Below are 55,580 nucleotides of genomic sequence, written 5' to 3'. Positions count from 1 at the left end.
CGGATGATCTTCTCCAGCCCGTCCACGTCGGTCGCCCGCACCTTGAGCATGTACGAGTCGTCACCGGCGATGAACCAGCAGTCCTCGATCTCCGGCAGGTCCCGCAGCCGCTGCGCCACGTCCTCGTGGTCGGCGGCGTCGGAGAGCGAGATGCCGATCAGGGCGATCACGCCGAGGCCGAGCGAGGCGGCGTCCACGGTGGCGCGGTAGCCGGTGATGACGCCGGCCGCCTCCAGCCGGTTGATGCGGTCGGTGACGCTGGGCCCCGACAGTCCGACGAGGCGCCCCAGCTCCGCGTAGGAGGCCCGGCCGTTCTCCCTCAGGGCCTGGATGAGCTGCCTGTCCACGGCGTCCATGCGATCGAAGCCTTCCGCTGAAGAGGTCTGAGGAGTTGCTGATGGATGAAGGGTGAGGCTCAGGTGGCGCGCGAACCGCCGCCGAGTTCGCCGGCCCAGCGGCGGTAGAGGGTGTGGGGGACGCCGGCCGCGTCGAGGACCCGTCCGGCGACGAAGTCGACGAGGTCCTGGATGTGGGTGGCGCCCGCGTAGAAGGCGGGCGAGGCGGGTACGACGGCCGCGCCGGCGTCGTCCAGGGAGACGAGGTGGCGCAGCGTCTGCCCGCCGAGCGGTGCCTCCCGCACGGCGACCACCAGCGGTCGTCCCTCCTTCAGGGTGACGCTCGCGGCCCGTTGCAGCAGGTCCTTGGAGAGCCCCAGGGCGACCCCCGCCACGCAGGCGGTGGAGGCGGGCACGATGAGCATCCCCTTCGCGGGGTACGACCCGGAGGACGGCCCGGCGGCCAGGTCGCCCGCGCTCCAGTGCCGTACGCCGTCGAGGTCCACGGCGAAGGTGTCGGGCTTGCCGTCGGCCCCCCTGGCCAGCCATTCCCGCAGGTCGCTGCGCCAGTGCGCGTCCCGGAACGAGAGCCCCGTCTCGTCCAGGAGGGTGAGCCGCGAGGCCCGGCTGACGACGAGGTCGACGCTCTCCCCGGCATCCAGCAACGCGCGCAGCACGGCAGCGGCGTACGGCGTACCGGAAGCTCCGGACACCCCCACGATCCAAGGCGCGCGCTGCGATTCCCCTGCGTTCACATCTTGAGCGTACCGGTGGGCGGCGCGGACCTCAGGACGGGTCGGCTGCCTTGGGGCCGACGGGGAGCCGACCGGTGGGGAGCGTCAGCTTGCCCAGCGAGGTGTCCACGGAGAGATCGGGGCCTTACGGGATGAGGTCTCGGCCGCGGTAGCCGTCAGGGCCGGGATTCCACATCGCCACGATGTGCCCCTGGAGGGGGTCGAGCACCAGGTAGCTGGCGATGCCACGGGAGGCGTACCAGCGGGGCTTGAGCTCGTAGTCGCGGCGGACGCTCTCCGGGGACACCACCTCGGCAACGAGCTCGATCAGGTCGGCCGGGTACGCGGCGCGGTTCTCGGCCTCCGCCTCGGCCGGAATGACAGCGAGGTCGGGACAGAACTCATTGGCGTCGCCAAAGGGGAAGGCGACATCGCTCACCACGGCCCAGCCGGGCGGCAACTGGCCTTCCACGATGGACCACAGCCGCTGGATGGTCCTCCCGTGAAACGCCCCGACCGGGTCCATCACGATGCTGCCCTCGACCATCTCCGTCAGATGGCCGGGGAACAGGTCCTCCAGCTTGCTGAGCTGCGAGTGCAGGCGGTCGATGCCCGAGACGGTCACGGTGGCCTCCCTGGGGTCCTGACCTCGATGGCAGGCGGCACCGTACTCACACCGTCAGTCCCCGAACCAGAAGATCCAGCAGCGCGCACACGAACAGGGCGATCCCGATGAAGCCGTTGACCGAGAAGAAAGCCCGGTTCAGCCGGGACAGGTCGTGCGGGCGGACGATCGTGTGCTCGTAGACGAACGCGCCCGCGACGATCAGCAGGCCCAGCCAGAAGAACGCGCCGGCGCCGGTGGCCAGGGCGTACCAGACGAACAGGCCCGTCGTCAGGGTGTGGCACACGCGGGCCGCCCAGATCGCCGCCGGGATGCCGAAGCGGGCCGGCACCGACATCACGCCGATCTCGCGGTCGGTCTCGACGTCCTGGCAGGCGTAGATCAGGTCGAAGCCGCCGATCCAGATGCCGACGGCGAGACCGAGGATCACGGCCTCCCAGGACCAGGCGCCGCTGATCGCCAGCCAGCCGCCGACCGGGCCCATCGCCTGGGCGAGGCCCAGGATGGCCTGGGGGAAATTGGTGAACCGCTTGCCGTAGGGGTAGATCACCATCGGGATGACCGCGACGGGGGCGAGGGCCAGGCACAGGGGGTTCAGCAGCGCCGCCGCGCCGAGGAAGACGACCAGGGCGATCAGGGCACCGGTCCAGGCGTGCCGTACCGACATCGCGCCGGTGACCAGCTCGCGCTGGGCCGTGCGCGGGTTCCGGGCGTCGATCTCGCGGTCGATGATCCGGTTGACGGCCATGGCGAAGGTGCGCAGACCGACCATGCAGACGGTGACCAGGAGCAGACGGCCCCAGTGGATGTTGCGGTCCCACTCGTACATCGCCGTGAGGGCGGCGATGTAGGCGAAGGGCAGGGCGAAGACCGAGTGCTCGATCATCACCAGCCGCAGGAAGGCCTTGGTGCGCCCCGGCCGGGGCAGCGCGGCGGATACGGAACTCACAGGCCGTACTCCCTCCAGCGGCGGTCCACCTTGGCCGCCGTCTCCGGGTCGGACTCCACCATGTCGGGCCATCCCCCGTCGCGCGTGTACCCCTCCTCCGGCCACTTCTTCGTCGCGTCGATGCCCGCCTTGCCGCCCCAGAACTGCTGGTAGGAGGCGTGGTCGAGATGGTCGACGGGGCCCTCGACGACGCTGAGGTCGCGGGCGTAGTCGGTGTTGCCGAGGGCCCGCCAGGCGACCTCGTGCAGGTCGTGCACGTCGCAGTCGGAGTCGACGACCACGATCAGCTTGGTCAGGGACATCATGTGCGCGCCCCAGATCGCGTGCATGACCTTCTGCGCGTGCTTGGGGTACTTCTTGTCGATCGAGACGATCGCGCAGTTGTGGAAGCCGCCGGCCTCGGGCAAGTGGTAGTCCACGATGTCCGGCACGATGATCTTCAGCAGCGGGAGGAAGAACCGCTCGGTCGCCCGCCCCAGGGGTCCGTCCTCGGTCGGCGGCCGGCCCACGACGATCGACTGCAGCAGCGGCCGCTTCCGCATCGTCACGCAGTCGATCTTCAGCGCCGGGAACGGCTCCTGCGGCGTGTAGAAGCCGGTGTGGTCGCCGAACGGCCCCTCGGGCAGCATCTCGCCGGGCTCCAGCCAGCCCTCGACGACGACCTCCGCCTGCGCCGGCACCTGCAGCGGCACGGTCTTGCAGTCGACCATCTCGATCCGCTTGCCCGCGAGGAACCCGGCGAACAGGTACTCGTCGATGTCGCCGGGGAGCGGCGCGGTGGAGGCGTACGTCACGGCGGGCGGGCAGCCGAAGGCGATCGCGACCGGCAGCCGCTCGCCGCGCCGGGCCGCCACCTGGTAGTGGTTGCGGCTGTCCTTGTGGATCTGCCAGTGCATGCCGATGGTGCGCCTGTCGTGGCGCTGGAGGCGGTACAGGCCGAGGTTGCGGACGCCGGTCTCCGGGTCCTTGGTGTGGGTCAGGCCCAGGTTGAAGAAGGAGCCGCCGTCCTTGGGCCAGGTGAACAGGGCGGGCAGTTGCTCCAGGTCGACGTCGTCCCCGGTCAGCACGACCTCCTGCACCGGGCCGTCCTTGACCTTCTTCGGCGGCACGTGCGTCATGGTGCCGAGCTTGCCGAAGGCCTCGCGCACACCGACGAACCCGTGCGGCAGCTCGGGCTTGAGCAGCCCGCCGATCTTCTGCGAGATCTCGCCGTACGACTTCAGCCCCAGCGCCTTCAAAAGCCGCCGGTCGGTTCCGAACACGTTCATGGCGAGGGGCATGGACGAGCCCTTCACCTTCTCGAAGAGCAGTGCGGGGCCGCCCGCCTTCTGCACCCGGTCGACGATCTCCCCGACCTCCAGATGCGGGTCGACCTCCACCTTGATGCGCTTCAGGTCCCCCTCGCGCTCCAGTGCCCTGAGCAGGGAGCGAAGATCGTCGTAAGCCATGCGGTCAAGTATCCCCGAGGGGCTACCCTGGCCCCGTCACGGGGGCCGTGTGCGCGGCCCCCGACCGCCGTACCACGAGGTGACTGCCGATGCTCCGGATCCTGATGTTCGTCGTACCGCTGGCGCTGAGCGTCTACGCGTTCATCGACTGCATCAGCACGGACGAGAAGGACATCCGGCACATCCCGAAGCCGCTGTGGGCGATCCTGGTGCTGCTGTTCCCGCTGGTCGGCTCGATCTCCTGGCTGATCGCGGGCAAGAAGCGCTCGCCGGCCGCCGACGGCTGGTCCGGCGTGCGGGGCGGCGGCCGGTCGCGGCAGTGGGTCGCCCCGGACGACAACCCGGACTTCCTGAAGTCGCTCGACAAGGACCCCGACCCGGACCGGGACGAGGACGACCGCAAGAAGCGCGACGACTCCTGAGAACGCCTCCGCCTCAACCGAGCGACGCGGTGAACGCCGCCCAGGCGCTACGCGGTATGAACAGCACGGGACCGTCAGGGGTCTTGCTGTCGCGGACGGGGACGGCGGTGCCGGGGAATTCGGGGGCCACTTCGACGCAGTTGCCGCCGTTTTCCCCGCTGTAGCTGCTCTTCTTCCAGGTCACTGCGCTGAGTTCGTGCCTGTTCATGCCGCTCGTACCCTTCCATCGCGTCACCGATGACGGCGACGGACTCGCGGGCTGACAGGCCGTCGGCCCTGAGCACATCATAGGCGTGGCTGTGACGCCTGTAGACGGCTGGATCGTCGCTGAAATGGCCCTGGTCAACCGATTCCGAGTAGACCCATCGATGCCCGTCGGGCAGCTCGATCAACGACATGGAGACGTTGGGACGCAGCAACGCGGCGAAGCTCGCCGGGGCCACCTGGACCCGGATGTTGGAACGCCGTCCGACGTTCAGCAGGTGCTCGCACTGGTCCCGCATGACCTGCGGTGATCCCACCACGTTGCGCAGACAGCTCTCGTCCAGGACGACGACGTAGAAGGGGCCGCCTTCGGCGAGGAAGCGCTGCTGTCGGCTCAGTCGAGCACGGACGCGTTCCTCGACCTCCTCACCGCTCGCGACACGTGAGAACAGCGCCCGAGCGTAGTCCTCCGTCTGCAACAACCCGGGAATCACCCGCTCCTGATACTCCCGCAGGCTCACCGCCACCGCGTCCATCTCGGCCCTGCGGCGGAACCAGTCCGGATGCTCCACCTGCGGATACCAGTCGACCCTCCGCCACAGCCGCCCCAACACCCCGCCGGTGCGGAGCACTTCGTCGCACTTCTTCGCGAAGCCCTCCTGCGGCACTCGCGTGCCCGCCTCGACCCGCGCCACATGGGACCGGTCGCAGGGGATCTCCTTCGCCAGCGCCTCCTGCGTGAGCAGGGCCTCCTCCCGGAAATGCCGCAGCACCTCACCGAACAGCGCGGCATTCGTGGCCCCCGAGGCCCCCTCCGCATTGCGCCTGGACACGGCACCCCCTCCGTGACAGTGACCAACTGGCACGCTTCGCACGTTGATTGCGGCTGTTCCCCTCCGCCACGCTCGATACACCCAGAGTGACGAAAGGTGCACGCATGGAACGGGGAACGCTCGTGTTCGACCCCCAGACGAGCAAGGTCGGCGAATTCCAGGCAAAGATCGGACCGTACGCGCTGCTGCGCCGCGTCGGCGGTGGCCGGGAGTGGGAGGCGGATCCGGCGAGGATCAGGCCCGCGACACCCGAGGAGCGCCTCAGCGCGGGCGTGCGGGCGGTGAACGAACGGTCCACAGGCCGCCGGCTCTTCCGCTACGTGCCGTACTCCATCGTCCAGGACCCCTCTGCCCAGCCGGAGTACGAGGCATACTGCGTCTCGGGCGACGAGGCGGACTGCGGGGCGAGGTCCGGTCCGCGCCGGCACCCCGAGGACGTCGAGGAGTGGCAGCGCAAGCACACCCAGGAGACCCGCCACACCCGCTACCGCCGCAGCTTCGCGGACTACGCCGTACTCGAAAGACAGTACTCGACCGCGGTGGAATGAGCCGGTGCCCGTCACGGGGGCCCCGCCTGAAGCACCTCGATCAGCCGCTGGAAGCGGGAACGCCAGCCGCCCTCCGTCTCCTGCTCCCCCTCGAACTCATGGGTGAACCGCAGCGCGCTGCCCTGTTCCCCGTCCCGTTCCAGGTGGAAGCGGATACGGCCGCCGCCCTCCAGGGTGTACTCGGCGACCCGGTCGACATCCCAGGCGGTCACCTCCCCGGGCCCCAGGTCACGCAGGGTGACCGCTCCGCCGAGGTGAGGTTCGAGCACGTCGGCGGGGGTGAACCAGGCCGCGAGCCCCTCGGCGGAGGCCACCGAGGGCCAGACCTCTCCCATGGGCCGCGGCAGCCGCACCAGGAAATGCAGGATGTGCGTGTTCCCGTGGGTCTGGCTGATGCCCTGCTCGATGGAACCGCTCATGACACCAGCCTGACCCGTCGCGGCAGGTCGCGCACGTGTTAAGGGCGCTGCCCCACCCTGTCGACGACCGCGCGCTCCAGGACCGCGCTCGTGCCGTACACCGAGCCGCCGGCATCGAGCTCCCGCTCGCCGAGGAAGGTGAACGTCTCGTCGTCGAAGATCAGCTCCTCGCGTTCGCCGTCGCCGGTCCGGGTGACCGCGACGCCCTCGCGGCCCACGGAGTCCTCGACGCCGCGGACCACCTCGGCGCCGGGGATCGTCTCGCCGGTGCGCGGGGCTCAGAACCCGACGGACCGAAGGGCGCTCAGCCCGACGTCGGCGTACGAGTGCTTGCCGGAGACGAAGATGTTGACGCCGTAGTAGTTGAACAACCAGCACCCGAAGGCGATCAGCGCCAGGTACGCGGCCTTGCGGCCCTTCCAGCCGGCCGTGGCACGGGCGTGCAGGTAACCGGCGTAGGCGACCCAGGTGATGAACGACCAGGTCTCCTTGGGGTCCCAGCCCCAGTAGCGGCCCCACGCGTCGCCCGCCCAGATCGCGCCCGCGATGATCGTGAACGTCCACAGCGGGAAGACGGCGGCGTTGACCCGGTAGGAGAACTTGTCCAGGGAGGACGCGGCGGGCAGCCGCTCCAGGACGGAAGTGGCGAACCGGCCCGGCGTGCCGCCGCCCGCGAGCTTGTTCTCGTAGGAGTCGCGGAACAGGTAGAGCAGCGTGGAGACCGCGCCGACGTAGAAGACGGCACCGCACAGGATCGCCGTGGAGACGTGGATGTACAGCCAGTACGAGTGCAGGGCGGGAACCAGCTGGTCGCTCTCGGTGTACAGGACGGTGACGGCCACGCCCAGGTCGAGGAGGATCGACGTGATCAGGGGAAGGCCGAGCCAGCGGACGTTCTTCCTCAGCGCGAGCAGCACGAGGTACACGCCGACGGCGACGGTGGAGAAGGTGATGTTGAACTCGTACATGTTGCCCCACGGCGCCCGCTGCACCGACAGGGCCCGGGTGAGCACACCACCGAACTCGATGAGGAACGCGAGCACGGTGAGGGACACCGCGATACGCCCGTAGAGGTCGCCCTTCTCGTCCCCTCCGTGCGCGCCGGGCCCGTCCGGCACGTCACGGGCGCCGGCCGCGGCCCGGACGACGACCTTCGGCCGCTCCAGGACGGCGGTCCCGCCGGCGTTCCGCACCGTCACGGCCGGGGCCTCGGCGGCGGCCGCCTTGGTGGCGGTGAGCGCGGCGGCGGTGCGGCCGACCTTGCTGCGGCTGCCGAAGATCCATTCGGTGATGTAGGCGAAGAAGGCCAGGGTGTAGACGGCCATCGCGGAGTAGATCAGCGTGTTGCTGAGGTCCGCGAGGTTCTCATTGGTCGCGGCGGCGAGAGTCACTTCTCAGCCCCTTCGGCAGGTACGGCATCGGGGTCGGGGTCGGGGTCGGGGTCGGGGTCGGGGTCGGGTTCCGGGGAATCCGCGGGGTGGTCTTCGGTGTCCGGCGCGCCCGGCGCCTTCTCGTACAGCGTCGCGGCGAGGTCGCCGAGCTCCTCCGGCACCTTCGCGGACTCGCTCCGGCCGAGACCGGCCATCTCCACCACGGTGACGCCGTCGTCACCCCGCACCGCACGCACCCACACGCGGCGGCGCTGCACGAACAGGGAGGCGGCCAGGCCCAGGATCGCGGCGACGGCTCCGGTCAGCGCCCAGCCACTGCCGGGCTGCTGGGTGATCTGGAAGCCGGCCCACTCCTTGACGCCCTCGAAGGTGACCGAGCCGGCCCCGTTCGGCAGCGTCATCGTCTCGCCGACCGCCAGCCGCTGCTTGAACAGCTTGCCCTTGGAGTCCTTGAACTCCTTCATGTGGCTCTTGTCGAGCTGGTAGACGCTCTTGGGGATGCCCGAGTTCACGCCCAGGTCGCCGTGGTACGCCGACAGCGCGAGCCGCGGGTTCAGCAGCGCCGGGAACTGGGACAGCATCGTGCCGTGGCCCTCACCGGCGAAGCTGGGCACGAAGAAGGCGTTGAAGCCGAGCTGCTCCTTCTCCCCCGCGGCGTTGCGGTAGCCGTCCCTCACCATGATCGCGCCGGAGGAGGTGACGTTGGCGTCCAGCGGCAGCAGCGGCACGGCCTCCTTGTCCATCACGACGTTCCCCTTGGCGTCCCGGACGGTGACGATCGGGGCGTAGCCGTGGCTGACCAGGTAGACCTTGGAGCCGTCGATCTCCAGCGGCTCGTTGACCTTGACGGTCTTGTCCTGCTCCTTGCCGAAGGCGCCGACGCCGTAGGTGAGGCTCGCCTCGAAGGTGCGCGGGGTGCCCCGGTTGGGGCCGGTGGCCTCGTAGGTGCCGTGGAAGTCGTTGAGGGTGAAGCTGAACGGGTCCAGATCGTCCGTCGTGAAGAGGTTGCCGGACTTGAAGTCGTCGTACTGCGTGAGGGTGTTGGCGAAGCCGTCGCCCTCCAGGATCAGCTTGTTGCCCTCGGACTTGAACAGCTGGCCCCACGCGAAGGCGATCAGCATCACGATCAGGGCGACGTGGAAGGCGAGGTTGCCGACCTCCCGCAGATAGCCCTTCTCCGCGGCGACCGCGTCACCGGCGAGGTGGGCGCGGAAGCGGCGCTTGTTCAGCAGGGTGAGCGCCGCCTCGCGGACCTGCTCGGGTTCGGCCCCGGTGCGCCAGGTGGTGTAGGCGGGCAGCCGGGTCAGGCGGCGGGGCGCCGCCGGCGGGCGGCCGCGCAGCTGTCCGGCGAACTGCCAGGTGCGCGGGACGATGCAGCCGATGAGGGAGACGAACAGCAGGATGTAGATCGCGGAGAACCACACCGAGCTGTAGACGTGGAAGAGGCCGAGGGTGTCGTAGATCGGCGCGAGGGTCTCGTGCCGCTTGCGGAAGTCGGCGACCTGGGTCGCGTCGACTCCGGTCTGCGGGATCAGCGAGCCGGGGATCGCGGCCAGGGACAGCAGCAGGAGCAGCAGCAGCGCGACCCGCATGGAGGTCAGCTGCCGCCAGAACCAGCGGGCCCAGCCGACGACGCCGAGGGCGGGAAGGTTCGGCGCCTCCTCGGCGGGCGCGGTGGACAGCTGCGAGCCGGCCGCGCCGAGGTCCTGGTCCGGGCTCTGGTCCGGGGCCCGGTCCTCAGGAGCGCCCGTCACCCTTGCCGTGGTCTTGCTCATCGATCAGATCCCCACAGTGAAGCCGTTGGACCAGGTCTGCATCTCCTGCACCAGGCGGTCCCACGCCCCGGTCAGCAGCAGCACACCGGTCGCGATCATCATGATCCCGCCGATGCGCATCACCCACACATAGTGACGCTTGACCCAGCCGAAGGCACCGAGGGCCTTGCGGAAGGCGACCGCGGCGAGCACGAAGGGGACGCCGAGGCCGAGGCAGTAGGCGATGGTCAGGATGGCCCCGCGGCCCGCGCTGGCCTGGTTGGAGGAGAGCGCGAGCACGGAGGCGAGGGTCGGGCCGATGCAAGGTGTCCAGCCGATGCCGAACAGTGCGCCCAGCAGCGGGGCGCCGACGAGCCCGGTCGTCGGCCGGGTGTGGAAGCGGAACTCCCGCTGGGTGAGCCAGGGCATCAGCCCCATGAAGAAGACACCCATGAGGACCATGAGCACACCGAGCACCTTCGTCAGCGTGCTCTGGTGCTCCATCAGCGTCGAGCCGAAGTAGCCGAACAGCGCGCCGCCGGAGACGAAGACGGCGGTGAAGCCGAGCACGAAGAGCGAGGCACCGACGACCATCCGGCCCCGCCGGGCCTCGGCGAGGTCGGTGCCGGTGACCCCGGTGACGTACGAGAGGTAGCCGGGGACGAGCGGCAGGACGCACGGGGAGAAGAAGGAGACCAGGCCGCCGAGGAGCGCGACGGGCAGGGCCAGCAGCAGCGCGCCGCTGCGCACGGTGTCGTTGAGCCCGGTGGCGGCGAGCTCGGTCACTGCGGTCACGTCACTTCTCCGCGAGGACCGGGTCGAGCATCTCGCGCATCTTCTCCTCGCTCAGCGGCTGGAGCGTGCGCGCGGCGACCTTGCCGTCCCGGTCGATGACGAGCGTGGACGGGATGGCCTGCGGGTTGAGCGTGCCCTTCTCGAACCGGAGCATCAGCCTGCCCGCCGGGTCGTACAGGCTCGGGTAGGTGACGCCGAACTCCTTCTCGAAGGCGAGCGCCGGACCGGTGCTGGTGTCCCGTGTGTTGATGCCGACGAACTGCACGCCCTGGTCCTTGGTGTCCTGGTAGACCGTTTCGAGGTTCTTGGCCTCGGCCCGGCAGGGGGCGCACCACGAGCCCCACACGTTGAGGACGACGACCTTGCCCTTGTAGTCGGCGACGTCGAGCTGCTTGCCGTCGATGGTCTTCCCGGACAGGTCGGGCGCCGGTGCCCGCTCGCCCTTGCCGGCGGTGTCGATGCCGTCGGCCCCCGCGACGAAGTTGGTTTCGCCGCCGCCCCCGGACGTACCGCCGGAGCCGCACGCGGACAGCAGCAGCGCGGCGGCGGCGGCGCCGGAGGTGGCGAGCAGGGCGGTACGGCTGCGGGCGCGACGGGCGGCACTCATGTGAAAAGTTTCGCATGCCCGTTCTGGGGATCTTGCGCACCCCCCTCGGGGGCGGACACCCGCATTTCAGGCAGCGTTCCGGGTCTCCGCGGTGCTGGTCGCGGGCGCCTCGACGAAGCCCTTCCAGCCACCGGCGGGGGCCTGCCCCACGTCCAGCGTGCGCAACTGGTCGAGGACCTCGGGCTCCTGCACGTCGAGCCAGTCCACGAACTGCCGGAAGGAGACCAGCCGGACGTCCTCGCCCTTGTCCCGCTCCCGCGCGATGTGCGTGAGGGCTTCCTCCACGGCGTCCATGTATATGCCGCCGTTCCACTGCTCGAAGTGGTTGCCGACGAAGAAGGGTGCACGATTTGTCTCATATGCCCGCCGGAAGCCCTGGATGTAGGCCTGCGCGGACTGCTCGCGCCACCCCGGGTAGTTGTGCGCGGGGGCGTTGGTGGAGTTCACCGACTGGTTGGCGAGCATGTTGTAGTCCATCGACAGGACCTCGAACGAGCGCCCGGGAAAAGGTATCTGCTGGAGCGGAAGATCCCAAATGCCCTGTTTCTTCTGCGGCCAGACCTGCCGGCCGCCCGGCGACGACGCGTCGTAGCGCCAGCCCAGCTCGCGCGCGGTGGGCAGCAGGCTGTCCTGACCGAGCAGGCAGGGCGTGCGGCCGCCGACGAGCTCCTTGTCGTAGTCGAAGGGCAGCGAGGGCAGATCGGTCCAGCCGCTGTTGGTCCGCCACTCCTTCACGAACGACCTGGCCTGGCCGATCTCGCTGCGCCACTGCTGCGGCGTCCAGTGGGCGACCGAGCCGGACCCCGCGCAGAAGTGCCCGTTGAAGTGGGTGCCTATCTCGTGGCCCTCCAGCCAGGCGCGCCGCACATTGGTGAGGGTGTCCTTGATGTGCGCGTCGGTGAGATAGCCGATGTCGGAGGCACCGCGCAGGTTGTTCGGCGGGTCGTAGCGCCGCTTCTTCGACTCGGGCAGCAGATACAGCCCCGAGAGGAAGAAGGTCATGTGCGCCTCGTGCTCCCTGGCGAGGTCGAGGAAGCGGGGGAAGAGCCCGTTGCCCACCTCGCCGGCGCCGTCCCAGGAGAACACCACGAACTGCGGCGGGGTCTGACCGGGCTCCAGCGGCACCGGCGCGGCGGGCTGCTTCGGCTGCTTGCCCGTGAAGGAGGTCGAGCCGTCGCCGATCGGGCGGGCGGTGGGCTTCGGACTGCTCTCCGGGCTGCCTTCCGGACTCCGCCCGGAACCTCCCGAGCGGCCGGGACCGTCCGAGGAAGTGAGGGTGCCGCATCCCGCGAGCCCCAGGGCGGCCGCGGCTCCCGCGCCGAGACCCATCGCTCCCCGTCGACTGATGTGAGGCATGCCATCCCCGTCCGTTGCGCTCCGTGGTGTCACCCAGACAGACAGCGCGACGAACAGGGAGGTTCCGCCTGTCGGCCAATGATTCGGAACAACGGCAACGAAGTCGTCACAGTGAACGAATTCGTCACAGTGGACGGCTACGCCCCGAAAGCCTTGTCCTTGCCCTTCACCGGCTTGGCACCGGCCAGCAGATGCGGCGGGACGAGGTCACGGGCTGGCTCGCTGTAACCGACGGACACGATCCGGTCACCCTCGTACGTGAAGGACGTCAGCGACGCGAGCGTGCACTGCCGGCGACGCGGGTCGTGCCACAGCCGCCGCTTCTCGACGTACGACCGCACGATCCAGATCGGCAGCTGGTGGCTCACCAGCACCGCCTCGTGACCGCGCGCCGCGTCCTTCGCCGCGTCCAGGGCGCCCATCATCCGGATGACCTGCTCGACGTACGGCTCGCCCCAGGACGGCCGGAACGGGTTGACCAGGTGCTTCCAGTTCCCGGGGCTGCGCAGCGCACCGTCGCCCACGCCGAAGGTCTTGCCCTGGAAGACGTTGTCGGCCTCGATCAGCCGCGGGTCGGTCGCCAGGTCCAGCCCGTGCGCCTTGGCGATCGGCGTCGCCGTCTCCTGCGCCCGCTCCAGCGGAGACGCCACGACGTACGTCACGTCACGGGAGGCGAGGTGCTCGGCGACCCGGTCGGCCATCTGCCGCCCGAGCTCGGACAGGTGGTACCCGGGCAGCCGCCCGTACAGCACCCCGTCCGGGTTGGCGACCTCGCCGTGCCGCATCACATGGACGACGGTGATGTCCCGCGCGCTCATGCCGTGGCCTCCGCGGCCGCGCGGGCCGCCGCCGGGAGGGCGTCGGCGATCCGCTGCACCGCGCGCTCGTCGTGCGCGGTGGAGACGAACCAGGACTCGAAGGCGGACGGCGGCAGATAGACGCCGTTCGCCAGCATGGCGTGGAAGAAGGCGGTGAAGCGGTACGAGGCCTGCGCCTTGGCGTCCTCGTAGTCGCGCACGGCGCGGTCGGTGAAGAACACCGAGAACATGCTGGAGGCGTTCTGCAGGGTGTGCGCGACGCCCTCCTTGGTGAGCGCCTCGCCGACCAGCGCCTGGATCTGCCGCGACACCTCGTCGACCTTGGTGTACGCGGCGTCGTCGAGCAGCCGCAGCTGGGCGAGGCCGGCGGCGGTGGCGACCGGGTTCCCGGAGAGGGTGCCGGCCTGGTAGACGGGCCCGGCCGGGGCGAGGTGCGCCATGACGTCCGCGCGCCCGCCGAAGGCGGCGGCGGGGAAGCCACCGCCCATCACCTTGCCGAAGGTCATCAGGTCGGGCACGACGCCGTCGACGCCGTACCAGCCGGAGCGGCTGGTACGGAAGCCGGTCATCACCTCGTCGGAGACGAAGAGCGCCCCGTTCTGCGCGCACGCGTCCTTCAGGCCCTGGTTGAAGCCCGGCATAGGCGGTACGACGCCCATGTTGCCGGGCGACGCCTCGGTGATCACACACGCGATCTCGCCGGGGTGGGCGTGGAAGGCGGCGTGCACGGCTTCGAGGTCGTTGTACGGCAGGACGATGGTGTCGCCGGCCTGGGCGCCGGTGACGCCCGGGGTGTCCGGCAGGGCGAAGGTGGCCAGACCGCTGCCCGCTGCGGCGAGCAGGGCGTCGACGTGACCGTGGTAACACCCGGCGAACTTGATCACCTTGGTCCGCCCGGTGAACCCGCGCGCGAGCCGGATCGCGGACATGGTCGCCTCGGTGCCACTGGACACCAGCCGCACCTGCTCGACCGGCCCGACCCGCCCGACGATCTCCTCGGCGAGCGCGACCTCGCCCTCGCCGGGCGTTCCGAAGGACGTACCGCGCGCGACCGCGTCCTGGACGGCGGCGATCACCTCGGGGTGGGAGTGCCCGAGGATCATGGGCCCCCAGGAACACACGAGGTCGACGTACTCCCGTCCGTCCGCGTCCGTCAGATACGGTCCGCTGCCGGACACCATGAACCGTGGCGTCCCGCCCACGGCGCGGAAGGCCCGCACCGGCGAGTTGACGCCGCCGGGCGTGACGGCGGCCGCACGGTCGAATAGAGCCTGCGAGACAGGCGCTTCGTATGAATAGGGCAGTTCGCTCATGACGTGCGACTTCTCCGACTTCTCGGACTTCCGGTTGCCAGTGACTTCCTCAGGGTAGGACGCGGCACCCCGTGATCGATCCTCCTCCACCCCGCTCCGTCTGCGAAACTGAGACCTGATACACACAGCTCTTGCGGGGCATGGTGATCAGGGGCTGCGAAGATCCTGCGGACAGGTGTTTCACCGCACGTTTCGGCGCGCGGCCGTGGGGGAGGTCACTGACACGATGATCGGGTTGCGCGGCGGGGGCCACGCGTCCTAGAAAAGCAGTCGGGTGGAGATATGCATCGCGGTGGCGGACTGGGCGAGGGGACTGATGACCTGGGTCCTCGACGCGCCCGGCGGGGAAGGCACCGGCGCGACGCGGAGGAATCGACCGAAGCACGTCAGACACAGGGTGTACCGGGTGAGCCCGAGCGGGTCGACCGACTCCGGGCCGGGAGCAGGAATGGTGGTCGGGTGGGGGTGACGTACAAGTACTTCGGCGCGCCGGACGGTGCGACGGCGGCCCGCGTCCCGATCTCCATGCGCCCCGAGGAACTCGGCGGCGACGAACTCGGCATGAACGGCATGTTCACCAAGATCAAGCCCGAGACGATGGCCGCGATGGTGCTCACGGGCATCGAAGGCGTCCCCCTCCACAAGGTCCCGCCGCTCGAACTGGTCGTCCTGCACCCCGACTACGCGGTGGTCAAGCTCCCGATGACCGTCGTCGACCCCCTGCGCGGCATCGGCGAGGAGGCGGTGGGCGCGGCGGCCTTCATCTGGTCCACGGTCCCGGACCGCGGCGGCCCGCGCGACGCGTTCAACGTGTACCAGCTGCTGCACGAGTGGCAGGACTTCAGCCATCGCCTTCATGAGGCGGGGCATCAGCCCTATTGCCTCGTGTGGCCGTGACCTGGGGTTTCAGGGGTTTCGGGCGGGGTTTTCGGACCCCGCCCTCGCCATGTGCGGAGAGAGGCCGTCAGGCGGCCAGGGCACATTGAGGGCACGTGGATTTCGCTGGGGGCGCTGATGTGCCCTGGGTGCCGGGCCGGTCGTCCTCGCCTTCGGCCTCGGCTTCTGTGAAGGCGTCGTCGATCGCCTCGCGGGTGCGGGTCTCGCTGGACGGCAGCAGGTGCGTGTACGTCCGCAGCGTGAAGCCCGGGTCCGAGTGCCCGAGATACTCGGAGAGCGCCTTGATGCTCTCCCCCGCGTCCAGGAGCACGGAGGCGTAGGCATGCCGGAGGGCGTGCATGCCGTCCTCCGGGGCCGCCTGGAGATACCTCGCCCCGCGCTCGCGGGGAGGGATCACGCCGGCGGCGGCAAGAGCGCGCTTCCAGTCGCCCATGTTGAAGACGCTGCGGTTGTAGGCCCGCCCCTTCTTGTCGACGAAGAGGAGGCGGAAGGCTTTCGGCTCGCCGTCCGGCTTGCCCCACGACAGGGCGACGTCGACCGGCGGGAACTCCTTCACACGGCACTGGAGAAGGCCGCCACCCAGGGCCGCACCAGGGTGCTGGAACTACAGCAGCGCAACGCCGGCGAACGCGTCCGCCGAGCCCTGTACGCACTGGCCGCCGAGTACACCACTATCGCCGCCTGGTTCGTCGACCACTGGACCGGCATGGACGGCTTCTCCTGCGTGGTGGCGTACGACGAAGACGAACCGGTCGGCTTCGCCTACGGTGCCCCTCTCGCCCCGGGCCGCGAATGGTGGCGCTCCACCGCGTACGAGCCGGACAACGGCTGCTCCTCCACCTACGCGGTCTCCGAGGTGATGGTGCGCCCAAGGTGGCGGAAGCAGGGAATCGCCGACCGCTTGCACGAGGCGCTACTCAAGGAACGTACGGAAGACCTCGCGGTAATGCTCGTCGACGTCACACACCCCAAGGTCCAAGTGCTCTACGAGACATGGGGATACGCCAGAGTCGGCGAGCAGCAACCGTTCGCCGACTCACCGGTGTACGCGGTCATGGTCAAAGACCTTCGGGACTGAGTCGCCGTCAGCCAGTGACAAGACGGCTGTCGAACCCCGCCCGCACAAGTCGCTCGTAAGCGTCATACACATCCGCCGGCACTTCCTGCTCGACGGCGAAGCCGAGCTTCGGATACTCGATCACCCGTTGCAGATCGCCCACCAGCATGTCCACGACGAGCTTCTCGTCGCCGATGGACTTGATGTAGTCGTCCAACTCCAGCGGCTCGGAGGCACACACGACGTCCACCTCGGGCCACAGCTTGCGGCAGGTCGCGTACGAACGGCGCTCCATGTACGGCTTGGAGATCAGCAGCAGAGACTCGACCCCGATGCCGACCTTGGCCAACAACTCGCGGGAGAAGGCGATGTTCTGGCCAGTGTTGGCTGCCTTCGGCTCAACCAGGACCGCCTCGTCCGGCACGCCCAGGCTCAGCGCGTGCTCGCGGTAATGGACGGCCTCGCCACGCGGGAAGGGTGCCCGGGTGGTAGGACTGTTGCCGCCACTGAACACCACAACCGGGAAGAGGCCGGCGCGGTACAAATCAGCGGCCGTGGTGGCCACACCGAGGTCGTGGCTGCCCAGGCTCCGAGCGGTGTTTGACCAGTATCGGGTACGGCTTTCTCTCCATGCACGCATCTCGACATAAACATGCCCATGACATGGCCCGCGCGGCCGTCGGTACCACGATCGAGCGACCACGAGCCAGGGAAGATCGGACTTAACGTCCACTGAGTTTCCCGGCCTCGGCCCGGGATCCGGCAGGCGATGCCCAGAAGGTGGCGCCGTTCGTCGAGCAGTTCCGCGATCGGTGCCGCGTCACAGCCTGAACATGCTCACATCACCGAAACTCACATCACCGAAACTCCTGCACCCCCAGGACTGACGAAAACTCAGCAGGGGAGGCTCTGACAGAAGACGTTGTCCTCGTCCCACCGCAATCCGCGATCGAGCGGGGAGCCAACGGCGGGACGAGGAGTTGCTGGCATTGGAGCGCAGTCAGAAGGCCATTTTCCCGGGTAGTGGATGTTCCGAGAACCAGCAGCTTGAGAAGCTGGCCCTCCTAGTCTTCTCCATCCCGCCAATCGGACGGTGTGAAGTCCGCTCGGAATGCTGACTGTTCACCGCGCCAACGTGAAATTCAGCAGGTGGGGCCGCCAGGGGGAGGGGCGGGCCGCCACGAGGAGAGGGCATCGTTCAGTCCGTGACTTGAAAGGTCAACGACGCTTGCACCGCCGGGAATCCTGATGCTGCGCCCCTGGTAGTTGTTGTGCTCGAAGAAGCAGACAGCGGTGCTCGTGCCGTTGCCGATGGATGAGATGCTGTCCTGATAGCCGGGAACCTGCTTTCCTGCGTCGCTGATGGTGTTCGAAGTGGTCACGCAGTTGCGCATGCTGGCGTCCTTGCAGACCCGGATGACGCCCGCCGCTGTTCCAGCTTCGGAGGCGGACGCAGTGTTCGTGGCAATGCTGAGGGCGCCCAGGCTCAGCGCCAGGCTCGCGGCCGTGCCTGCGAAGCCCATGATTTTACGCACTTCTCGTACCTCACAACTCTGAAGTGGGGGTCACGAAGACCTTGCTGATCTCCGGACGGCGTTCATTGACCGCGCGGGACGCCACGTTGTGACGCTCAACGCCCATCTCGACAGTGATTCACCTCACATTGACGATGTGTCCGGAAGTGCTTCCGTATCGTGGAAGCTGTGCGCACGTGTCCAAGCCTCCTTGAGGGCAGCGGTCGTAGCGGGCTGTCCGCTCTTTGCGCGGGTCGGTGTGTACGCCCATCGTTGATCAGCGACGGCCGCACTATTCGCAGCCTGAGCGCAAGTCGACCGAGAAGGCGATTCCCGCGTGCCGGCCTCCGGCTTCGGTTCTCGACTGGACCAGCGCCGGTCGGGCAGACGCACGCCGGCGACGGGATCGGGTTCGAGGGCGGTGATGGCGAGGTGAATGACAGTGCGGCTGTGGTGGGGGCGTCCGTCGTCACACCACGCTGCAGCGGGGCATCGGAGACTTCACCGTGTGCGTGATGACTCGGTCTGACGCGGCGGGAGGTGTCGGGTGCCAACAGCTGGCTGCCGATCAGCCCCAGGAGAGCCCGCCCGGATTTCACGGTGCCGTGAGCGGCAAGGCGTCCGTGTAGCCGTTCGCCGGTTTGGTGACCTTCCTGACGGTGTGGGCGTCCAGCGCTGCCGGGGCCGACTTCGTGCCCAGGGTGCCGGACGGGTGCCAGATTCCGGTGAGGGTCACCCACGTGTCGGCAGGCGGAGCCTGGACGCCGTGGACGCGGACCTTCACCGACTGGGCGTCCGCCGCGCAGCAGCTCAGCATCAGCCGGGTCAGGTACCAGCCGTCCCCGGCAGGCGTGACGAAGCCCGTCAGCTGCACCGTGCGGCCCTTGATCGCCTGCTCACGGTCCTGCTGCACGCGCTGAGTGAAGTCGGTGAGGGTCATCGGCAGCGGCGAGGTCGCAGGCAGCGGGTCGAAGTGGTCCTCCTCAGCGACCGGTTTGGCGGGCTCACGGGAGGCGGTGAAGGCACCGAGGGCCGGTGGGGCGTAGAAGAGCAGGCTCAGGGCGGGGAGGAAGAGCAGCCAGGCGACCTTGGGGGTGCCGGAGTGCACGCCGCCCGAGCAGTCGTGGGCGCCCTGGTCCTTCCTTCCCCACCATGCCTCCGCCGCCGCCAGCGCGAGCAGCAGCACCCCGGAGGCGATCAGCAGCGGACGCATGCCCTCCTTGACGTACCGCAGGTACAGGTCGCTGAGGAGGCAGGCGTGCAGGACGGCCAGGCCGCTGAGGGCGAGCAGGGTGATCTGGACGAGTCGCCTCACAGGAGTACCGCTCCGATCAGTACGGCGGCCAGGATCGCCACGACCGTCGTGGCGGCGGAGAAGCGGATCGCGAACGCCCGCCCGAACGTGCCCGCCTGCAGGGCGATCAGCTTCACGTCGACCATCGGTCCGACGACCATGAACGTCAGCCGGGCGACCGGCGAGAATCCGGTGAGCGAGGCCGCGACGAACGCGTCCGCCTCCGAGCACACGGCGAGAACGATGGCGAGCCCGGCGAGGAAGAGCACGGACAGCCACGGTGAGCCGGCGAACGTCTCCAGCGCGGAGCGCGGGACCGCCACGTTGAAGGTGGCGGCCGCCATGGCGCCGACGACGAGGAAGCCGCCCGCGTGCAGGAAGTCGTGCTGGAAGCCGCGCCGGAACTCGTCCCAGCGGCTGTGCCCCGGGCGGTGACCGGTGTGAGGGACCGCGGGCTTCAGCCACTCCGTACGGCCCAGCGCAAGCCACAGCCAGCCCATCGCCACCGCCGTGACGAGCGAGGCGAGCAGGCGGGCCAGCACCATCTCCGGGCTGCCGGGGAAGGCGACCGCCGTGGCGGTGAGGACGATCGGGTTGACGGCGGGAGCCGACAGCAGGAACGCGAAGGCGGCGGCCGGCGTGACACCCCGCCCGATGAGGCTGTTCGCGACCGGCACCGACGCGCACTCACAGCCGGGCAGCACGACCCCGGCGGCCCCGGCGACGGGCACGGCGAGCGCCGGACGCTTCGGCAGCAGCCGGTTGAACACGTGGGCCGGCACGAACGCGTTGATCGCGCCCGACAGAGCCGTGCCGAGCAGCAGGAACGGCAGCGCCTGCACGGTGACGGCCAGGCACACCGTCCGCCACGCCTGCACGGCCGGTTCGTCCGCCCACCGGCCGACGGCGAGCAGGAGCACGCCGGGGAGGACCGCGGCGGCCAGCAGCAGGAGCGGCCAGTGCCGCGGCCAGGAGGGGGCGGCTACGGCGCCGTCGGTACCCCGTGGCACACCGTCGCTGTCCCGCTCCCCGTGCGGGGCCAGGTGTTCGGTCTTGGGCATGCATGCTCCGCGTGTCGGGTCGAACGCAGCGACGATAGCGGGCGCCCGGCGCCCACGGGCCACGGCTTCGGGCAAGCCACCGGGCCACGGCTACGGACGCGCCCACGCACCACGGCTTCGGGCAAGCCACCGGGCCACGGCTACGGACCGGCTGATTCGGCGTGCCGGCGAACGGCCGCTCACCCACCCCCCGCATCCGGCACCCCCGCCCCCACGGTGAACCCGATGACCACCCCACCCCCCTTCCGCCCATACGCGAACGGCGCACCCCCGTGTGCCAGCGCCAGCGCCTCCACGCCGTCGGCGACCGCGGTGACCCGGTAGCCCTCAAGGGTCAGGGCCCGTTCCAGGGCGTTGCGGATGGCACGGTCGTCCTCGGCGAGCAGAACAGTCCGGGGCACGCGTCCAAGTGTGGCAAAGCACGCCGGACGTACGACCGGACGGGCGAGCGGCCCCTGCCCCTCTTACCGGCCTCTCACCCGCCCGGAACGACCCAGGACCGCCCCGGACCGACCCCGGACCGCCCCGGCGCACACCTTCCGTCCGCACACCTTCCGTCCGCACACCTCCCGTCCGCACACCTCCCGTCCGCACACCTCCTCGCCGGACGCACCTACCCGGCCGGCCGCAGCGCGGCGAGCTGCTGCTCGAACGGGACCACCTCGAAGCCCTCCGAGGCACCGCCCGCCGCGCCGACAGACGCAGCCACGGAACCGCCCGCCGCAACCGGCCCGCTCACCGACAGCCCCGTCATCAGCCGGACCAGCTCCCCCGCCGCCCGCTCGACACGCCCGTCCAGCCCCTCGGCGCCCCAGTCCTCCGACGCGGCGTACACGCCGGTCGGGACGACGACGGCCTTGAGGTAGGCGAAGAGCGGGCGCAGGGCATGCTCCAGTACCAGCGAGTGCCGGGCGGTGCCGCCGGTCGCCGCGACCAGCACCGGCTTGCCCGCCAGTGCGTCGGGCTCGATCACGTCGAAGAACGACTTGAACAGCCCGCTGTACGACGCCGAGAACACGGGCGTGACCACGATCAGCCCGTCGGCCTCCGTCACCGCGTCGATCGCGGCGGACAGGGCGTGCCCGGCGAACCCGTTGGTGAAGTTGTGCGCGATCTCGACGGCGAGTTCACGCAGCTCCACGACCTGCACCTCGACCGGTGCGCCGGCCGGCGCCTGCCGCTGCGCGGCCACGGCGAGCCGGTCGCCCAGCAGCCGTGTGGACGACGGCACACTCAGTCCTGCCGAGACGACGACGAGCTTCATGCGGCGGTCACCCCTTCCTCGGACCCTTCCTGGTCGCTCTGCCGCGCCTTGAGCAGCGAGGCGTGGACGGGGGCATCCGGCACGTCAGCCGGCCGCCCCTTGGCGAACTCCTCACGCAGCACCGGCACGACCTCCTCGCCCAGCATGTCGAGCTGCTCCAGCACGGTCTTCAGCGGCAGCCCGGCGTGGTCCATCAGGAACAGCTGGCGCTGGTAGTCACCGGCGTACTCGCGGAAGCTCAGCGTCTTCTCGATCACCTGCTGCGGCGAGCCCACGGTCAGCGGGGTCTGCTCCGTGAAGTCCTCCAGCGACGGGCCGTGCCCGTAGACCGGCGCGTTGTCGAAGTAGGGGCGGAACTCGCGCACCGCGTCCTGCGAGTTCTTCCGCATGAAGACCTGCCCGCCGAGCCCGACGATCGCCTGCTCGGGCGTGCCGTGCCCGTAGTGGGCGTACCGGCGCCGGTACAGCTCGACCATCCGCTTGGTGTGGTCGGCCGGCCAGAAGATGTTGTTGTGGAAGAAGCCGTCGCCGTAGTACGCGGCCTGCTCGGCGATCTCCGGCGAGCGGATCGAGCCGTGCCAGACGAACGGCGGTACGCCGTCCAGCGGGCGCGGCGTCGAGGTGAAGCCCTGGAGCGGCGTGCGGAACTTGCCCTCCCAGTTCACGACGTCCTCGCGCCACAGCCGGTGCAGCAGGGCGTAGTTCTCGACGGCGAGGTTGATGCCCTGGCGGATGTCCTGCCCGAACCAGGGGTAGACCGGGCCGGTGTTGCCGCGCCCCATCATCAGGTCCACCCGGCCGTCGGCCAGGTGCTGGAGCATCGCGTAGTCCTCGGCGATCTTCACCGGGTCGTTGGTGGTGATCAGCGTGGTCGAGGTGGAGAGGACCAGCCGCTCGGTGCGCGCCGCGATGTAACCGAGCATGGTCGTCGGCGACGAGGGCACGAACGGCGGGTTGTGGTGCTCGCCGGTGGCGAAGACGTCCAGGCCGACCTCCTCGGCCTTGAGCGCGATGGCGACCATTGCCTTGATCCGCTCACGCTCGGTCGGCGTACGTCCCGTGGTGGGGTCCGGCGTGACATCGCCGACGCTGAAGATCCCGAACTGCATGGTCGCTCATCCTCCACGTTGTTTATGGTTCAACTATACCCGCAGAACGGCGACCGCCCCGGACCTATTCCCGCCCTCAGCCACCCTCTCCGTGCGGGTGCCGGCCGGTCCGGTCCAGCAGCACCATGGAGCCGACCAGCCGCCCGGCACGTCACGCCCGGGCGGCACCGAAGCACGCGGGCATGCCAAGCTGCCCGCATGCTCGTGCTGCGCTCCGCCGCCCTCTTCCTTTTGGCCGCCCTCTTCGAGATCGGCGGCGCCTGGCTCGTCTGGCAGGGCTGGCGGGAACAGCGCGGCTGGCTCTGGATCACCGGCGGTGTCCTCGCCCTCGGCGCCTACGGCTTCGTCGTCACCTTCCAGCCGGACGCCCACTTCGGCCGCGTCCTCGCCGCATACGGCGGGATCTTCGTCGCCGGTTCGATCGCCTGGGGCATGATCGCGGACGGCTACCGCCCGGACCGCTGGGACATCACAGGCGCACTGATCTGCCTGGCAGGCATGGCAGTCATCATGTGGACCCCCCGATCAACCTGACCCCCCAGGGGCGCGGGGAACTGCGCGACCGGCCCCCACCCACCCGCAGCCAGCCACGCACGGACCCCACATATCCTGACCAGGCAACCCCCGCACCCCGCCGAGGAGGACCCCCCATGGCCCCGTCCCGCATCGCAGTAGTCACCGGCGCGAGCAGCGGAATCGGAGCCGCGACGGCACGGCAGCTGGCGGCCGCGGGCTGCCGCGTCGTCCTCACCGCCCGCCGCAAGGACCGCATCGAAGCACTGGCCGAAGAGATCACCGCGGCCGGCGGCCAGGCCACCGCGTACGCTCTGGACGTCACCGACCGCGCGGCCGTGGACGAGTTCGCCACCGCCTTCAAGACGATCGGGGTGCTGGTCAACAACGCGGGCGGGGCGCTGGGCCTGGACCCGGTGGCCACCGGCGACCCGGCGGACTGGCGGCAGATGTACGAGACGAACGTCCTCGGCACCCTCAACCTCACCCAGGCCCTGCTCCCCAAGCTGGTCGCGAGCGGCGACGGCACGGTGGTCGTGGTCTCCTCCACCGCCGGCCACGGCACCTACGAGGGCGGCGCCGGCTATGTCGCCGCCAAGCACGGCGCCCACGTCCTCGCCGAGACCCTGCGCCTGGAGATCCTCGGCGAGCCGGTCCGGGTCATCGAGGTCGCCCCCGGTCTGGTCAGGACCGAGGAGTTCGCCCTGACCCGCTTCGGCGGCGACGAGGAGCGGGCGGCCAAGGTCTACGAGGGTGTCCCCGACCCCCTGACCGCCGACGACGTGGCCGACACCATCACCTGGGCGGTCACCCGCCCCAGCCACGTCAACATCGACCTTCTGGTGGTCCGCCCCCGCTCGCAGGCCTCCAACACCAAGCTGCACCGCAGGAACTGAGGCCGAAGCGGACGACCGACTGCGTGTCAGCCCTTCACGCAGACAACCTGCTTCAGCTTCGCCACCACCTCGACGAGGTCCCGCTGCTGGTCGATGACCTGCTCGATCGGCTTGTACGCGCCAGGGATCTCGTCCACCACGCCGGAGTCCTTCCGGCACTCCACGCCCCGCGTCTGCTCCTCCAAATCCTTGGTGGAGAAGCGCCGCTTGGCGGCGTTGCGGCTCATCCGCCGCCCCGCGCCGTGCGAGGCCGAGTTGAAGGACATCTCGTTGCCGAGGCCCTTCACGATGTACGAGCCGGTCCCCATGGAGCCCGGGATGATCCCGTACTCCCCGGAGCCGGCGCGGATCGCGCCCTTGCGGGTCACGAGCAGGTCCATGCCCTCGTACCGCTCCTCCGCCACGTAGTTGTGGTGGCAGGAGATCTCCTGCTCGAACGTGGGCTTCGCCTTCTTGAACTCCTTGCGGACCACGTCCTTCAGGAGCGCCGTCATGAGCGTGCGGTTGTACCTGGCGTACTCCTGCGCCCAGAACAGGTCGTTGCGGTACGCCGCCATCTGCGGGGTGTCCGCGACGAAGACGGCGAGGTCACGGTCGACCAGGCCCTGGTTGTGCGGAAGCTTCTGGGCGACGCCGATGTGGTGCTCGGCGAGCTCCTTGCCGATGTTGCGGGATCCGGAGTGCAGCATCAGCCACACCGAACCGGCCGTATCGACGCAAACCTCGACGAAATGGTTTCCGCTGCCCAGCGTCCCCATCTGCTTGGTGGCCCGCTCCTCGCGGAACTTCACCGCATCGGCCACCGAGCCGAACCGCCCCCAGAAGTCGTCCCACCCGGACGTCGCCAGCCCGTGGAAGCGCCCCGGGTCGACGGGTTCGTCATGCATCCCCCGCCCCACCGGAATCGCCGCCTCGATCCTCGACCGCAGCCGCGACAGGTCACCGGGCAGATCGTTCTCCGTCAGCGACGTCCGCACCGCCGACATGCCGCACCCGATGTCGACCCCGACCGCCGCCGGGCACACCGCCCCGCGCATGGCGATCACGGACCCGACGGTCGCGCCCTTGCCGTAGTGCACGTCCGGCATGACGGCAAGCCCCTTGATCCACGGCAGGGTCGCCACGTTCCGCAGCTGCTGGAGCGCCCCCTCCTCGACCGCGGCGGGGTCGGTCCACATACGGATGGGTACCTTCGCACCCGGCATCTCGACGTACGACATAACAGCCTCATTCCCCCGGAAGATTTGAAAAGCCCTTAACCGCAAAACCGACGCCAAGGTCGACGTAAAGGACAACGGACCGGCGGTCACGGCAGTGCGTGCGATACACATTGTCTCCAGGGGGAGACCGGCGACGGCAAGCGATTAACCAGCGAGAGGAGCCTTACCGTGCAGCGGAAGGCGTACGTATCCGGCGTCGCCGCGCTCCTCGCGGCCCTGCTGGCCGGCTGCACCGGCGGCTCCGACGACGGCGGCTCCACGGACGACTCCAACCAGGGCGGCACCGGCACGGCCACCACGGCTGCCGAGCCCGGCCGCTACCGCACCCTCCCCGAACCCTGCGGCGCGATCGGCCAGGACACGCTCGACTCCCTCCTCCCCGGCATCCAGCTGATCGCCGACGCGGAGCAGCGCGAGCAGGCCTACGCGGGCGAGCCCACGCTGACCTACGACAACGACCGCAAGGTCGGCTGCCGCTGGAAGGTCGAGTCGGCCTCGGCGACGAACCATCTGTTCGTCGACTTCGAGCGGGTGGTGTCCTACGACAGCTCGGTCAGCGACGACGACCAGGCGCAGGAGCTGTTCGGGACCAAGCGGACGGCGGCGGACCTCCCGGAGCCGACGGCTACGGAGACGCTCTCCCCCACGGGAACGCGGTCCCCGTCCGGATCCGGAGCGCCGTCCGGCACCGGCACCCCGGCCGGCACCGGCGCCCCCAGCCCCACCGGCACCCCCACCAACACCCCGTCCGGCACCCAGAGCGGCACATCGAGCGCCACCGCCACTGCGACCGGCCTCCAGCCCCGCGTCCTCGACGACCTGGCCGACGAGGCCTTCCTCGACGACGAGCTGAACAGCACCGGTTCGACGGCCAAGCAGCGCACGGTGACTGTGGCGTTCCGCACGTCCAACGTCATCGTCACCATCGCCTACGAGGAGCAGCCGGCAACCGTCGGGCTCGCCCCCGACAGCGAGGAAATGCAGGACAGGGCCCGGAAACTGGCCGCGCGGCTGGCCGACTCGTTCGCCGGGTAACGTCCTTTCGCGCCCCGGGTGAAGCGGCTGAACCGAGTCCGCGCAGTGCCCTCACCGCGTACCGTGACCCCTCGGACCTGTAACCCGAGCGTCACGAGTGAAGGAACCATGCAGCGACGAGCACAGCGCGCCGACCAGCCCGAGCAGCGACCCAGCCGCCTCAACCGCGTCCTCGCGGGCGCGGCGGCCGTCCCCGTGATGCTGATCGCCGCAGGCTGCTCCTCGGACTCCGCCGGCGCCGACGCCAAGGCGTCCGAGAGCCCGGCGGGCGCGTCCGCGAGCCCCTCGCCCACCGTGGAGGCGGCGGCGTACGCGAAGCTGCCCGAGCCCTGCGAGGTGCTGTCGAAGAAGACGCTGGAGGAACTGGTCCCGGAGGCCGGCAAGTCGGGCAAGGAAGGCAACTCGGACGATGTCTCCGTCCGGGCCGGCTGCTCCTGGGACAGCCTCGACAACAACGGCGTCAAGGGCTCCCAGTTCCGCTGGCTGAACGTCTCGCTGCTGCGCTTCGAGTCCGACGCCGCGCGCGGGGCGGGCGAACGGCGGGCGCAGGAGCACTACTCCCAGCAGGTCGCCGACGCGAAGTCCGCCGAGGGCGCCAAGAACACCACTTCCGAGCAGGTCACCGGCACGGGCGACCAGGCGACGGCCGTGCGCTACGACCTGAAGAAGAAGGAAGGCGCCTTCAAGCAGCAGACGGTCGTGGCGCGCGTCGAGAACGTCGTCGTCACGGTCGACTACAACGGCGCGGGCCTGGCAGGCGAGAAGTCGCCCGACGCCGACGACCTGATGAAGGCGGCGCAGAAGGCGGCCAAGGAGGCGGTGGCGGCGGTCACGAAGGCGAACGGGGCGGACGCCGCGGCGGCCCCGAAGAGCCCGAAGTCGCCGTCCGGCTCGCCGTCCGAGCCGTCCGCCGAGTCGCCCTCGGAGTCGTCCGCTTCGTCCGGCTCGCCGGCGAAGCAGAGCTGACCCGGGGAACCGCGCGGGATCACCGGCGGCCACCGGAAGAGTCACGGATGGGCTGACGTACACGGTCCGGCCACCCGTTCCCCGTACGCATGTGCCACCCTGTTGGGCGCGCAACAACACGCAGTGGGAGGGGAATACGGTGGCCGCGCCACTACAGCTGACACGGATGCACCGCGTTCTCATCGGTGTGGTCGTCTTCGGTGCCGTGATCATCGCGGGCATCGGCTTCGCGGGTTCGTACGCGGCCGTCCGCGAACTGGCCCTGCAGAAGGGCTTCGGGGACTTCAGTTACGTCTTCCCGATCGGCATCGACGCGGGCATCTGCGTCCTGCTCGCCCTGGATCTGCTCCTGACCTGGATCCGCATCCCCTTCCCGCTGCTGCGCCAGACGGCGTGGCTGCTGACGGCGGCGACGATCGCCTTCAACGGCGCGGCGGCCTGGCCGGACCCGCTGGGCGTCGGTATGCACGGCGTCATCCCGATCCTGTTCGTGGTCTCGGTGGAGGCAGCCCGGCACGCGATCGGCCGCATCGCGGACATCACGGCGGACAAGCACATGGAGGGCGTCCGCCTCACCCGCTGGCTGCTCTCACCGCTCCCCACCTTCCTGCTCTGGCGCCGGATGAAGCTGTGGGAACTCCGCTCCTACGACCAGGTCATCAGGCTGGAGCAGGAACGCCTCGTCTACCAGGCCCGCCTCCGCTCCCGCTACGGCCGCGCATGGCGCCGTAAGGCACCGGTGGAGGCACTGATGCCGCTCCGCCTGGCCAAGTACGGCGTCCCCCTCGCGGACACGGCCCCGTCGGGCCTGGCAGCGGCGGGCATCGAGCCGACGCTGATACCGCCGACGCCACAGCAGCACGCCTTGGAGTCAGCAACGGCACTGCCCAGCGAGCAGCGCCCCCAACGCCACAGCAGCCAGGAATCCGTACAACGCGACCAGCCGGAGCACCAGAATCCCTGGCTCCACGCCCGCGACCCCCAGACCATCGAGTACCACGGCGGCTACGACCCCAATTACGACCCGGAGGCCGCGTACGCCGAGTGGTACGAGGAGCAGCGCCAGGCGGAGCAGTCCCAGCAGTACCAGCAGCAGTACGAGGAACCCCCGCCGATCCCCGAGCCCTCCCCGGAGGACACCGGCACGTTCCCCATCCCGGTGGGCCCGGGCCGCACGCGCGAACTCGGCGAAGGCGGCGGCACCATGCCCCCGCAGCCGGACGACGAGTCGTTCTACCAGGTCTTCAAGCAGTCGATCAACGGCAGCTACCCGACCCCGAACCAGCTCATCGACAACATCGAGGCGGAGTTCGGCATCCGCCTCGACGGCCCGGAGGCCAAGCGCCTGGTCAACGTGTTCACGAACCGCCACTACACGGAACTGGAAGAAGACCACATCGCGTAACGTCCCCGGCAAGGCGCCCGCTTCAGTGGCGGCGCCCGGCGAACACCGGGCGCCCCCATCACCGAAGAGAAGCGGCTTACTCCCCGAGCAGGGCCCGCACGCGCTCCTGCCCCACCGCCAGCAGCAGCGTCGGCAGCCGCGGCCCGGTGTCCCGGCCCACCAGCAGGTGGTACAGCAGCGCGAAGAACGTCCGCTGGGCCGTCTTGATCTCCGGCGGCAGCTCCTTCGGCGTGGCGTCGGCGGAGAACCCGGCCTGGACCTTGGGCACCCCGTAGACCAGATGGGCCAGCCCGTCCAGCGACCAGTGCTCCGCCAACCCGTCGAGCAGCAGCCGGATCGACCGCTGGGACGCCTCGTCGAGCGACTTCAGCAGCTCGGCGTCGGGCTCCTCGCGCACGATGGTCCGCTGGTCGGCGGGGACCTGCGTGTTGATCCACGCCTCGGCCCTGTCGTACCGCGGGCGCACCTCGTCCAGCGAGCCGAGCGGCTTGTCGGGGTCCAGCTCGCTCAGGATCCGCAGCGCCTGGTCCGCGTGCCCGGCGGTGATGTCGGCGACGGACGCGAGCGTCCGGTACGGCATCGGCCGGGGCGTCGCGGGCAGCTCACCGGCGGCCGTACGCACCGCACGCGAGTGCGCGGCGACGTCGGCCGGCAGCGCGGAGCCGTCGGCCACCTTGGCGTCGAGCTTGTCCCACTCGTCGTAGAGCCGCTGGATCTCCTGGTCGAAGGCGATCTTGAACGACTGGTTGGGCCTGCGCCGGGCGTACAGCCAGCGCAGCAGCTGCGGCTCCATGATCTTCAGCGCGTCGGCCGGGGTGGGCACCCCGCCCCGGGAGGAGGACATCTTCGCCATCCCGGAGATCCCGACGAACGCGTACATCGGGCCGATCGGCTGCTTGCCGCCGAAGATCCCGACGATCTGGCCGCCCACCTGGAAGCTGGATCCCGGGGACGAGTGGTCGACACCGCTCGGCTCGAAGATGACACCCTCGTAGGCCCACCGCATCGGCCAGTCGACCTTCCAGACCAGCTTGCCGCGGTTGAACTCGTTCAGCCGGACGGTCTCCGAGAAACCGCAGGCCGTGCACGCGTACGTCAGCTCGGTGGTGTTGTCGTCGTAGGAGGTGACGGTGGTGAGGTCCTTCTCGCAGTTGCCGCAGTAGGGCTTGTACGGGAAGTACCCGGCGGAACCGGAGCTGCCGTCGTCCTCGGCGGCCGCCCCGGACCCCTCCGCGGCTTCGATCTCGGCCTCGTCGACGGGCTTCTGCTGCGGCTTCTTCCCGGCCTTGGGCTTGGTCCGGTACTGCGCGAGCACGGCGTCGATGTCGCCGCGGTGCCGCATCGCGTGCAGGATCTGCTCGCGGTACACCCCGGAGGTGTACTGCGCGGTCTGGCTGATCCCGTCGAACTCGACGCCCAGCTCGGCCAGCGACTCGATCATGGCCGCCTTGAAGTGCTCCGCCCAGTTCGGGTGCGGCGACCCGGCGGGGGCGGGCACGGAGGTCAGCGGCTTGCCGATGTGCTCGCTCCAGGACTCGTCGACCCCGGCGACCCCGGCGGGCACCTTCCGGTACCGGTCGTAGTCGTCCCACGAGATCAGGTGCCGGACCTCGCGCCCCCGGCGCCGGATCTCGTCGGCGACGAGGTGCGGGGTCATGACCTCGCGCAGGTTCCCCAGGTGGATGGGGCCGGAGGGCGAGAGCCCGGACGCGACGACAACGGGTTTGCCCGGGGCCCGGCGCTCCGACTCCTCGATGACCTCATCCGCGAAACGGGAGACCCAGTCGGTGGTCTCGGTGCTCTGAGCCACGATCGGCACGTCCTTCTTTCTCCTGAGGCAGCCGGTACGGTCAACGGCCGGCGTCCCCATTCTCCCAGCAACGGCGGCAACGGCGAAAACGCCTTTTCAAGCAGCCGCCCCAGGGGCGCGGGACTTCGCCCGTGCGCGACTGCGCCACGTGGGCGCGACCGGCCCCCGACCGCCCCCACCGCCCCCACCGCCCCGCGGCCAGAAAACCGCTTCACCCCCCATGGGATACTGACCGTGTCTATCTGAACCCACGAGGAGAACGGGCACCCACTCCTATGGCCTCGGTCACGTCGCTCACCGATCTCGTCAACCAGCGCCTCGCGGACGCCCTCTCGGCCACCCTGCCGGCCGCGGACGCGGACCCGCTGCTGCGACGAAGCGACCGGGCCGACTTCCAGGCCAACGGCATCCTCGCGCTGGCCAAGAAGGCGAAGGCGAACCCCCGGGACCTGGCGACCCAGGTGGTCGCGCAGGTCACGTCCGGCGACGTGATCAAGGACATCGAGGTCTCCGGCCCCGGCTTCCTCAACATCACGCTCACCGACAAGGCGATCACGGAGAACCTGGCCGCGCGGTACGCGGACCCCCAGCGGCTCGGCGCCCCTTACGCGGACGCTCCCGGCACCACGGTCATCGACTACGCCCAGCCGAACGTGGCGAAGGAGATGCACGTCGGCCACCTCCGCTCCGCGGTCATCGGTGACTCGGTGGTCCAGCTCCTGGAGTTCACCGGCGAGAACGTCGTCCGCCGGCACCACATCGGCGACTGGGGCACCCAGTTCGGCATGCTCATCCAGTACCTGGACGAGCACCCGCACGAGTTGGACCACAAGGCCTCCGAAGTCAGCGGCGAGGAGGCGATGTCGAACCTCGACCGCCTCTACAAGGCCGCCCGCAAGCTGTTCGACTCCGACGAGGAGTTCAAGACGAGGGCACGCCGCAGGGTGGTGGACCTCCAGGCGGGCGACCCGCACACGCTCGCCATGTGGCAGAAGTTCGTCGACGAGTCGAAGATCTACTTCTTCTCCGTCTTCGAGAAGCTGGACATGGAGGTCCGCGACCCGGACATCGTCGGCGAGTCGGGCTACAACGACATGCTGGCGGAGACCTGCCGCCTGCTGGAGGAGTCGGGCGTGGCGGTCCGCTCCGAGGGCGCCCTGTGCGTCTTCTTCGACGACATCAAGGGCCCGGACGGCAACCCGGTCCCGCTGATCGTCCAGAAGTCGGACGGCGGTTACGGCTACGCGGCGACCGACCTCTCCGCGATCCGCGACCGCGTCTTCAACCTGAAGGCGAACAGCCTGATCTACGTCGTGGACGCCCGCCAGTCCCTGCACTTCAAGATGGTCTTCGAGACGGCGCGCAGGGCGGGCTGGCTCAACGACGACGTGAAGGCGTACCAGCTGGCCTTCGGTACGGTCCTCGGCAAGGACGGCAAGCCCTTCAAGACCCGTGAGGGCGAGACGGTCCGCCTGGTCGACCTCCTGGACGAGGCGATCGACCGCGCCACGGCGGTGGTGCGGGAGAAGGACACCCAGCGGCAGCTCTCCGAGGAGGAGGTCGCCGAGCGCGGCGCCCAGGTGGGCATCGGCGCGGTGAAGTACGCCGACCTGTCGACCTCGGCCAACCGTGACTACAAGTTCGACCTGGACCAGATGGTCTCGCTGAACGGCGACACCTCGGTCTACCTCCAGTACGCCTACGCCCGTATCCGGTCGATCCTGCGCAAGGCCGGCGGGACCCACCCGCAGGCCCGCCCGGAGCTGGGCCTCCACGAGGCGGAACGCGCGCTGGCCCTGCACGTGGACGCGTTCGCGGAGACGGTTGCCGAGGCGGCGTCGGAGTACGCGCCGCACAGGATGACGGCGTACCTGTACCAGCTGGCGTCCCTCTTCACGTCGTTCTACGACAAGTGCCCGGTCCTCAAGGCCGAGACCCCGGCACAGGTCGGGAACCGCCTGTTCCTCTGCGACATCACGGCCCGCACCCTGCACCAGGGCATGGCCCTGCTCGGCATCAGGACCCCTGAGCGCCTCTGAGTCCCGTCCGAACCCGCACCGCGCGACGCGGTACCGCACCACGCCACGCGGTACCGCACCACGCCTGACGCACCCACGCGGTACCGCACCACGCCCTACCGCACGCGCAGCATCCCGGCCCGCTGAACCCGGCCGCGCCGCCCGCACAGCAGAAGGCCGCCCGGCGGAACCGGGCGGCCAGGGTGGTGCGTGGGTGCGTCAGGCGTGGGCCGGAGCGGACTTCGGGTTCTCGCCGTACTTGTTGCCGCCCGTCTCGCCCTCGAGGCACATGAAGACCAGCAGCACGATCGAGCCGACGAGCGGGACGAGGGCGATGAGGATCCACCAGCCCGTACGGCCGGTGTCGTGCAGTCGCCGAACCGTGACGCCCAGGGAGGGCAGCAGGAGGCCGAGGGCCAGGATCAGGCCGAGGACCTGCGAGCCGAAGACGGCGAAGTCGACGATCGCCAGCACGACGGCGAGGATCACGTAGACCAGCACGTACATCCAGTATTCCTTGCGACGCGCGCGCCCGCTGAACACCGCGTACTTCTTGACGACTTCGATGAACCAGTTCATTGCGTCCCCCCAGGGATCGATGTACGGAAGCCTCACCGATCGGATCCGGCCAGACGCAGACCGTATGCACCTGACGCGATCCCGTCAACACGTTAGGCCCGGCCCCATCCAGTCACCGGTCGGCTCGGACCGCGCGCCTCCGAGGGCGGACAGCCGTCGCTTTCCGGACAGATCGCACCAAGATTTCCGGACGGCGGGGCACACTCGCACGGAGCTGCGGGGCGGGGAGGTGACCTCGACACCCGGCAGCGGCCGAACCGTGCGCGATCCGTTGCAGTCTCTACGCCGCTTCGAGGCTGGAACGATCTCGAACCGTTGCCTCTCCGCCCGCTCCCTCGGGGCCCGTTGTCAGTGGGCGGCTCTACAGTCACCGACATGGCGACTCTTCCGAACCCGCTGCCCACGCTGGCGACCGACCCGAGCGGCCGTTCCCTCGGCCTCTCACTTCCGCCCGGGACCTTGATCGACGTCACGGACGAGGGTTTCTGGCACGAGCCGCTGCTGTGGCACGCCTCGCAACCCGCGACCCCCGGTGACTGGACGGCGCTGCAAGGGGCCCGCACCGCAGGCCTGCTTCCGCTCCTCATGGACGTGGGCGGCGGCCAGGGCGGCCCCGAGGCCTGGGAACTGATGCCGGGCGACACCTCGTACCCCGGAGACCACGACCCGGAAGAGGTACTGTCCGAGCACTGGGAGGACAACGAGGACAACGAGGACAACGAGGACAACGAGGACGACGAGTGGCCGGGCCTGGCCCCCGAACCCCGGGCGGTCACCCCCGCCCCCGACCCGGACGCGCTGGCCACGGAGATCGCCGACCACCTCCTCACGGACGGAAGCTGGCTCAAGGAGCCCCGTGTCGCCCTGGTCCCCGCCCGTCGCAGTGCGGACATCCCGGCGGCGATCGGCTGGCCGGGGCCCGTCAATCACGAGGGGGACGTGGCCCGCCTCAGCGCGGTGCTCCGCTCCTGGGAGGACCGCTTCGGCGTGCGTGTCGTCGCGCTCGCCTTCGACCAGTTGATCCTCTCCGTCGCGGCACCGCCCGGCACCCGCGACGAGGCGCGGGCGGTGGCCGCCGAGCACTACGCGTTCTGCCCGGACAACGTCGACCAGGGCGGGACCCCGTCCCTCGATGCTTACGCCGAGCAACTCATCGACCAGGAAATCTGGTCCTTCTGGTGGGACTGACCGGAATGAGGACGAGAGATGAGCGAGAAGGCGCGGAAGCTGTTCGAGGCGCTTGACCTTGACAGGAACGGGATTCTGACGCGTGAGGAGGTGATCGTCGCCCTGCGGACCAAGGGCCCGACCCTCGCGGCCTCGGGGGTGCTGCCCTTCTGGGGCGTGGGGGACGCCGACGCCTCGTCCGCGCTGTTCGACGCGGCCGACCAGAACGGAGACGCGGTGCTGACCCTGGAGGAGTTCTCAGCGGTGGTGGACCGCCGGTTCGGCTGGCGCTGACATCTCGCTCACCTGGTGCGACGCTGGAGGCAACAGGTTTCCGAGGGAACTCGGGAGGCCCGATGGGACGGGACGTCCCGGCGGTGGTCTTCACCCGCGAGGACCGCCGCCGGTACCGGATCAAGGTGCAGCAGTGCCTGGACGCGTTCGCCCAGATGCTGCGCGAGTCACGGTTCGAGTCGGAGCGTCCGCAGGTGGGGCTGGAGATCGAGCTGAACCTGGTCGACGACGACGCCGAGCCGGCGATGCGCAACAGCGACGTGCTGGAGGCGATAGCGGACCCCGCGTGGTCCACGGAGCTGGGCCGGTTCAATCTGGAGATCAACGTTCCGCCGCGGCGTCTGACCGAGGGCGGCCCGGACTCCTGGGAGTCGGAGGTCCGCGCCGCGCTGAACCATGCCGACGAGCGCGCCAGGTCGGTGGGCGCGCGGCTGATCATGATCGGCATCCTGCCCACGCTCCAGCAGCAGCACGCCGGTGAGCGCGCCCTGTCGGAGAACCCGCGCTACCGGCTGCTCAACGACCAGGTCTTCGCGGCCCGGGGCGAGGACCTGCGGATCGAGGTGGACGGCGTCGACCGGCTGCGGACGTACGCCGACACGATCACCCCGGAAGCCGCGTGCACCAGCACCCAGTTCCATCTCCAGGTCTCACCGGAGGAGTTCCCCGGCTACTGGAACGCGGCCCAGGCCATCTCGGGCATCCAGGTCGCGCTGGCGGCCAACGCGCCGTTCCTGTTCGGCAAGGAGCTCTGGCACGAGACGCGGATCCCGCTGTTCGAGCAGGCCACCGACACCCGCCCGCAGGAGATCAAGGTGCAGGGGGTGCGTCCCCGGGTCTGGTTCGGGGAGCGCTGGATCAACAGCGTCTTCGACCTCTTCGAGGAGAACCTGCGCTACTTCCCGGCCCTGCTGCCCCTGTGCGACGAGCAGGACCCTCTGGGGACGCTGGAGCAGGGCGACGTCCCCGAGCTGGGCGAGCTGACCCTGCACAACGGCACCATCTACCGCTGGAACCGCCCGGTCTACGCCATCGCCCACGACAAGCCGCACGTCAGGGTGGAGAACAGGGTGCTGCCCGCCGGCCCGACCGTCGCCGACACCCTCGCCAACGGCGCCTTCTACTACGGCCTCACCCGCGCCCTGGTGGAGGAGGAGCGGCCGGTGTGGTCGCGGATGTCCTTCGCGGCCGCCGAGGAGAACCTGCACACGGCGGCCCGGCACGGCATCGACGCCCGCCTGTACTGGCCCGGGATGGGCGAGGTGCCGGCGTCCGAACTCGTCCTGCGGCGGCTGCTCCCCCTCGCCCACCGGGGCCTGGAGCTCTCCGGCATGGACGACGCCTGGCGCGAGCCGCTGCTCGGCATCATCGGGCAGCGGTGCGTCACCGCCCGCAACGGCGCGGTCTGGCAGAAGGAGATGTTCCACCAGGCGGCCGCGTCCGCCGGGGGCCGCCACGAGGCGCTCCGCCGGATGACACAGCTGTACATCGACTACATGCATCTCAACGCGCCCGCCCACACCTGGCCGGTCGACTGAGGCGGTGGGCGATGCCCGCTTGGCACCTGCGCGACTACCACGACGACGACCTGGACCAGGCGATCCAGCTCTGGGACCAGAGCCGGCGGTCGGACCAGGACCCGGTCTTCCCGGTCTCCGAGGTGATCGCGGCGGCCAAGGCCGGCCAGCCCGCGGTGGTGGCGGTGGCCGGTGACGAACTGGTCGGCATGGCCATGGCCCAGGCGTACGGAAAGCGCGGCTGGCTCCTCCTGGTGGCGCTCGCCTCACGGTGGCGCGAGCGCGGTATCGGCAGCGCCCTCCTCGCCGACCTGGAGCGGCGCCTGCACGCGCTGGGCGTGCGCCACGTCAGCGCCCTGCTGCCCGCCGGGGCCGCGGGGACGACCGCGCTGGAGAATTCCGGCTACCGCTCCCGTGAGGGCCTGACCTACTACGAGAAGGTCGAGCCCCCGGGTGCCGCCGACGCGGACGTCCTCGCCGCGCTGGGCGGGCGGATGCTGCCGGAGGGCCTGTGGGCCGCGATGGCCGGCATGAGCCACGAGAAGCAGGTCGTCGACCGCCGGGTCGTGCTGCCCCTGCAGGAGCCGGCACTGGCCGAGCGGTACGGCGTCCTGCCGCCCAAGGCGATCATCCTTTTCGGTCCGCCCGGCACCGGGAAGACCAGCTTCGCCAAGGCCGTCGCCTCCCGCCTCGGCTGGCCCTTCGTGGAGCTCTTCCCGTCCAGGCTGGCGGCCGACACCAGCGAGGGACTGGCCGCCGCACTGCGCGAGGCCTTCGCGGTACTGGCGGAACTCGACTCGGTGCTGCTCTTCATCGACGAGGTGGAGGAGATCGCCGGAGCGCGCTCGGGAAAGGCGGTCGATCCCGGGCACGGGGTGACCAACGAGCTGCTCAAGCTCATCCCCGTCTTCCGCGAGCAGGACGCCCGTCTGCTGGTCTGCTCCACCAACTCGGTCCGCTCGCTGGACGCGGCATTCCTGCGGCCGGGCCGGTTCGACTACGTCATCCCCATCGGCCCGCCGGACCCGGCCGCCCGCTCAGCGATCTGGGCCCGCTACCTCGCGGGCACCGCCGGCGCGATCGACGTCGATCAACTGGTCGCGGCCAGCGAGCTGTTCACTCCGGCCGACATCGAGTTCGCGGCCCGCAAGGGCGCGCAGGCCGCGTTCGAACGGGAGGTCACCCACCGCCAGGGCCTCCCGGCGACCACCGAGGACTACCTGACGGCCATCACCGACACCCGCCCCACACTCACTCCCCGGCTGATCGAGGAGTTCACGGAGGACATCGGGAAGTACAGCCGGCTCTGAGGGAGCTTCTAGCCCCTTCCCAGCTTCTGGGCCACTTCGGTGGCCCAGTAAGTGAGGATGTTCTGCGCCCCGGCCCGCTTGATACCGGTCAGCGACTCCACGATCGCCCGCTCCCGGTCGATCCAGCCCTTCTCGGCGGCGGCCTCGATCATCGCGTACTCACCGGAGATCTGATAGGCGGCCACCGGCACGTCCACCGCGTCCGCGACACGCGCCAGGACATCCAGGCAGGGCCCGGCCGGCTTCACCATCACCATGTCGGCCCCCTCCTCCAGGTCGAGAGCCAGTTCCCGCATCGACTCCCGAACGTTGGCGGGATCCTGCTGATACGTCTTGCGGTCCCCCTGCAGCGAGGAGGCGACGGCCTCCCGGAAAGGCCCGTAGAACGCCGACGCGTACTTGACGGTGTAGGCGAGGACGGCCACGTCCTCCCGCCCGATCTGGTCCAGGGCATCCCTGATGACCCCGACCTGCCCGTCCATCATCCCGCTGGGCCCCACCACATGGGCCCCGGCGTCGGCCTGGACCTGGGCCATCTCGGCGTACCGCTCCAGGGTCGCGTCGTTGTCGACGCGGCCGGACTCGTCGAGCACGCCGCAGTGCCCGTGATCGGTGGTCTCGTCGAGACAGAGATCGGACATCACCAGCAGCTCGTCGCCGACCTCGGCCCGCACGTCGCGCAGGGCGGCCTGCAGGATCCCGTCCGGATCGGTCCCGGGAGTCCCCACCGCGTCCTTCTTGGAGTCCTCCGGCACCCCGAACAGCATGATCCCGGAGATCCCGGCGGCCACGGCCTCGGCAGCGGCCTTCTTCAGGCTGTCCCGGGTGTGCTGTACGACCCCGGGCATGGAGGCGATGGCCACCGGCTCACTCACGCCCTCCCGCACGAACGCGGGCAGGATGAAGTCGGCGGGATGCAACCGGGTCTCGGCGACCATGCGCCGCATGACGGGCGAGGTGCGCAGCCGACGAGGACGAGAACCGGGGAAGGATCCGTACTTCGACATACGCCCACGCTACGCCCGCCCGCACCCCCCACTTGCCGACACCCCGTCGGCCGGGGTACACGACCGCCCGCGACCACAGGGGCGCCGCCGGCGCCCCCCATCACACGGCGCCGCAGCACCCGCACCGAACGCGAGCGGGCCGCCGCAGGCATCCGGCCCGCGGCGGCCCGCCGCCCAGCACCCGTCAGGTGGTCGTACGCCTCCGCCGAGCCCCCGGCCGCCGCTCACTCGGCCGCGTCACCGGATCCCCGGCCTCGAGAGCCGCGACCCGCCGCTTCATCCCGAAGTCGGCCAGCGCCTCCGCCAGCCTGTGCACGGACGGCTCCGGAGCCATCACGTCCACCCGGAGCCCGTGCTCCTCGGCCGTCTTGGCCGTGGCGGGCCCGATGCACGCGATCACGGTCACGTTGTGCGGCTTGCCGGCGATACCGACCAGGTTGCGCACCGTGCTCGACGACGTGAAGAGAACGGCGTCGAAGCCACCACCCTTGATCGCCTCACGCGTCTCCGCGGGCGGCGGCGACGCCCGCACGGTCCGGTAGGCCGTGACGTCGTCCACCTCCCATCCGAGCTCGATCAGCCCCGCCACGAGCGTCTCCGTGGCGATGTCGGCCCGCGGCAGGAACACCCGGTCGATCGGGTCGAACACGGGGTCGTACGGCGGCCAGTCCTCCAGCAACCCCGCCGCCGACTGCTCCCCGCTCGGCACCAGATCGGGCTTCACACCGAAGGCGACCAGTGCCTTCGCCGTCTGCTCCCCCACCGCGGCGACCTTGATCCCCGCGAAGGCGCGGGCGTCGAGCCCGTACTCCTCGAACTTCTCCCGAACCGCCTTCACCGCGTTCACCGAGGTGAAAGCGATCCACTCGTAGCGGCCCGTCACCAGCCCCTTGACCGCCCGCTCCATCTGCTGAGGCGTCCGCGGCGGCTCGACGGCGATCGTCGGCACCTCGTGCGGCACGGCCCCGTACGACCGCAGCTGGTCGGAGAGCGAGGCCGCCTGCTCCTTGGTCCGTGGCACGAGCACCTTCCAGCCGAACAGCGGCTTGGACTCGAACCACGACAACTGCTCACGCCGAGCCGCGGCGGAACGCTCCCCGACCACGGCTATCACGGGCCGCCCGCCCTCCGGCGAGGGCAGCACCTTCGCCTGCTTCAGGGTCTGCGCGATCGTCCCGAGCGTCGCGGTCCACGTCCGCTGCCGCGTCGTGGTCCCCGCGACCGTCACGGTCAGCGGCGTGTCGGGCTTGCGCCCCGCGGACACCAGCTCACCGGCGGCGGACGCCACGGAATCGAGGGACGTCGACACGACCACGGTCCCGTCGGACGCCCCGACCTCGGTCCAGCACCGGTCGGAGGCCGTCCGGGCGTCGACGAACCGGACGTCCGCCCCTTGCGCGTCCCGCAACGGCACACCGGCGTACGCCGGCACCCCGACCGCGGCCGCGACACCGGGCACGACCTCGAACGGCACACCCGCCGCGGCGCAGGCGAGCATCTCCTCGGCGGCGTACGTATCCAGTCCGGGGTCACCGGACACCGCACGCACGACCCGCCTGCCGCCCCGCGCGGCCTCCATGACAAGATGTGCGGCATCCCGCACCGCGGGGGCCCCGACGGTTGCTGACGTACCGTCAACAACCGTCAGCTGAGGCGTGCCTGAGCCCGGACCGAGGTCCGGGGAAGGACCCGGCTCCGTGTTCACGACGGCGACGCCGGGCCTGGCGTGCGTACGCACCACGTCGAGCACCTCGTGCTCGGCGACGATGACGTCCGCGTTCGCCAGCGCCTCGACGGCGCGCAGGGTCAGCAGTCCCGGATCCCCGGGTCCGGCACCGAGAAAGGTGACGTGCCCGTGTTCCGGACCGGCGGCGGGAAGGTTGGTGGGGCTCAATGTGCTCGCTCCCCCATAAGACCGGCCGCGCCCTGGGCGAGCATCTCGGCGGCGAGTTCGCGGCCGAGTGCCACTGCCCGGTCGTGCGTGTCGGGCACGGGACCGGTGGTGGACAGCTGCACCGTGCGGGAACCGTCGGTCGTGCCGACGACGCCCCGCAGGCGCATTTCCTTGACAGTCTGCCCGTCGGCCAGGAGGTCGGCGAGCGCGCCCACAGGGGCGCTGCAACCGGCCTCCAGGGCGGCGAGCAGTGACCGCTCGGCGGTCACGGCGACCCGCGTGAACGGGTCGTCGAGCTCGCCGAGCATGGCGACCAGGTCCGCGTTGTCCGCGGCGCACTCGATCGCCAGGGCCCCCTGGCCGGGGGCGGGCAGAACCGTGTCGACCGACAGGAAGTCGGTCACCTCGTCGATCCGGCCGATCCGGTGCAGTCCGGCGGCGGCCAGTACGACGGCGTCGAGGTCGCCCTTGCGGACGTACCCGATCCGGGTGTCGACGTTGCCGCGGATCGGCACCGTCTCGATGTCCAGCCCGTGGCCGCGTGCGTACGCGTTCAGCTGCGCCATCCGGCGTGGCGAACCGGTGCCGATGCGGGCCCCGCGCGGCAGGTCGGTGAACTTCAGCGCGTCCCGGGCGACGATCACGTCCCGCGGGTCCTCGCGCAGCGGGACGGCGGCCAGCGCCAGGTCCTCGGGCTGCGTGGTCGGCAGGTCCTTCAGCGAGTGCACGGCGAAGTCGACGTCACCGCGCAGCAGCGCGTCGCGCAGCGCGGTCACGAACACACCGGTGCCGCCGATCTGCGCGAGGTGCTCGCGCGAGACGTCGCCGTACGTGGTGATCTCGACGAGCTCGACGGGCCGTCCGGTCACCTGGCTCACGGCTTCCGCCACCCGCCCGGACTGGGCCATGGCGAGCTTGCTCCGCCTGGTCCCCAGTCTCAGTGCCTTCTCAGTCATGCCGGCCCTCGGTTCTGTGCGTTCTTCTCCATGCTTTCCTCGGCGCGGGAGACGGAGGCCACCGTCTCGGGGTCGAGGTCGAACAGGGTGCGCAGCGCGTCCGCGTACCCGGCGCCGCCGGGCTCTGCCGCGAGCTGCTTCACCCGTACGGTCGGCGCGTGCAGCAGCTTGTCGACGACCCGGTGCACGGCCTGCCGGATCTCGCCGCGCTGCTTGTCGTCCAGACCCGGCAGCCGCCCGTCCAGGCGGGCGATCTCGCCGGCCACGACATCGGCGGCCATCGTCCGCAGCGCGACCACGGTCGGTGTGATGTGCGCGGCCCGCAGGGCGGCCCCGAACGCCGCCACCTCGTCGGAGACGATGTGGCGCACCTGGTCGACGTCGGCCGCCATCGGCGCGTCCGCGGAGGCCTCGGCCAGCGACTCGATGTCGACGAGCCGCACGCCGGCCAGCCGGTGCACGGCCGCGTCGATGTCCCGCGGCATCGCGAGGTCGAGCAGGTACAGGACCGGCTCGGGACGCGGCACCTCGGCGACCGGCTCGGGCTTGCGGTACTCGGGGATCCGGCCGGTGCTGGCCACGGTCGCGGCGAGCGCGGTGATCAGCTCGGGCGTCACCTCGGGCGTGCGGCGCGCCGCCTCCCGCCGCTCGAGCGCGCTGCCGGCGGCCCAGGCGGCGTGCTGTTCCAGCGTCGCCGCGTCCATGCCGGCCACGGCGGCCTCCCCCATCACGGAGAAGCCGGGGGCGGTCAGGTCCAGGGGGCAGTTCTCGTCGGCCCCCACGGAGGTGGGCGGCAACGGCGTCTGCCGTGCGTCCGGCCTCGGCGTCGCGGGGGACTGCGCGGCCGCCTCCTCGACCTGTGCGGGGCGGCCGGTACGGCCCTCGACCGCGGCCGCGATCTCCTCCGCCTGCATGACCAGACCCGTGGCGCCGGTGCAGGAGACCGCGAGGTCGGCACGTGTCAGCTCGGCCCGCACCGAATCCATCGGTACCGCCCGGGCCACCACGTCCGTGTCGTCGGCCTGGTTCAGGATCTGCGCGAGGCGTTCGGCCCGGTCGAGGGTGCGGTTCGCGATGACGATCTCGCCGACCCCCGCCCGCGCCAGCGTCGCCGCGGCCAGCGACGACATCGAGCCGGCGCCGACGACCAGCGCGCGCTTGCCCCGTGCCCACTTGTCCACGGCCGCGCCGGAGGTCAGCTGCTCCAGGCCGAAGGTGACCAGGGACTGCCCGGCCCGGTCGATGCCGGTCTCGGTGTGGGCGCGCTTGCCGACCCGCAGCGCCTGCTGGAACAGGTCGTTCAGCAGCCGCCCGGCCGTGTGCAGCTCTTGCGCGCGGGCCAGCGAGTCCTTTATCTGGCCGAGGATCTGGCCCTCGCCGACGACCATCGAGTCCAGCCCGCACGCCACCGAGAACAGGTGGTGGACGGCCCGGTCCTCGTAGTGCACGTACAGGTACGGCGTGAGCTCGTCCAGTCCGAGGCCGCTGTGCTGGGCGAGCAGCGTGGACAGCTCGGCGACACCGGCGTGGAACTTGTCCACGTCGGCGTACAGCTCGATGCGGTTGCAGGTGGCGAGCACCCCGGCCTCGGTGGCGGGTTCGGCGGCGACGGTGTCCTGCACCAGCTTGGCCTGGGCGTCCGTGCTCAGGGCGGCCCGCTCCAGCACGCTGACCGGAGCGCTGCGGTGACTCAGTCCGACGACGAGCAGACTCATGCCGGCATCACGGCGGGTACGTCCCCGTCGGGCCCCTTGTCGGCGGACTGCTTGCGGGCGGCGGCCGGGACGCCGCCGTCGGGCGTCGCGGCCTCCTCGCCGGCCTTGCGCTGCTCGTGGAAGGCGAGGATCTGCAGCTCGATGGAGAGGTCCACCTTGCGCACGTCGACGCCGTCCGGCACGGACAGCACGGTCGGCGCGAAGTTCAGGATGGAGGTGACACCGGCGGCGACCAGCCGCTCGCACACCTGCTGGGCGGCGCCCGCGGGGGTCGCGATCACGCCGATCGACACGCCGTTCTCCTGGATGATCTTCTCCAGGTCGTCGGTGTGCTGCACCGGGATCCCGGCGACCGCGCGGCCGGTGAGCGCGGGATCGGCGTCGATGAGCGCGGCGACCCGGAAGCCACGGGAGGCGAACCCGCCGTAGTTGGCGAGCGCGGCGCCGAGGTTGCCGATACCGACGATCACAACCGGCCAGTCCTGGGTGAGGCCCAGTTCGCGGGAGATCTGGTAGACGAGATACTCCACGTCGTAACCGACACCACGGGTCCCGTAGGAGCCGAGGTAGGAGAAGTCCTTGCGGAGCTTCGCGGAGTTGACCCCGGCCGCGGCCGCCAGCTCCTCGGACGAGACCGTGGGTACCGAGCGCTCGGACAGCGCGGTCAGGGCTCGGAGGTACAGCGGAAGACGGGCGACGGTGGCCTCGGGAATCCCTCGGCTACGGGTCGCCGGTCGGTGAGTTCGGCCAGTTGCCACGGTGCTCCTGCGGGTAGAGCGGGGCTTCGGGCGGTCATACGTCCCCGGACCGCCCCGTCGGATGCAGGCTATGTCTTTGTGAACGCGTGCACAAAGATGGTGTCCGATTTGCCCTGCCAACGTGACCGGGGTCACGCGTACTCCGTGAGGGGGCGAGAGGGGGGCCACAATCGAACACACTCCTGAAAAAGTTCCCGCCCCCGAGACCAGGTCGCCGTCGATCCTAAGCCAGACCGAGCGCCCGGTCAGGCCGTGAGCTACTCGGGAGTCACCCGGTGAGGGCCCTGCGGAGGCGGCCCTCGTCCACGCGCCAGAAGGTGTGCTGCTCGCCGTCCACCAGTACGACGGGGATCTGTTCCCAGTACTTCTCGTGGAGGTCCTTGTCCTCGGTGATGTCCTTCTGCTCCCACGACACACCGAGGTCGGCACAGACCTTCTCGATCACGATCTGTGCGTCATCACACAGATGGCAGCCTGGCTTGCGGATGAGCGTGACGAGGTGCTCCTGGGGCGCGGCGGCGGGCGCCACGCCCGAGGTGGCGGACCTGCGGCGGAAAATCGGGCTCATGCCCGCCATTCTCGCGCCACGCCGGGCCGTTTGTTTAACGGCGCCGACGCGGAGAGTTCACTGCGTTCCAACCTCGCGCCTGCGGAACCTCCGAACGGAATGGCTATGCTCACGCCATGGCCGCTCTCGGATGGCTCACTCCCCGTAGGCGCTCCGCCACGGCGCGGAGCGTGTTGGCAGGCGAGGCCGCGGCGGAGGCCGCGCGCAAGACACAGGACACCTCCGTCGTCGCCGGCGGTGGCGAGCCTGAGTTCCCCGTGCGCGGCGACGCGCAGGCCGCCGCGTTCTTCGACCTCGACAACACCGTGATGCAGGGCGCCGCGCTGTTCCACTACGGGCGGGGGCTGTACAAGCGGAAGTTCTTCGAGACCCGTGACCTCGCGAAGTTCGCCTGGCAGCAGGCGTGGTTCCGGCTGGCCGGGTTCGAGGACCCCGACCACATGCAGGACGTGCGGGAGTCGGCGCTGTCGATCGTGAAGGGGCACCGGGTCGCCGAGCTCCAGTCGATCGGCGAGGAGATCTACGACGAGTACATGGCCGAGCGGATCTGGCCGGGCACGCGGGCGCTGGCGCAGGCGCACCTGGACGCCGGGCAGAAGGTATGGCTGGTGACGGCCGCCCCGGTCGAGATCGCGCAGGTCATCGCGCGGCGGCTGGGCCTCACCGGGGCGCTCGGAACCGTGGCGGAATCGGTGGCCGGCGTGTACACGGGCAAGCTGGTGGGCGAGCCGCTGCACGGCCCGGCGAAGGCGGAGGCGGTGCGGGCGCTGGCCACGGCGGAGGGGCTGGACCTCTCACGCTGCGCGGCGTACAGCGACTCCCACAACGACATCCCGATGCTGTCCCTGGTGGGACACCCGTACGCCATCAACCCCGACAGCAAGCTGCGCAGACACGCCCGGGAGAAGGACTGGCGCCTGCGGGACTACCGCACCGGGCGCAAGGCGGCGAAGGTCGGGATCCCGGCCGCCGCGGGCGTGGGCGCCGTCGCCGGGGGGACCGCGGCGGCGATCGCGCTGCATCGCCGCCGCCGCTAGGACCCGCGACGGCCCTGCGGCCCCACGGCCCGCCGTACGCACGTGCGGCTCCGCGCCGGCCGTTCGACGGCCGCGCAGGTCGGCACCCCGGACACGCCCAGGCACCCCGTCGCGCCGAGCGTTCGGGCACTCCGCCGCGCCGAGCGTCCAGGCACCCCGGCCCCAGGCGCAACGCCGAGCACTTTCGAAACGCCGGGCAATCCAGACCCTGTACCCACGCCGGGCACCTTCCAGTCCCCTCACCCGCACCCGGCCACAACACGCCCCGTACCGACCCTGAAGTCGAGCCCATTCGATCAACAACCTGTCACTCTGCGGCACTTGATCGGCCGTGAATCAGTTACAGAAGCGACGTAATCGATGATTTGAGCAACTGGGCGTAGCAGCGCCTGCACGAAGCGTTATTCTCCTCAGACGCAATCCGGTACCCCTCTCGTCGCTACGACGGGTGAAAGGTCCCGCACTGCACGTGATGGAAGCTCTGCCTCTGGGAGTCCCGTGTACCCACACGTCGGGGTTGACGCCTCGGGCCTGGCTACGCTGCGCGCAACGGTCCAAGACCTGTTGCGCGGCTTCGTCCCCACCGCGTACGCCGTCCCCGCATTCACCACCGCCGCGCCGGTCGGCCCGTGCTACGCACTGGCCGACGGCAGCGCCGCGGTCGGCAGACGTGGCCGCGCCTCCGGTTCGGCCACCGCACGGCGTCCGGCCGCCGACAGCGACAGCGCCCGGATGATGGACCTCGTGGAGCGCGCCCAGGCCGGCGAGGCCGACGCCTTCGGCCGCCTCTACGACCAGTACAGCGACACCGTGTACCGCTACATCTACTACCGGGTGGGCGGCAAGGCGACCGCCGAGGACCTGACGAGCGAGACCTTTCTGCGGGCACTGCGCAGGATCGGTACGTTCACCTGGCAGGGGCGCGACTTCGGCGCATGGCTGGTCACCATCGCGCGGAATCTGGTCGCCGACCACTTCAAATCCAGTCGGTTCCGGCTGGAAGTGACCACCGGCGAGATGCTCGACGCCAACGAGGTCGAACGCTCACCGGAGGACTCCGTGCTGGAGTCCCTCTCGAACGCCGCACTGCTGGACGCGGTGCGCCGGCTCAACCCCCAGCAGCAGGAGTGCGTCACGCTCCGCTTCCTCCAGGGCCTCTCGGTGGCCGAGACCGCCCGCGTGATGGGCAAGAACGAGGGCGCCATCAAGACCCTGCAGTACCGCGCGGTGCGCACCCTCGCCCGCCTCCTCCCCGACGACGCCCGCTGAGCGCCGCGTCCGAAGAACCACGCTCCGCAATCCCCAACTCACCATCAGTGAAAGCCTGTTGACTTCGCCGCCCGTTCCTCCTCGGTCCGTAACCCAAGTGCCGCGCCGCTCGTTGTGCGGGATGCAGGCTCCCTGTGGTCACTCCCTGGCCGACTCCGATCCCTCGATCGTGTGCTTGTGGCCGGGGCGTGCAACCCTCAGGACCCCCTGGGGAGTCGACCGTCTTGACGAGAGGAGGTGCCGCCAGTGATCGCGAACGTATCGGCGCACCGGCGGGCGAACGCCTTCGCCCAGGCCCTGGAGGAGCAGTCCGATCGGGGCACGGCGGCCGAGCAGCCCGAGGAATCGGCCCCGGCTGCTACGGAACAACCGACCGGGCAGGGCCGCCTGTTGGCCCTCACGGCCGGTCTTGGCGCGTTGCCCAAGCCGGAGCTGGATCCCGAGGTCAAGGTCGTCCAGCGGGCGCAGCTGGTCGCTCAGTTCGAGGCCATGCTCCAGGGAGGCGGCGCGGCGGCATCCGGGCCCGACGTCCCCGAGCAGCGCTCCGCGCGAGGCCGTGGCGCCCACAGGGCCGCACCGCTGGGCAAGTTCCGCCCGCGTACGCGCCTGGCCAAGGGCCTCACCGCCGGCGGCCTCAGCGTGGGTGTGGCCGCCAGTGCCTTCGGCGGAGTGGCCGCCGCCAGCGGGGAGGCCCTCCCCGGGGACTCGCTGTACGGGCTGAAACGCGGCATCGAGGACTTCAAGCTCGGCCTCGCCGACGGCGACGACGAGCGCGGGCACATGTACCTCGACCAGGCGTCCACCCGGCTGAGCGAGGCCCGTCGGCTGATGGAGCGCGGCCGCAGCGGCCCCCTGGACCACGAGTCGCTCGGTGAGATCCGCCGTGCCCTGTCCGGTATGACGCACGACGCCTCCGAGGGCCGTCGGCTGCTGGCCGCGGCGTACGAACGCGACCCCGAGTCGCTGGGCCCCATCCAGGCGCTCTCCGCGTTCTCCCGCTCGCACCGCGACGCCTGGGGCGCCCTGCGCGAGCGGCTGCCGGTGCAGCTCGGCGATGTGAGTGAGCAGGTGTCGTCGGTGTTCGACGCCATAGACCAGGAAGTCGCCCCGCTGCAGTCCCTGCTCCCGCAGCCCCCCGCCCAGGGCGGCGCGGGCGAGGACAACAAGCGGCGCGGCCCCGGCAGCGGGCCCGCCACGGGTGCCACCGAGTCCGGACGCGGCTCGACGGCGCCCAGCAGCGGCAGCGGCTCCGCGGACGGCGACCGCACCGGCAGCGACGGCCCGAGCCGGTCCGCCGAGACCGGCGACGAGTCCGACGGCCTGCTCGGTGGCAACACCGGTGGCCTGCTCGACCCGCCCAAGGACATCGGCAGCGCCTCTCCGTCCCAGAGCAGGCCACCGGCCACCGAGCCCGACATCACGGTGCCGCCGCTGCTCCCGGGCCTGCTGCCGGGCCTCGGACTCGACGCCGAGGACGCCGAGTAGTTCTTCGGGCCTGCGGCTGTGGGGGCGTCCCTCGTGAGAGGGGCGCCCCCGTTTGTCGTATCCCCGCCGCGGTGCTCCGAGGGACGCGGTCAGAAGAAGACCGAGCGGCGCTGCACCAGCAGTTTGTACAGGGTGTGCTGGATCTGCTCCCTGACCTGGTCGGTCAGGTTGAACATCAGCATCGGGTCCTCGGCTGCCTCCGGCGGATAGCCGTCCGTGGGGATCGGCTCGCCGAACTGGATCGTCCACTTGGTGGGCAGGGGGATCGCCCCGAGGGGACCCAGCCACGGGAAGGTGGGCGTCAGCGGGAAGTACGGGAAGCCCAGGACGCGCGCGAGCGTCTTCGCGTTGCCGAGCATCGGATAGATCTCCTCCGCTCCGACGATCGAGCACGGGACGATCGGAGTGCCCTGGCGCAGCGCGGTGGAGACGAAGCCGCCACGGCCGAAGCGCTGGAGCTTGTAGCGCTCGCTGAAGGGCTTGCCGATGCCCTTGAAACCCTCCGGCATCACGCCGACGAGTTCGCCCTGCCCGAGGAGGCGTTCGGCGTCCTCCGCACAGGCCAGGGTGTGGCCGAGCTTGCGGGCGAGTTCGTTGACGACCGGGAGGACGAAGACCAGGTCGGCGGCGAGAAGACGCAGGTGGCGGCCGGCCGGGTGGTGGTCGTGCACGGCGACCTGCATCATCAGGCCGTCCAGCGGGAGGGTGCCGGAGTGGTTGGCGACGATCAGGGCGCCGCCCTCGGACGGGATGTTCTCGATGCCCTTCACCTCGACCCGGAAGTACTTCTCGTACACCGGGCGCAGCAGGGACATCAGGACCTGGTCGGTGAGTTCGGCGTCGTAGCCGAAGTCGTCGACCTCGTAGTCGCCGGTGAGGCGGCGGCGCAGGAAGGCGAGGCCCGCGGCGAGGCGCTTGTCCAGGCCGCCCTCGTCCGGGAGCCGCTGCTCGTCGGGCACGTCCAGCCGCTGTTCCTCGTCGGGCACGGGAACATCGTCCTGCGCACGCGAGCGGCCGGGCAGAGGCTGGACATCCCCCACCTCGCCCGCGTCCCGGACCCGCGCGGGCTCCCCGCCGGGCCGTCGGCTCCCCCCGCTCCGGCCGCGCCGCGGCGGCCGCTGCGCGGCGCTCCCGCGGGACCGGTCGTCGTCGAACGGAATGACCTTGGCGTCCGCCATCGTTGATGCGCTCCTCAGTTGGCGCTCTGCGTCGGGGGGTGGCCGCCGCCCGCGACGGGCAGTGCGGCGATGCGGGCGACCGCCCCCGCAAGGGCCTCGGGCGGCAGAAGTCCAGGTCCGCGGCTTCGCGCGAAGTCCGCAAACGTTTCCGCAGTGGTGTACTTCGGCTGGAACCCCAGCGTCTCGCGCATCTGGGTCGTGTCCACCACCCGGCCATGGGTCAGCAGTCGGATCTGCTCCGGTGAGAAGTCCGTCATGCCCAGGGTACGCACCAGCGAGCCGGTCCACGTGACGGCGGGCAGCAGCAACGGCAGGGTGGGGCGGCCGAGCCGCCGGGAGCACTGGGAGAGCAGCAGGACACCGTCGCCGGCGATGTTGAACGTGCCGCTGTTGAGGGTGCCGCGGCGCGGCTGGTGCGAGGCGATGCGCAGCACCTCGATCACGTCGTCCTCGTGCACGAACTGCAGCCGCGGGTCGTAGCCGAGGACGGTCGGCAGCACCGGCAGCGAGAAGTACGAGGCGAGCGGGGAGTCGGCGCTCGGGCCGAGGATGTTGGCGAACCGCAGCACGCACACCGCCACGTCCGGCCGGCGGCGCGCGAACCCGCGTACGTACCCCTCGACCTCCACCGTGTCCTTGGCGAAGCCTCCGCTGGGCAGCGACTTGGGCGGGGTCGTCTCACTGAACACGGCCGGATCGCGGGGCGCCGAGCCGTAGACGTTGGTGCTGGACTTCACCACCAGCCGCCGCACCGTGGGGGACTTCTGGCAGGCGCCGAGCAGCTGCATCGTCCCGATGACGTTGGTCTCCTTGACCGTGGCCCGGTTGCCGCTGCCCAGCGCGGTCGCGGTGACGTCCATGTGGACGACCGTGTCGGCGGCCGTCTCGGCCAGCACGCGCGCGATGGTGGGCTGCCGGATGTCGGCCCGGATGAAGTCCGCGCCGCCCAGATGGTGCTCGGGAGGTACCGCGTCCACGGCGACGACCCGCTCCACCTCGGGGTCCCGCTGGATCCGTCGTGCGAACCGGCCCCCCAGCTGGCGGGCCACTCCGGTCACGAGCACGACCTTGCCCAAGATCCGCGCCTTCCTTCCAGCCCTCGTACCGCTGCCGAGTTCCCGTCTGCGGTCAACCTAGCGGTTAGTTGTTGCGCTGTGATGGCTGCCCGCTGCACCAGGTGACGGGAAAGACTCGGTCGTACGACCAGAGTCTCCCGTTCACTGAGCGGGCATACGCGAGCGGCCTGTTCGCCGGAATATGCGTGTGGCCCCCCACCGGACGGGGTGGGGGGCCACAGCCACGCTTTCGCGGCGTTGCGGTGCGTCGATCTACCGCTTGTGTTGCTTCTGGAAGCGGTTACTTCTTGTTACGACGCTGAACGCGCGTGCGCTTGAGCAGCTTGCGGTGCTTCTTCTTGGCCATCCGCTTGCGCCGCTTCTTGATAACAGAGCCCACGACTACCCTCGCTCACTTCTCATCACTCGGTGTTTGGGCGCCATGGGCCCACACGACCTACGAGGGGCTAGCCTACCCGCCCGAGCGCTGAGGTCGTAATCGAGGTGCGCGGGGAGACCGGAAAGTGCCCTGAGCCGATCTCCCCGGATCGCCGTCAGGCCGTTTCCACCCCCACATAGCTGTCACGGAGGTACTCGTGAACCGCGTTCTCGGGGACGCGGAACGACCGCCCCACCCTGATCGCGGGCAGATGGCCGCTGTGCACCAAGCGGTACACGGTCATCTTCGACACTCGCATCACCGCGGCAACTTCCGCCACGGTAAGGAACTGGACCTCGCTCAGAGGCCTCTGATCTCCAGTTGCAGCCATGACACACCTGTACCTTCCGCACTCGACTTCGACGGCCACCGGCTTCCCCTTCCGGTGACTCTTCGTCGCTGCGTGCTCACTCCCCAGACTAGGGGCGGGTGATGCGAGTGGGGAAGAGGTGCACCCATCGGCGGCCTACTGTGACAGACACGCCCGATTGAGTACGTAGCGGGTAAGCGGCCGGTAGTAATCCGACCGCACGGCGTCATCAAGTGGAATGACCACCGCCACCCGCCCCTCGGCCTCGCCGACGAACGGCGCCGGATCGTTGGTGTCAGCCAGGCCGATCGCCTCGAACCCCAGCTGACCTGCACCGCAGACCCATCCGTGGTCCCCCACGACCAGCTCCGGGAGGGGCCCGCCGGCCTCGGCGACCGCGTCCAGAACGGTTCGAACCGGGAGCGGGGAATGAGTGTGTGCGCCGGTCGCACAACCGGGGCCGGGCGCGCCGGGCTCCTGCACCATCGCGACGCCTCGTACGTAATCAAGGTTGTACGTGCGTAGGCCGAACCTAGTCGTTATGTCGACAGAGCGACCCTTCGCCGGTGTGAGGACGGCACATCCGGCCGCCGACAAGGCGTCCGCCAGTGCGCCGTAGAAGCCGAGCAACCGGTGCGGGTGACCGGTCCCGAGCAACACGGGAGCACCACGCTCCGCGACGGCGGCGAGCCGTTCGGAGAACGCCTCCAGAGCGGCGAGCGTCAGCTCCGGGTCAATCACATCCGGGCCGGACACACACCTCGGATCAGCGGATACCCCGCACTTGTCCGCCATCAGGCCGATCAAATCCCGCTCGGTCCACGCCCATTCGGGATCGATCCCGATCAGCAAGCGCGGATCACGGGCCGCGAAGCCCCGATAACTCCGCAGACTCTCCTCCCGCGAGGTCGCCACGGCACCCGCCAGCCGAGCGGCCAGGAGATGCGCACGCAGACGGTCTCGGGCAGCGGGCGGGGTGAGGATGGGCATGGGGGGATGGTGGCGGACCTGGGCGGGGAGGTGGGGCGGGAACGGGGATACGGGGCTCGGTTGGCGTAATGGAGCCGCCACCACAGCGGCGGCGCCGGCCCGCACTGCCAGGCGGACCCGGCAGATCCCTGGCCCGGCACCCCCGGCCGGCAACCCCAGGACGGCAACCCCAGCACGGGCCGCTTCAGGCCAGCAGCCCCCGCAGCGGGAACGCGGCCCGGCGCGTGGCCAGCACAGCCTGATCCAGCCGGTCCGCAGGGTCGTACCCCGCCTCCCAGCCCCGCCACTCCACCGGCCACCGCCCGTCCGTCATCCGCGACGGCGCCAACTGCCGCGTACGGGCGTAGACCTCCTGCCGCCACCCCTCGGGGATCATCGACTCGGGCGCCACCTCCCGCCCGGCCGCGACTCCCACCAGATGGGTCCAGGACCGCGGCACCACATCCACCACCGCGTAACCGCCGCCGCCCAGGGCCACCCAGCGCCCCCCGGCGTACTCGTGCGCCAGTTCATGGCAGGCGACCTGCACGGCCCGCTGCGCGTCCAGGGAAACCGCCAGGTGCGCGAGAGGATCCTCGAAATGCGTGTCCGCACCGTGCTGCGTCACCAGCACCTGCGGCCGGAAGCCGGCGACAAGCTCCGGCACCACCGCGTGGAACGCCCGCAGCCACCCGGCATCCCCCGTCCCCGCCGGCAACGCCACATTCACCGCCGACCCCGCGGCAGGCCCCTCCGCTCCCGTCTCCTCCGGCCACCCGGTCTGCGGAAACAAGGTGCGGGGATGCTCGTGCAGCGAGATCGTCAGTACCCGCGGGTCCTCCCAGAACGCCGCCTGCACACCGTCGCCGTGATGCACATCGACATCCACATAGGCCACCCGCTCCGCCCCCAGCTCCAGCAACCGGGCGATGGCCAGCGAGGCGTCGTTGTAGATGCAGAAACCCGAGGCCGCCGCCGGCATCGCATGATGCAGCCCACCCGCGAAGTTCACCGCGTGCAGCGCGTCCCCCCGCCACACGGCCTCCGCGGCCCCCACCGACTGCCCCGCGATCAGTGCCGACACCTCATGCATCCCGGCGAAAGCGGGATCGTCCAACGTCCCCAGCCCGTAGGACTGGTCGGCCGCCCGCGGGTCCACCGACGCGGCCTTCACGGCCCCGATGTAGTCCTCCCGGTGAACGAGCCGCAGCGTCGACTCCCCCGCCGCCTTCGCCGCCACGACGTCCAGCTCACGATCCAGCCCGAACGCCTCGACCAGTCTCCGGGTCAGAGCCAGCCGGACCGGATCCATCGGATGGTCCGGCCCGAAGTCATAGCCCGTTACTGCCTCGTCCCACATCAGCTGTGCGCGGCCGCTCATGCCCGCCACCGTATCGGTACGGTTGAGCGGCGAACGACCGGGCGTACACGAGTGTCACCAGCACCAACACCATCGGTACGAGCATCGCCCCCCGATAGCTCCAGGCATCGCCCAGTGCCCCCACCAACGGCGAACCGATCAGAAACCCCACATAGTTGAAAATATTGAGCCGCGCCACGGCTGCATCAGAAGCCCCCGGAAACAATCTCCCACCCGCCGCGAACGCCTGCGGAACCAGCACACACAACCCCAGCCCCAGCAGGGTGAACCCGGCCAGCCCGGCCCACGCCGCGGGCGCCCCCGCCACCACCGCGAACCCCACCGCGGCGACCACCGCCCCGCCCCGTACGACCCGCACGGCACCGAACCGCCGCACCCCGAAGTCCCCGAGCGCCCGCCCCACCAGCGTGGTGACCATGTAGACGTTGTAGGGAACCGTCGCCATCTGCTCCGAGCTCCCCAGCACGTCCTGCGAGTACTTCGCACTCCAGTTGGCAACGGTCGCGTCCCCGATGTACGCGAAGGTCATCACCAGACACAAGGGCAGCAGCGCCCGGAAGGCGACACCCCCCGCCTCACCGGCGCCCGCGCCTTCGACCCCTTCGGCGCCATCCCCGTCGACGTACCACCGGCTTCCCACCAGGGCCGCCGGCACCAGCACCCCCACCACCGGCAGATACGACACGACCAGCGCCAGCCCCCAGTGCGCCCCCACCCACGCCAACGACGCCCCCACGATCCCGCCGAGGCTGTACGCGGCATGGAACCCGAGCATGATGCTGCGCCCGTACGACCGCTGCAGGCTCACCCCCAGCATGTTCATCGAGGCATCCAGGGCCCCCACCGCCAGGCCGAACGCGGCCAGCGCCACCGCCAGCTCCACCATCCGCTCACCGGCGCCCACCCCCAGCAGCGCCAGCAGCACCACCGGCTGGGACCACCGCAGCACCGAGCTGGGCGGTACACGCCTCACCAGCCGCTCGGTCGCCACGCTCCCGACGCCGGCCAGCACCGGCACCGCGGCCAGAAACGCCGGCAGCAGCGCGTCGGAGACCCCGTACCGGTCCTGGATGGCCGGAATCCGCGTCACCAGAAGAGCGAACGCAACGCCCTGGGCGAAGAAGCCGAACGCCAACGAGGCCCTGCCGCGCCGCAGCACACGAGTCATGGCGGCGAGCGTAGGGCCCCGAGCTACCGCTGGGTATATCCAGCCAAAGATGAATTGTCCTCAGCTTCAGGTCCCGGCTCAGATCAACAGTTCCGCCAACTCCCCCATGTCACCGAACAGTCGCGTCGCCCCACTCAGCCTCGCCGCCGGCGTCATCGCGGTGAACCCGTACACCACCATCCCGGCCGCGACCGCCGCCCGCACGCCCAGCGGACTGTCCTCGACGACGACACATCGCTCCGGCGCCACCCCCATCCGCTCGGCCGCGTACAGGAAGAGATCAGGCGCCGGCTTCCCCCTCCCCACATCCTCGGAACTGAAGATCCGCCCATCATCGAACCACCGTTCCAGCCCGGCCGCCCGATGCCCCACCCTGATCCGCTCATGACTCCCGGACGAGGCCACGCAGTACGGCACGCCCTCCGCCACCAGCTTCCCGAGTACGTCCACAGCACCGGGCACCGCCTTCAACTCCCGCTCGAACGCGGCGAACACCCGACCGTGGAAGACGTCGTCGAAGTCACCCGGCAACCGCTGCCCGGTCCGCTCCGCCACCAGGTCGTGCACGCGGTGCATGGCGGCGCCCATGTAGTCGCGCAGGGAGTCCTCGTACGAGGTCGGATGTCCGAGCTCGGTGAGATACGCCGCCAGGAGCCGGTTGGAGAGAGGCTCGCTGTCGACGAGAACGCCGTCGTTGTCGAAGATCACCAGGTCATAGCGCATACGTGAACCCTAAACGCAGAAAACCCCGCATCCGAAGATGCGGGGTTTCCCTCAATAATTGTTCGGCGGCGTCCTACTCTCCCACAGGGTCCCCCTTGCAGTACCATCGGCGCTGTAAGGCTTAGCTTCCGGGTTCGAAATGTAACCGGGCGTTTCCCTCACGCTATGACCACCGAAACACTATGAAACAC

General features: G+C 70.2%; 55 protein-coding genes, 1 rRNA gene and 3 pseudogenes (1 of these 59 running past the window's edge). 17 read left to right on the top strand and 42 right to left on the bottom strand.

Going from position 1 to position 55,580, the window contains the following annotated elements:
• The 5 genes from ACGF8A_RS27165 to ACGF8A_RS27145 all read right to left on the bottom strand — a co-directional run.
• On the bottom strand, positions 1–356 hold the 5' portion of the coding sequence (locus ACGF8A_RS27165; RefSeq protein ID WP_393112575.1) for an Lrp/AsnC family transcriptional regulator. The gene continues 100 nt to the left of window position 1, outside the view; 356 of the gene's 456 nt are visible here — the first part of the coding sequence; its start codon is at positions 354–356; its stop codon lies beyond the left edge, outside the window.
• Positions 357–415: 59 nt separating this feature from the next.
• Positions 416–1,090 carry a UbiX family flavin prenyltransferase gene (locus ACGF8A_RS27160; protein ID WP_393112573.1) on the bottom strand — a complete coding sequence of 225 codons (675 nt, stop codon included), beginning with the start codon at positions 1,088–1,090 and terminating at the stop codon, positions 416–418.
• Between the two features lie 124 nt (positions 1,091–1,214).
• Entirely contained in the window at positions 1,215–1,694 is a 480-nt protein-coding gene (locus ACGF8A_RS27155) for a Uma2 family endonuclease (RefSeq protein ID WP_393112571.1), read from the bottom strand.
• 46 nt (positions 1,695–1,740) lie between these two features.
• Complete coding sequence (gene mqnP / locus ACGF8A_RS27150; protein WP_393112569.1) at positions 1,741–2,643, bottom strand: menaquinone biosynthesis prenyltransferase MqnP; 903 nt, start codon at positions 2,641–2,643, stop codon at positions 1,741–1,743.
• Positions 2,640–4,091, bottom strand: a complete 1,452-nt coding sequence (locus ACGF8A_RS27145) for a menaquinone biosynthesis decarboxylase (RefSeq protein WP_393112567.1) — start codon at positions 4,089–4,091, stop codon at positions 2,640–2,642. The genes mqnP and ACGF8A_RS27145 overlap by 4 nt, the downstream gene beginning before the upstream one ends.
• Before the next feature lie 89 nt (positions 4,092–4,180).
• Here ACGF8A_RS27145 and ACGF8A_RS27140 point away from each other — a divergent pair, with 89 nt between their 5' ends.
• The gene (locus ACGF8A_RS27140; protein WP_393112565.1) at positions 4,181–4,513 is read left to right on the top strand and encodes a PLD nuclease N-terminal domain-containing protein; all 333 of its coding nucleotides are present in this window, start codon (positions 4,181–4,183) and stop codon (positions 4,511–4,513) included.
• 13 nt (positions 4,514–4,526) lie between these two features.
• On the opposite strand, the gene ACGF8A_RS27135 is transcribed toward ACGF8A_RS27140, so the two are convergent.
• Together ACGF8A_RS27135 and ACGF8A_RS27130 are read right to left on the bottom strand one after the other, a co-directional pair.
• Positions 4,527–4,643 carry a DUF397 domain-containing protein gene (locus tag ACGF8A_RS27135; RefSeq protein WP_393112563.1) on the bottom strand — a complete coding sequence of 39 codons (117 nt, stop codon included), beginning with the start codon at positions 4,641–4,643 and terminating at the stop codon, positions 4,527–4,529.
• The gene (locus ACGF8A_RS27130) at positions 4,588–5,550 is read right to left on the bottom strand and encodes a Scr1 family TA system antitoxin-like transcriptional regulator (protein ID WP_393112561.1); all 963 of its coding nucleotides are present in this window, start codon (positions 5,548–5,550) and stop codon (positions 4,588–4,590) included. Before ACGF8A_RS27130 ends, ACGF8A_RS27135 begins: the two co-directional genes overlap by 56 nt.
• Before the next feature lie 104 nt (positions 5,551–5,654).
• Between ACGF8A_RS27130 and ACGF8A_RS27125 the strand changes: the two genes are divergently transcribed.
• The gene (locus tag ACGF8A_RS27125; protein ID WP_393112559.1) at positions 5,655–6,098 is read left to right on the top strand and encodes a hypothetical protein; all 444 of its coding nucleotides are present in this window, start codon (positions 5,655–5,657) and stop codon (positions 6,096–6,098) included.
• Between the two features lie 11 nt (positions 6,099–6,109).
• Here ACGF8A_RS27125 and ACGF8A_RS27120 read toward each other — a convergent pair whose 3' ends face one another.
• From ACGF8A_RS27120 to hemL, 9 genes are all read right to left on the bottom strand, one after another.
• Entirely contained in the window at positions 6,110–6,517 is a 408-nt protein-coding gene (locus ACGF8A_RS27120; RefSeq protein ID WP_393112557.1) for a hypothetical protein, read from the bottom strand.
• Between the two features lie 38 nt (positions 6,518–6,555).
• A complete protein-coding gene (locus ACGF8A_RS27115) occupies positions 6,556–6,759 on the bottom strand; it encodes a hypothetical protein (protein WP_393112555.1) in 204 nt (67 codons plus the stop codon).
• A gap of 36 nt (positions 6,760–6,795) precedes the next feature.
• A complete protein-coding gene (ccsB, locus tag ACGF8A_RS27110; protein WP_393112553.1) occupies positions 6,796–7,908 on the bottom strand; it encodes a c-type cytochrome biogenesis protein CcsB in 1,113 nt (370 codons plus the stop codon).
• Positions 7,905–9,683 carry a cytochrome c biogenesis protein ResB gene (locus ACGF8A_RS27105; RefSeq protein ID WP_393112551.1) on the bottom strand — a complete coding sequence of 593 codons (1,779 nt, stop codon included), beginning with the start codon at positions 9,681–9,683 and terminating at the stop codon, positions 7,905–7,907. The genes ccsB and ACGF8A_RS27105 overlap by 4 nt, the downstream gene beginning before the upstream one ends.
• Positions 9,684–9,686: 3 nt before the next feature.
• Positions 9,687–10,457, bottom strand: coding sequence for a cytochrome c biogenesis CcdA family protein (locus tag ACGF8A_RS27100; protein ID WP_393112549.1), 771 nt, complete (start codon positions 10,455–10,457; stop codon positions 9,687–9,689).
• Position 10,458: 1 nt separating this feature from the next.
• Positions 10,459–11,064, bottom strand: a complete 606-nt coding sequence (locus tag ACGF8A_RS27095; RefSeq protein ID WP_393112547.1) for a TlpA family protein disulfide reductase — start codon at positions 11,062–11,064, stop codon at positions 10,459–10,461.
• A 66-nt stretch (positions 11,065–11,130) separates the two neighbouring features.
• Positions 11,131–12,420: a hypothetical protein gene (locus tag ACGF8A_RS27090; protein ID WP_393112545.1), complete on the bottom strand. Its 1,290-nt coding sequence runs from the start codon at positions 12,418–12,420 to the stop codon at positions 11,131–11,133.
• A gap of 137 nt (positions 12,421–12,557) precedes the next feature.
• Positions 12,558–13,238 (bottom strand): histidine phosphatase family protein, encoded by a 681-nt coding sequence (locus tag ACGF8A_RS27085; RefSeq protein WP_393112543.1) that lies wholly within the window; start codon positions 13,236–13,238, stop codon positions 12,558–12,560.
• Positions 13,235–14,551: a glutamate-1-semialdehyde 2,1-aminomutase gene (hemL, locus tag ACGF8A_RS27080; RefSeq protein WP_393112541.1), complete on the bottom strand. Its 1,317-nt coding sequence runs from the start codon at positions 14,549–14,551 to the stop codon at positions 13,235–13,237. The genes ACGF8A_RS27085 and hemL overlap by 4 nt, the downstream gene beginning before the upstream one ends.
• Before the next feature lie 282 nt (positions 14,552–14,833).
• On the opposite strand from hemL, the gene ACGF8A_RS27075 reads away from it, so the two are divergent.
• Positions 14,834–15,448 (top strand): hypothetical protein, encoded by a 615-nt coding sequence (locus tag ACGF8A_RS27075; protein ID WP_393112539.1) that lies wholly within the window; start codon positions 14,834–14,836, stop codon positions 15,446–15,448.
• A gap of 67 nt (positions 15,449–15,515) precedes the next feature.
• Here ACGF8A_RS27075 and ACGF8A_RS27070 read toward each other — a convergent pair.
• Positions 15,516–16,016 (bottom strand): annotated as a pseudogene (locus tag ACGF8A_RS27070) (tyrosine-type recombinase/integrase); the annotation flags it as partial.
• A gap of 75 nt (positions 16,017–16,091) precedes the next feature.
• Here ACGF8A_RS27070 and ACGF8A_RS27065 point away from each other — a divergent pair.
• Positions 16,092–16,526 carry a GNAT family N-acetyltransferase gene (locus ACGF8A_RS27065; protein ID WP_393112672.1) on the top strand — a complete coding sequence of 145 codons (435 nt, stop codon included), beginning with the start codon at positions 16,092–16,094 and terminating at the stop codon, positions 16,524–16,526.
• A 7-nt stretch (positions 16,527–16,533) separates the two neighbouring features.
• Here ACGF8A_RS27065 and ACGF8A_RS27060 read toward each other — a convergent pair.
• From ACGF8A_RS27060 to ACGF8A_RS27030, 7 genes and pseudogenes are all read right to left on the bottom strand, one after another.
• Positions 16,534–17,106: pseudogene (locus ACGF8A_RS27060) on the bottom strand (YdcF family protein); the annotation flags it as partial.
• A gap of 541 nt (positions 17,107–17,647) precedes the next feature.
• Positions 17,648–18,040: a hypothetical protein gene (locus ACGF8A_RS27055; RefSeq protein ID WP_393112537.1), complete on the bottom strand. Its 393-nt coding sequence runs from the start codon at positions 18,038–18,040 to the stop codon at positions 17,648–17,650.
• Positions 18,041–18,614: 574 nt separating this feature from the next.
• Positions 18,615–19,334 carry a TIGR03943 family putative permease subunit gene (locus tag ACGF8A_RS27050; protein WP_393112535.1) on the bottom strand — a complete coding sequence of 240 codons (720 nt, stop codon included), beginning with the start codon at positions 19,332–19,334 and terminating at the stop codon, positions 18,615–18,617.
• Positions 19,331–20,374 (bottom strand): permease, encoded by a 1,044-nt coding sequence (locus ACGF8A_RS27045; protein WP_393112533.1) that lies wholly within the window; start codon positions 20,372–20,374, stop codon positions 19,331–19,333. Before ACGF8A_RS27045 ends, ACGF8A_RS27050 begins: the two co-directional genes overlap by 4 nt.
• A gap of 260 nt (positions 20,375–20,634) precedes the next feature.
• Positions 20,635–20,775 (bottom strand): annotated as a pseudogene (locus ACGF8A_RS27040) (DNA-binding response regulator); the annotation flags it as partial.
• A 212-nt stretch (positions 20,776–20,987) separates the two neighbouring features.
• Entirely contained in the window at positions 20,988–21,638 is a 651-nt protein-coding gene (locus ACGF8A_RS27035) for an FMN reductase (RefSeq protein ID WP_393112531.1), read from the bottom strand.
• On the bottom strand, positions 21,635–22,747 hold the full coding sequence (locus ACGF8A_RS27030; protein WP_393112529.1) for an LLM class flavin-dependent oxidoreductase: 1,113 nt from the start codon (positions 22,745–22,747) through the stop codon (positions 21,635–21,637). The genes ACGF8A_RS27035 and ACGF8A_RS27030 overlap by 4 nt, the downstream gene beginning before the upstream one ends.
• Before the next feature lie 198 nt (positions 22,748–22,945).
• On the opposite strand from ACGF8A_RS27030, the gene ACGF8A_RS27025 reads away from it, so the two are divergent.
• Both ACGF8A_RS27025 and ACGF8A_RS27020 read left to right on the top strand, forming a co-directional pair.
• Entirely contained in the window at positions 22,946–23,281 is a 336-nt protein-coding gene (locus tag ACGF8A_RS27025) for a YnfA family protein (RefSeq protein ID WP_393112527.1), read from the top strand.
• A 116-nt stretch (positions 23,282–23,397) separates the two neighbouring features.
• Positions 23,398–24,156: an SDR family NAD(P)-dependent oxidoreductase gene (locus tag ACGF8A_RS27020; protein ID WP_393112525.1), complete on the top strand. Its 759-nt coding sequence runs from the start codon at positions 23,398–23,400 to the stop codon at positions 24,154–24,156.
• Between the two features lie 26 nt (positions 24,157–24,182).
• Here the strand turns inward: ACGF8A_RS27020 and ACGF8A_RS27015 are convergent, their stop codons facing one another.
• Positions 24,183–25,376: an RtcB family protein gene (locus ACGF8A_RS27015; RefSeq protein WP_393112523.1), complete on the bottom strand. Its 1,194-nt coding sequence runs from the start codon at positions 25,374–25,376 to the stop codon at positions 24,183–24,185.
• Between the two features lie 168 nt (positions 25,377–25,544).
• Here ACGF8A_RS27015 and ACGF8A_RS27010 point away from each other — a divergent pair, with 168 nt between their 5' ends.
• From ACGF8A_RS27010 to ACGF8A_RS27000, 3 genes are all read left to right on the top strand, one after another.
• The gene (locus tag ACGF8A_RS27010) at positions 25,545–26,411 is read left to right on the top strand and encodes a DUF3558 domain-containing protein (protein ID WP_393112521.1); all 867 of its coding nucleotides are present in this window, start codon (positions 25,545–25,547) and stop codon (positions 26,409–26,411) included.
• A gap of 108 nt (positions 26,412–26,519) precedes the next feature.
• A complete protein-coding gene (locus ACGF8A_RS27005; RefSeq protein WP_393112519.1) occupies positions 26,520–27,377 on the top strand; it encodes a DUF3558 family protein in 858 nt (285 codons plus the stop codon).
• 166 nt (positions 27,378–27,543) lie between these two features.
• Entirely contained in the window at positions 27,544–28,782 is a 1,239-nt protein-coding gene (locus tag ACGF8A_RS27000) for a DUF2637 domain-containing protein (protein ID WP_393112517.1), read from the top strand.
• 76 nt (positions 28,783–28,858) lie between these two features.
• On the opposite strand, the gene lysS is transcribed toward ACGF8A_RS27000, so the two are convergent.
• Positions 28,859–30,601 carry a lysine--tRNA ligase gene (lysS, locus tag ACGF8A_RS26995; protein WP_393112515.1) on the bottom strand — a complete coding sequence of 581 codons (1,743 nt, stop codon included), beginning with the start codon at positions 30,599–30,601 and terminating at the stop codon, positions 28,859–28,861.
• Positions 30,602–30,867: 266 nt separating this feature from the next.
• Here lysS and argS point away from each other — a divergent pair, with 266 nt between their 5' ends.
• Positions 30,868–32,631, top strand: coding sequence for an arginine--tRNA ligase (gene argS, locus ACGF8A_RS26990; protein ID WP_393112513.1), 1,764 nt, complete (start codon positions 30,868–30,870; stop codon positions 32,629–32,631).
• Between the two features lie 198 nt (positions 32,632–32,829).
• Here the strand turns inward: argS and ACGF8A_RS26985 are convergent, their stop codons facing one another.
• Positions 32,830–33,189, bottom strand: coding sequence for a DUF805 domain-containing protein (locus ACGF8A_RS26985; RefSeq protein WP_393112511.1), 360 nt, complete (start codon positions 33,187–33,189; stop codon positions 32,830–32,832).
• A 375-nt stretch (positions 33,190–33,564) separates the two neighbouring features.
• Between ACGF8A_RS26985 and ACGF8A_RS26980 the strand changes: the two genes are divergently transcribed.
• From ACGF8A_RS26980 to ACGF8A_RS26965, 4 genes are all read left to right on the top strand, one after another.
• Entirely contained in the window at positions 33,565–34,377 is an 813-nt protein-coding gene (locus tag ACGF8A_RS26980; protein ID WP_393112509.1) for a DUF4253 domain-containing protein, read from the top strand.
• Between the two features lie 18 nt (positions 34,378–34,395).
• Positions 34,396–34,650, top strand: coding sequence for an EF-hand domain-containing protein (locus ACGF8A_RS26975; RefSeq protein WP_393112507.1), 255 nt, complete (start codon positions 34,396–34,398; stop codon positions 34,648–34,650).
• A 62-nt stretch (positions 34,651–34,712) separates the two neighbouring features.
• A complete protein-coding gene (locus tag ACGF8A_RS26970) occupies positions 34,713–36,188 on the top strand; it encodes a glutamate--cysteine ligase (protein WP_393112505.1) in 1,476 nt (491 codons plus the stop codon).
• A gap of 11 nt (positions 36,189–36,199) precedes the next feature.
• Positions 36,200–37,477: an ATP-binding protein gene (locus tag ACGF8A_RS26965; protein WP_393112503.1), complete on the top strand. Its 1,278-nt coding sequence runs from the start codon at positions 36,200–36,202 to the stop codon at positions 37,475–37,477.
• A gap of 8 nt (positions 37,478–37,485) precedes the next feature.
• Here ACGF8A_RS26965 and hemB read toward each other — a convergent pair whose 3' ends face one another.
• The 6 genes from hemB to ACGF8A_RS26935 form a co-directional block, all read right to left on the bottom strand.
• Positions 37,486–38,484, bottom strand: coding sequence for a porphobilinogen synthase (hemB, locus tag ACGF8A_RS26960; protein WP_393112501.1), 999 nt, complete (start codon positions 38,482–38,484; stop codon positions 37,486–37,488).
• Positions 38,485–38,668: 184 nt separating this feature from the next.
• Complete coding sequence (locus tag ACGF8A_RS26955; RefSeq protein WP_393112499.1) at positions 38,669–40,378, bottom strand: uroporphyrinogen-III synthase; 1,710 nt, start codon at positions 40,376–40,378, stop codon at positions 38,669–38,671.
• Entirely contained in the window at positions 40,375–41,334 is a 960-nt protein-coding gene (hemC, locus tag ACGF8A_RS26950) for a hydroxymethylbilane synthase (RefSeq protein WP_393112497.1), read from the bottom strand. Before hemC ends, ACGF8A_RS26955 begins: the two co-directional genes overlap by 4 nt.
• On the bottom strand, positions 41,331–43,049 hold the full coding sequence (locus ACGF8A_RS26945) for a glutamyl-tRNA reductase (RefSeq protein WP_393112495.1): 1,719 nt from the start codon (positions 43,047–43,049) through the stop codon (positions 41,331–41,333). Before ACGF8A_RS26945 ends, hemC begins: the two co-directional genes overlap by 4 nt.
• Positions 43,046–43,807: a redox-sensing transcriptional repressor Rex gene (locus tag ACGF8A_RS26940; protein ID WP_393112493.1), complete on the bottom strand. Its 762-nt coding sequence runs from the start codon at positions 43,805–43,807 to the stop codon at positions 43,046–43,048. The genes ACGF8A_RS26945 and ACGF8A_RS26940 overlap by 4 nt, the downstream gene beginning before the upstream one ends.
• Positions 43,808–44,075: 268 nt before the next feature.
• Positions 44,076–44,384, bottom strand: a complete 309-nt coding sequence (locus tag ACGF8A_RS26935; protein ID WP_393112491.1) for a glutaredoxin family protein — start codon at positions 44,382–44,384, stop codon at positions 44,076–44,078.
• A gap of 107 nt (positions 44,385–44,491) precedes the next feature.
• On the opposite strand from ACGF8A_RS26935, the gene ACGF8A_RS26930 reads away from it, so the two are divergent.
• The 3 genes from ACGF8A_RS26930 (at position 44,492) to ACGF8A_RS26920 (ending at position 48,166) form a co-directional block, all read left to right on the top strand.
• Positions 44,492–45,412: an HAD family hydrolase gene (locus ACGF8A_RS26930; protein ID WP_393112489.1), complete on the top strand. Its 921-nt coding sequence runs from the start codon at positions 44,492–44,494 to the stop codon at positions 45,410–45,412.
• 498 nt (positions 45,413–45,910) lie between these two features.
• Entirely contained in the window at positions 45,911–46,681 is a 771-nt protein-coding gene (locus tag ACGF8A_RS26925) for an ECF subfamily RNA polymerase sigma factor, BldN family (protein ID WP_393112487.1), read from the top strand.
• Positions 46,682–46,927: 246 nt separating this feature from the next.
• A complete protein-coding gene (locus tag ACGF8A_RS26920; RefSeq protein ID WP_393112485.1) occupies positions 46,928–48,166 on the top strand; it encodes a DUF5667 domain-containing protein in 1,239 nt (412 codons plus the stop codon).
• Between the two features lie 89 nt (positions 48,167–48,255).
• On the opposite strand, the gene ACGF8A_RS26915 is transcribed toward ACGF8A_RS26920, so the two are convergent.
• The 9 genes from ACGF8A_RS26915 to rrf all read right to left on the bottom strand — a co-directional run bounded on the left by ACGF8A_RS26915 (position 48,256) and on the right by rrf (position 55,566).
• Positions 48,256–49,344, bottom strand: a complete 1,089-nt coding sequence (locus ACGF8A_RS26915) for a lysophospholipid acyltransferase family protein (RefSeq protein WP_393112483.1) — start codon at positions 49,342–49,344, stop codon at positions 48,256–48,258.
• 14 nt (positions 49,345–49,358) lie between these two features.
• Complete coding sequence (locus tag ACGF8A_RS26910; protein WP_393112481.1) at positions 49,359–50,420, bottom strand: NAD-dependent epimerase/dehydratase family protein; 1,062 nt, start codon at positions 50,418–50,420, stop codon at positions 49,359–49,361.
• A gap of 280 nt (positions 50,421–50,700) precedes the next feature.
• A complete protein-coding gene (locus ACGF8A_RS26905) occupies positions 50,701–50,799 on the bottom strand; it encodes a 30S ribosomal protein bS22 (RefSeq protein WP_003948845.1) in 99 nt (32 codons plus the stop codon).
• 154 nt (positions 50,800–50,953) lie between these two features.
• Positions 50,954–51,169 carry a helix-turn-helix domain-containing protein gene (locus ACGF8A_RS26900; RefSeq protein WP_393112670.1) on the bottom strand — a complete coding sequence of 72 codons (216 nt, stop codon included), beginning with the start codon at positions 51,167–51,169 and terminating at the stop codon, positions 50,954–50,956.
• Positions 51,170–51,304: 135 nt separating this feature from the next.
• The gene (locus ACGF8A_RS26895) at positions 51,305–52,138 is read right to left on the bottom strand and encodes a phosphatase (protein WP_393112479.1); all 834 of its coding nucleotides are present in this window, start codon (positions 52,136–52,138) and stop codon (positions 51,305–51,307) included.
• A gap of 184 nt (positions 52,139–52,322) precedes the next feature.
• Positions 52,323–53,498, bottom strand: a complete 1,176-nt coding sequence (locus ACGF8A_RS26890; RefSeq protein ID WP_393112477.1) for an acetoin utilization protein AcuC — start codon at positions 53,496–53,498, stop codon at positions 52,323–52,325.
• On the bottom strand, positions 53,449–54,666 hold the full coding sequence (locus ACGF8A_RS26885) for an MFS transporter (protein ID WP_393112475.1): 1,218 nt from the start codon (positions 54,664–54,666) through the stop codon (positions 53,449–53,451). Before ACGF8A_RS26885 ends, ACGF8A_RS26890 begins: the two co-directional genes overlap by 50 nt.
• Before the next feature lie 78 nt (positions 54,667–54,744).
• Positions 54,745–55,389 carry an HAD family hydrolase gene (locus tag ACGF8A_RS26880; RefSeq protein ID WP_393112473.1) on the bottom strand — a complete coding sequence of 215 codons (645 nt, stop codon included), beginning with the start codon at positions 55,387–55,389 and terminating at the stop codon, positions 54,745–54,747.
• Between the two features lie 60 nt (positions 55,390–55,449).
• Positions 55,450–55,566 (bottom strand): 5S ribosomal RNA (gene rrf, locus ACGF8A_RS26875).
• Positions 55,567–55,580: the final 14 nt, after the last annotated feature.

It is taken from the genome of Streptomyces sp. NPDC047706, assembly GCF_043204795.1.
Taxonomy (GTDB): Bacteria; Actinomycetota; Actinomycetes; order Streptomycetales; family Streptomycetaceae; genus Streptomyces.
This window is presented reverse-complemented; position numbering and strand designations above follow the sequence as displayed.

Coding starts and splice junctions, on each gene's coding strand:
- ACGF8A_RS27145 (WP_393112567.1), bottom strand. CDS start 4,091: ATGGCTTACGACGATCTTCGCTCCCTGCTCAGGGCACTGGAGCGCGAG.
- ACGF8A_RS27140 (WP_393112565.1), top strand. CDS start 4,181: ATGCTCCGGATCCTGATGTTCGTCGTACCGCTGGCGCTGAGCGTCTAC.
- ACGF8A_RS27125 (WP_393112559.1), top strand. CDS start 5,655: ATGGAACGGGGAACGCTCGTGTTCGACCCCCAGACGAGCAAGGTCGGC.
- ACGF8A_RS27120 (WP_393112557.1), bottom strand. CDS start 6,517: ATGAGCGGTTCCATCGAGCAGGGCATCAGCCAGACCCACGGGAACACG.
- ACGF8A_RS27105 (WP_393112551.1), bottom strand. CDS start 9,683: ATGAGCAAGACCACGGCAAGGGTGACGGGCGCTCCTGAGGACCGGGCC.
- ACGF8A_RS27095 (WP_393112547.1), bottom strand. CDS start 11,064: ATGAGTGCCGCCCGTCGCGCCCGCAGCCGTACCGCCCTGCTCGCCACC.
- ACGF8A_RS27090 (WP_393112545.1), bottom strand. CDS start 12,420: ATGCCTCACATCAGTCGACGGGGAGCGATGGGTCTCGGCGCGGGAGCC.
- ACGF8A_RS27085 (WP_393112543.1), bottom strand. CDS start 13,238: ATGAGCGCGCGGGACATCACCGTCGTCCATGTGATGCGGCACGGCGAG.
- hemL (WP_393112541.1), bottom strand. CDS start 14,551: ATGAGCGAACTGCCCTATTCATACGAAGCGCCTGTCTCGCAGGCTCTA.
- ACGF8A_RS27075 (WP_393112539.1), top strand. CDS start 14,834: ATGCATCGCGGTGGCGGACTGGGCGAGGGGACTGATGACCTGGGTCCT.
- ACGF8A_RS27045 (WP_393112533.1), bottom strand. CDS start 20,374: ATGCCCAAGACCGAACACCTGGCCCCGCACGGGGAGCGGGACAGCGAC.
- ACGF8A_RS27035 (WP_393112531.1), bottom strand. CDS start 21,638: ATGAAGCTCGTCGTCGTCTCGGCAGGACTGAGTGTGCCGTCGTCCACA.
- ACGF8A_RS27030 (WP_393112529.1), bottom strand. CDS start 22,747: ATGCAGTTCGGGATCTTCAGCGTCGGCGATGTCACGCCGGACCCCACC.
- ACGF8A_RS27025 (WP_393112527.1), top strand. CDS start 22,946: ATGCTCGTGCTGCGCTCCGCCGCCCTCTTCCTTTTGGCCGCCCTCTTC.
- ACGF8A_RS27020 (WP_393112525.1), top strand. CDS start 23,398: ATGGCCCCGTCCCGCATCGCAGTAGTCACCGGCGCGAGCAGCGGAATC.
- ACGF8A_RS27015 (WP_393112523.1), bottom strand. CDS start 25,376: ATGTCGTACGTCGAGATGCCGGGTGCGAAGGTACCCATCCGTATGTGG.
- ACGF8A_RS27005 (WP_393112519.1), top strand. CDS start 26,520: ATGCAGCGACGAGCACAGCGCGCCGACCAGCCCGAGCAGCGACCCAGC.
- ACGF8A_RS27000 (WP_393112517.1), top strand. CDS start 27,544: ATGCACCGCGTTCTCATCGGTGTGGTCGTCTTCGGTGCCGTGATCATC.
- argS (WP_393112513.1), top strand. CDS start 30,868: ATGGCCTCGGTCACGTCGCTCACCGATCTCGTCAACCAGCGCCTCGCG.
- ACGF8A_RS26985 (WP_393112511.1), bottom strand. CDS start 33,189: ATGAACTGGTTCATCGAAGTCGTCAAGAAGTACGCGGTGTTCAGCGGG.
- ACGF8A_RS26980 (WP_393112509.1), top strand. CDS start 33,565: ATGGCGACTCTTCCGAACCCGCTGCCCACGCTGGCGACCGACCCGAGC.
- ACGF8A_RS26975 (WP_393112507.1), top strand. CDS start 34,396: ATGAGCGAGAAGGCGCGGAAGCTGTTCGAGGCGCTTGACCTTGACAGG.
- ACGF8A_RS26970 (WP_393112505.1), top strand. CDS start 34,713: ATGGGACGGGACGTCCCGGCGGTGGTCTTCACCCGCGAGGACCGCCGC.
- ACGF8A_RS26965 (WP_393112503.1), top strand. CDS start 36,200: ATGCCCGCTTGGCACCTGCGCGACTACCACGACGACGACCTGGACCAG.
- hemB (WP_393112501.1), bottom strand. CDS start 38,484: ATGTCGAAGTACGGATCCTTCCCCGGTTCTCGTCCTCGTCGGCTGCGC.
- hemC (WP_393112497.1), bottom strand. CDS start 41,334: ATGACTGAGAAGGCACTGAGACTGGGGACCAGGCGGAGCAAGCTCGCC.
- ACGF8A_RS26945 (WP_393112495.1), bottom strand. CDS start 43,049: ATGAGTCTGCTCGTCGTCGGACTGAGTCACCGCAGCGCTCCGGTCAGC.
- ACGF8A_RS26935 (WP_393112491.1), bottom strand. CDS start 44,384: ATGGCGGGCATGAGCCCGATTTTCCGCCGCAGGTCCGCCACCTCGGGC.
- ACGF8A_RS26930 (WP_393112489.1), top strand. CDS start 44,492: ATGGCCGCTCTCGGATGGCTCACTCCCCGTAGGCGCTCCGCCACGGCG.
- ACGF8A_RS26915 (WP_393112483.1), bottom strand. CDS start 49,344: ATGGCGGACGCCAAGGTCATTCCGTTCGACGACGACCGGTCCCGCGGG.
- ACGF8A_RS26900 (WP_393112670.1), bottom strand. CDS start 51,169: ATGGCTGCAACTGGAGATCAGAGGCCTCTGAGCGAGGTCCAGTTCCTT.
- ACGF8A_RS26895 (WP_393112479.1), bottom strand. CDS start 52,138: ATGCCCATCCTCACCCCGCCCGCTGCCCGAGACCGTCTGCGTGCGCAT.
- ACGF8A_RS26890 (WP_393112477.1), bottom strand. CDS start 53,498: ATGAGCGGCCGCGCACAGCTGATGTGGGACGAGGCAGTAACGGGCTAT.
- ACGF8A_RS26885 (WP_393112475.1), bottom strand. CDS start 54,666: ATGACTCGTGTGCTGCGGCGCGGCAGGGCCTCGTTGGCGTTCGGCTTC.
- ACGF8A_RS26880 (WP_393112473.1), bottom strand. CDS start 55,389: ATGCGCTATGACCTGGTGATCTTCGACAACGACGGCGTTCTCGTCGAC.